The organism is Salinibacterium sp. NG22, assembly GCF_015864925.1.
GTDB lineage: Bacteria > Actinomycetota > Actinomycetes > Actinomycetales > Microbacteriaceae > Rhodoglobus.
The window spans coordinates 1-57,671 of record NZ_JADYWG010000001.1 but is presented as its reverse complement, the minus strand read 5'-3'; the positions used below and the strand labels follow the sequence as shown (position 1 = coordinate 57,671).

Sequence of the window (57,671 nt, the reverse complement as noted above, 5' to 3'; positions counted from 1 at the left end):
GTGTAGTGCGTCGTGGTGATCTGTTTGCGAACAAACCGATCGAAGGTCGGCACCAGCGGCAGCAGCGTGCTTGGCGGAAACTGCATTTCGGATGCCGTCGCCGCGCCCGCATCACGGCGCCGCAGCAGCGGAGCAAGAGCAGCGCGACTCCCCAGCGAAATGTGCGGAGAGCCAGTGAGCACTCGTTGCGCGACGGAAGGCCTGATCGCCCCGACACGAGCGATGAGACCGAGCGGCCCTGAGAGCGCGACGGTAAGCCCGCGGTCCGCCAAGACTTTGGCCACGCTGCGCACGTCTTTGAGCTTCACCGTTCGCGCCTGCAAGAACAGCTCCGGCTTGCTCGAAAATACGGCGATATCCATGCCGTTGGCGTTGATCGTGCCCGTCATTTTTTCTGTCTCGAGCGGTGATGCTGCTGACTCCCCGCTGCCCGGTGACGCGGCATCCGCATCGTCAAGTATTGGTTCGATGAGCGAGAACGCCAGATCGATGTCGAACCTCGTTGAGGTACTCATCGTTACGGGGCGGTCGGTTCGGAGCCGGATCCCTCGCTGGTGGTCACCCGCAGGGTTCCGTTGAGTTTCCAGGTCGCGCGGGGCGCATCTTGGCCAACATCGCGGGGAACTTCGACGGTCATGTCGATGAAGTTGTAGTCGATGACAGCACTGCGACCGGTGAGATAGGACCACATTTCTTTGCCAAGATCTGTCCAGTCTTGGATGTTGTGGGCGTCGGGGCCTAAACCGTTTTCGGCGGCTGCTGGGCTGTTGAGATCAGACATGGTTTCGTCCTTTTCGCTCGCGTTGAGGAATCGGGCAACCATCGTGATCGGTAGCCGCCCACTGTAATGCCACGATAATCGTGTGCCTCAGACGGCGGAAGAGTTGCGGCCCAGGTCACGGCATTCTCACTGGGAAGGACGGCGTGCGGGGCGGATGCTCGCGCTCCCCTAATTACGCTGCGGAGCGACCGCGGCCAACCAGCCCGGCACGCACGAGCAGCACGTAGAGCTGGCATCCAAGGCAGTAGTCGAAGACTGAGTTGAGGAACGCGGCGATGAATGCGAGCCCCGCGAAAATTACGAGAGCGTAGGGCACAGCCGCGAGGTGCAGCACAATCCCGATTACGGTGACGAAGAGGCCAACACCCTGCGAGAACGTAGGCGGGCGTGGGTCTTCGAGGTGGCTGGGCGCGCTGAGGCGCGGACGGATCGCGGCCTTGAAGAAGAGTCCATACGGGTGACGCTGGATGCCAGCGAAAGCGCCCCACGCGAACAGAGCCGTGATGAGGCTCAGGAGAATGAAGGCCGGCTGGCTGGCGCGCTCGGCAAGGGTGGCCGGGAGCGCTGCTGCGGCATCCAATCCGAGGCCGATCACGGTGAGCAGCAGAACGGCGGTGATGCCGGCGCCGAAGCGGGGACCGCGCGGGTCGATTCCGGCCTGGCCCGGCTTGGCTGCAAGAGCTGCTTTGGAGTCGGAGAGTTGCGTCGTTCCGGCGGCGTGGGTGTCATTCGAAGTCATGGGAGTCGCTATCTGTGATGCGCGGGGTGCGGGCGCTGTCTCGGGGTGGACGGGTGCGAAAACTGGTGGTTAGACCAACGCGGGGGCGAGCATCCGGTCCAGTTCGGCACGGACGTCGTTGATCTTGGGGGCTCCGCCGATGCGGGCCTGCAGCACACCGTTGCCATCAAGGATGAACGTGGTCGGAGACTGCAACAGGTTGAACTGGTTGGCGATCTCGGGACGCGAGGTGACATCCACATTGACGTGAACAACGACGCCGGTTCCGTCATCGAACTCGCTGGCAAGGCCGCTCAGCTGAGTGTGGACAGTAGGGCAGATTGCACAGGCTGCGGTGGAGAACTGAACCAGCGTGACGCGACTGCCGAACGGGGCGGCACCGGGAATCGAAATGCGATTCTCTTCGGATGCGGCGGTCGAGGCGTCGGTTCGAGTGTGCTTAATGCGGCCGGTACGAGCACGCCAAACTAGGCCAAGCACAGTGGCGAGAGCCACGAGGCTAAGAAGCACAGTCAGGGTTTCCACAGCGTTCACCTTTCGAGGTTATTGCGAGTTCAGGGCCGTCGCCGTTGTGTGACGCGAAGTTACTGACGCGACGTCGTACGGGGACGGTTGGTTACCAAGAGAACAAGCCGAATAGGGCTCCGGATATTCCACAGGCCGCCAGAAATCTGGCGGCCTGTGGAACGAGCTGTGCTGATCGGGCGCGTCTTGCGGGCTCTGGGAGTCTCGCGAGCCTGATCAGTCGAGCAGCACTAGATGCTGTTGTGGTCCTTTACTGCCGCTTCCATGTCGGCAAGCCCTGGTGCCATGGCGGCATCGACGGCGAGGGGGTTGGATGCGTTGAGTTCCTGCATTCCGCGGCCGTCGGGTGCCGATGCGTTGATCTCGTGCTCGTCTGAGGCAAGTCCGGTCATGACCTGAGCGACGACGTCAGAAACGGGGCGGCGCTCCCAGTCAGCGTTCTGGCTGCTCATCATCTCGGTGTCGGTGGCGCCGGGGTAAACCGTGGCCACGTGCACGCCAGTGCCGTGGAGTTCGCGACGCATCGCTTCACCGAACGCGGCCAGACCAGACTTGGTGGCCGCATAGACGGCGTAGAACGGCATCGCGACAAGGGCGATCTCGCTCGAGATGTTCAGGATGAGGCTTCCGTTGGCTGCACCGCTGGTGCGCAGCTGCGGCAACAGTGCCTGCGTAAGCAGCACCGGTGCGGTGAGGTTGAGGTCGATCATCGCGGTGGCTTCTGCTGCGGTGGACTCTTCGAGTCGTCCGGCACGCACGTTTCCGGCGTTGTTCACGAGAAGGTCGACGGTATCCCACGACTTCACGGCGTCAGCAACGTTCTGCGCGCCATCCGCTTGCCCGAGGTCTTGAACCAGAATTTCGGAGGTTCCACCGGCGTTCTTTACGAGGTCGGCAGTCTCCTGCAGTGTGGCTTCCTTGCGGCCAACGAGCAGCAGGTGTGCACCCTTGGCAGCGAATTCGAGGGCGATAGCCTGACCAATTCCTTGGCCAGCTCCGGTGATGATTCCGCGACGGTTGTTGAGATCCATTGTGGGGATCCTTCCTATTGTGGGGACGGGTCGCGAGGGCGACCCGGAAACAAACTCTCGTTCTGTACCGAACGGTACCATAAACATCTGGCTGCTCTCCGAATAGGTCGGTATTCTGTTCCTCACACAATGACGTGCAGCGGAAAAGAGGAGCTCATGCCTTACTTCACCGTAAATAAAAAAGCCCAGCCCAACTCCGGCGACCACGAAGTTCATGATTTAGCTTCGACTCGGGGCTGCCTGCCTAGCGTCGAGAATCGCACCGATCTCGGCGAGTTCGCCTCGTGCAGTGAGGCCGTGACTGCCGCGAAGAGCCAGTACCCGAAAGTCAACGGCTGCTACTGGTGCGCGATCACCTGCCACACGACCTAACACTGCTCGCGCCAGTACTGTGTGACCATGCCGAACCGCATCCTCATTTCTGGCCCCGTGTCGTGGAACAGCATCGTCTATCTCAATCACTTGCCCGAACCTCGCCCGCACATGCAGTTCGCGCTAGAAGATTTCGAGACTGTCGGCGGCACCTCCGCCGGTAAGGCTCTGCACCTAGCCGGGTTGGGCCGAAGGGTCAGTTGCCTTACTGCGGCGGGTGATGATGCGGCGTCTATCCGGCTACGCGCGGTGTTGGAATCGGCGGGGATTGAGCTGCTGTGCGCCACCGTTCCCGGCGCCAGTGAACGCCATCTGAATCTGATGACGCGGGCCGGTGAGCGAGTGTCGCTCTACCTGTCGACCCCCGCTTTCATCGAGCCGGATGTCGCGCAGTTTCGCGCGCTGGCCGAAGGTGCGGAGGCGCTTGTTATGGACCTATCGGAGACCTCTCGCGCGCTTCTCCCCGAGGCTGTGGCATCGGGTATCCCTATCTGGACTGATCTCCACGATTACGACGGCCGGTCAGATTTTCACGAACCGTTCGTTCAGGCAGCGTCGCACCTCTTCATGAACGCCGATGGGATGCCGGACCCGCTGCCTTTCATGCGCGATCGGGTGAACGCGGGTGCAACGGTGGTCGTGTGCACGCTAGGTGCCGAGGGAGCTATGGCGCTCGACGCCGATGGACTCCACCGAGTGGATGCCGTACCTGCCGAAATCCGCGACACAAACGGTGCCGGTGACGCATTCTTCGCAGGCTTTCTGCACGCAACATTGTCGGGCGCCGACACGGATGGGGCACTCGCTACGGCAGCCTCGCAGGCGGTAGTCGCGCTCGAGTCGAAGCACCTTCATCCGTGCGTTGAGAACGCGCTTGGGTAGTCTTCGATTTTCTTCGCCGAAGCCTGCCCTCGCGGCCATGATTCAGCAAACGCCTTCCACAGCATCGGCAGAAGCAGGGCCGAAATGACCAACAAGACACCGCCGAACACTAGAAAAACAGTCGGCGCATCGGTAGCCGTCGCCAAAAGCCCTGCGAGCCCAGCGCCCACAGGAAGCGCGATACGAGCCAGCACTAGGTAGGTGCTGCTAACACGGCCTAGCATGTGCGGTTCGACGGTGGCCTGCCGGATGGTGATGGTCATCACATTCCACACCGTGACGGCTGCACCGTTGAATGCAAGCAATACCGATGCGAGCCAGAGGTCACGTGTCCAGGTGAGGGCGATGATCGAGACCCCGCTAACGAAAACGGAAATGGCTGCAGCGCCTGGCGCGCCTAGTCCCCGAATGACCTGAATCGCGATGCGTGAACCGGCTAAGGAGCCGACTGCAGCCAGAGCCAGCATGATGCCGAACCCGATCTCGCCAGATTGCAAGTCGCGCAGCGCGTAGATCGCGGCAACTCCCCAAAACGCTCCGGACACTCCTGCCCATACCGCCAAGAGTAAGGACATGACGCTAAGCAGTCGAGAGTGCATCACTACGCGAATCCCCTCGGCCAGCTCCTCGAAGAAATCCCGGAGGCGCCCTCGCCGAAGCACTCGATGCGGCACAGCAGTTTCGGGCGCACCCTCCACTTCGCCCAGCGACACCAACGCAAGGGAAGCGGCAGCCAGCACCAGCACGTTCGCGAGTATCGGCAGTGGTTGAGCCACTGCGAACAGAATCCCGCCCAGCGCCCGCCCGACGAACATCTCGCCGACAATCTGGCCGGATTGCAGGTCAGAGTTCGCGCGTCCCAGATTGTCCGCAGCCACCAACCGGGGAAGGATCGCGTGTGATGCTGGATCCGAAACCGCCTCCCCCACCCCATACAGGAACGCGGCCGCGCACAGCATCGGGATATCGAGCGCCTCAAGGGCTATCGCGACCGCCACGACCGCCAACACGACCGCGCGCCCCGCCTGAGAGAACGCGATCAGCCGTCGCTTCCTTACCCGGTCTACGAAGACTCCGGCAACCTGCCCAAAGAGCAGCGCCGGCACGTACGTGAATACGGTCACCAACGCAATGAGTGTAGGGTTCTCGGTTACTTGAGTCGCCAGCAAGGGCAGTGCGACGAGACGGATGCCGTCGCCCACGTTGGTCGCAGTGACGGCGCCCCAGAAGACCCAGAACGGTCGCCCTTGCTTCTGCCCGCTGGACACTATTCGCTTCTCGTCGGACTGCCTACCGAATAGGTGAATGCGCCGAGCGAGACAATATCTCCGCCGTCGACCTCCAGCTGCCGGATGGATGCCAGTGCACTCTCCAGCAGGGCGACTGCGGCTTCTTTGCCAGCAGCATCCAACCTCACCTGCGAGACGAACAGTCGCTGGGACTGGCTTGCTTCCATCTGCGTTGCCAAGGCCCGGAGCACCGCGGGTCGGGCACCCGGTTCGCTGCCATCAGGATCGCCGGCAATGGACGGTGCCGTGATCCCCCAGAGTTGCTGTCGTCCGCCCCGAACCGTGCGCTCACCAACCTGGCGCACAATGCTGGCATGCTCGAGCACGCGCAAGTGGTAACTAATGCTGCCCTTGTGAAGCCCTAATTCGGTCGCGAGCTCGGCCATAGTCCACTCGCGGTCTCGCAGCAGCCGAAGCATGTCGAGCCTTGCAGCGTTGGCAAGGGCGCGCAGGTCGCCCGTGCCGGATGAATCGTCAGCCGGAACAGAGGCCGTGCCATCTACCGAATTCGTCATCTCATTAGTGTCAACGAGTGTCGACACTAATGTCAAGAAATTGTGGACAAGCCCATTCGCGCGACGGCGAGGGCACCGCTACCGCGGCGTCCGCGACCGCTTCAACGCCGCCATTGCCGCGCGGTCGAACCCGAAGGTACGGCGAGCGACGAATCCGCCGATAGTGGTGCCCGCGGCCAGCCCGAGGCCGGTCGCGAGTGCCATGACCATCGAGGGCAGTGCCTCGCTGACCCCGAACTCGGAGTCCATGAGCGCATAGATACCGCGATACAGCGCGAGACCAGGCAACAGCGCGATGATGCCGACCATGTTGGTGGCGCCTTCTGGCACTTTGAGCCAGCGGTAGAGAAGGTAGCTCACGACGCCGGCCGCTGTTCCGGCAATGGCAGGCGCGAGGCCCGGCGACGACGCCAAGGGCAGCACGAACCAGTAGACGGCGTACACGAGGGCGGCACCCATTGCCATGATCGGCAGCAACCGCATCCGAACATAGGAAGCAAGGGCGAAGCCGACGGCGATGATGGCCGAGCCGACCATTCCCGAGACGACACTGCGGCTGTCCCCCAGCGTGTCACCGATCGCCACCGGGATTCCTAGGCGCAGCGAGATGCTGAGCACGATCGAGATACCAACGGCCAGGCCGAGCGTCATCATGATGACTTCCATGCCGCGAGCCGTGGCGGTGACGTAGTAGCCGCCGATCGCGTCACTCGCCGCCGACGTGAGGCCGACACCGGAAAGCAGCATGATGATTCCGGAGATCACAATCACGGTCGGGCTGTTCGATCCGGGAATATCGATCCCGATCGACCGCAGCCAAAACATGAACACCGCAATGACGCTGATGACGCCGGCAGCGGCCATCTGCGCGAAGAAAGCGGGGACAGACAAACGTTCAAGACGACGCGTCAGTATGTCTGAGAGGGCGGCGGATATTGCAGCCACAAGAACCAGCACAAAGCTGGCACCGAAGATCACAACAACACCTGCCGCGAGTATGCCCTTGCCGGCGGTGACGACCCAGCGTCGGTAGGGATGCGGTGTGGTGAGGATCGCGCCCAGCTGCTCGCGGGTCTCATCCACATCCCCTGGACCGTCGGGCCCGGTGATCACGTCGATGAGCCAGTACACGTTCTGCAGCCGCGTGTAGTCAATGGTGCGCACTTTCACGATGCGCATGATCGACATGGGGTCTTCGTTCATCCCACGGTGTATCGAAACGGTGAGCGACGTGAAGGTGATGTCGACGTGCATCCCGGTGACCCCATAGGCGGTGCTGATGCGCAGCACGGTCGCCACAACGTCAGCGGCGGATGCTCCAGTCGCGAGCATCGCTTCGCCCGCACGCAAACAGAGGTCGATGACCGAGCGCGCGTGACGCTGAGACAGCTGATGTTCGCTCCCCGGCAACGACAAGAGTTGGGTGGGCGCATTGTTGGAGCGCAGGGCTCCCCCGGCCATAGTGATGAGGGATCGACTGATCCGTTGCTGGAATGCGCGAAGTCGATTGTTGCCCGTAGTCACCCCTCTAGGCTACGGGCTGCAACATGGGAATCGGTCCGCGACGGGACCAATATCCACCGCCACCTCAACTAAATCGACTACTCTGCACGATGGTGAAAAAATCCACCGCTCCGGATGCCGCACCCTGCGTTTCAGCTCAGGGCTGGCTCCCCAACAACTACGGCACGCACCACTAGCCACTGAGAAGAAAACGAGTAAGCGATGACCCGAGTTCACCCCGTCATCCGCACTGTCGGTGATGCCTTTCGCGGCATGCTGATCGGCTTCGCTGAGATCGTTCCCGGCGTCAGTGGCGGAACCATCGGCCTCCTCGTCGGCGTCTACGACACGCTCATCGATGGCGCCGGGCACCTCGCCCGGGGTGTGGCGCTCACGATCGCCGACGGCATCCGTGGTCGCGGTTTCTCTCGCGCTGGCGCCCACTTCCGTTCGGTGCGCTGGAATGTCGTGCTGCCCATTGGTATCGGGATGCTCGCCGCCATCGTGATCGGCGCTGCGCTACTCGCTCCCCTGATCGAGCAATACCCCACCGGCACCCGCGCTGTCTCTGCCGGACTCATCGCCGCGTCACTCATCGTGCCCGCCCGCATGGTTGGTGGGCGTTGGACGTTCCCCGAGGTTCTGATCGGCCTCCTGGCCGCCGGTGTCGCTGTTGCGCTCACGGGCTTGCCACGTGGCGGGGATGCGGATCCCACCCTCATCATCGTCTCGCTCGCTGCGGCCCTCGCGGTGTGCGCCCTCGTACTCCCCGGAGTTTCGGGCTCCTACCTGCTGCTGATCCTCGGCATGTATGCGCCGACTCTCGCAGCCGTGAACGACCGCAACTTCGGCTACCTCGGCGCCTTCGCCCTCGGCGCCATCATCGGCCTCGGCCTCTTCGTCTCGGGCCTCCAGTGGCTCCTCAAGAACCGCCGCCGCGTCACCCTCGTCATCATGACGGGCCTCATGCTCGGCTCGCTGCGCGCCCTCTGGCCCTGGCAAACCGAGACCGGCGAAGTACTAGCGCCCGAATCTGACTTCGGAGTCGTGCTGCTTCTCATCGCCATCGGTGCCGCGGTCGTGCTGGGCATCATCGCCGCAGAGGCAGCCCTCACGAAGCGGCGGATGCTCTCGCCCGAGATCGTCGCCGTTCCTGAGCCGCACGACGCGTAGTCCCACGCTCCACCGAGCGGCACCTAACGCCAAAGTAGGTGCCTCGCGAGTTGAATATCACGGCGCCTGATAATCTTTCTAGTCGAGCACCTTCGCTGACACAAAAATTGAACCATAGACTGCCCGCATCTGACATTTGGACAGTGGCTATTCTCCCTTCAACTTCGACAGACGCATGTTCAGTGCCTTAGATTCCGGCGCCCTCCGCCTTTTCCGTCGCGGCAGATCCCAAGCCTCCCGTTTCAAGCTGCAATATGCTCAAATCATGCCTTTGACTCGACGCGAACGTTTTAATCTCAAAAGCCGAATGATCGAGATTGAACGCGAGGACAGCAAATGGACCTTCGAAAGAACGAACCTACTGTTATCTGAATTCGGATATACGCCTCTAGATTGGCGCGACAACCGCGAGGAATTCACATTCGGCGATAGCGTCCGAGAGGCTTCCGATGTCGACCTCATCGAGATGTTCTCCATAATCTCCGGCGCTGACAAAATCGATGTGCAAGCACAACTCGATGCGGCGGAGTCGACGCTCTGGAAGCCGGGATACGTTCGGGTATTCGTGTCACATTCTGCCCTGCATAAGAAGTTCATCGGTGAGGTTGCAAACGAGTTAGCGGTTTCAGGGATCCACGCTTTCGTAGCGCACGACACAATGGAGTATGAACAGTCGTGGCAGGATCAGATCGAACACGGGCTCCGAACCATGCAGGCATTCGTCGCGATCACGCACCCTGAGTTTTTGACTAGTGCGTGGTGCCAGCAAGAAGTCGGCTGGGCGCTCGGTCGCGCCGTTCCAAATTACGTAATCCGATACCCGGATGATCCTGCCGGATTCATAGGGCGGACTCAGTGGCCGCAAGCTACCGATGAGCGATATGGAGACGTCGCCGCACGCATCTTGGAGTGGGTAAGCCGGATGCCAGAGTTCTCAGATCAAATCGCCACTGGCTTACTTTCAGCTCTCCGCGCGGCAGAGAACTATATCGACGCTGGAGCTACGGCCACACGCATTGCAACCGTGAATACCCTTACTCCTCAGCAGTGGAACGAACTCGCTGAGATATATCACACTAACGATCAAGTGGGTGGCGCTGGCCTTGTACGAAAAGCGTTGCAGCCTTTCTACCACTCTCATAAGAAAACATGGCCGCCACCCCAACCCGGCGAGACGAGGATCACTACATAGTTAGAATTCGAGCAGGGCCTCATCTATTACCACTAAACCCAATCGGAAAGTTCGCCGGCTATCTTCCATACCGTTCCGGAATGAAACGCGCGACTTCCTATGGCCCGGCCTCATTGCGGCATCCCTGATCGTTCCAGCCCGCATGGTTGGCGGGCGCTAAACCTTCCTCGAAATCATCGTCGGCTTTCTAACCGTCGACGTAACCGTTGCTCTCACGAGCTTGCCACGACGCGGGGATGTCGAACCTGCGCTGATCGTGGTGTCGCCCGCAGCAGCGTTGGCGGTCTGCGGTCTGCCCCGAACATCGGGCTCTTACCTTCTGCTCGTCCTCGGGGTGTCGGCCCACGCTCGCAGCCGTCAATGACCGCAACTTCGTCTACCTCGACGCATTCATCGTCGGTGCCAGTGTCGGCTTGGACCTCTTCGTCTCGGGCGTCCAATGGCTACTGAAGCACCGCCACCGCATCACCTCCGCACTCATGACGGGCCTCATGCTCAGCTAATTGGGCCGCCCTCTAGCGCGGGCAACCCCGAAACAGGCAGAGTCTTGGCCCCCAAGGGCACCTCGGACTCGTACTGTCATTAATCGCCATTGACATCGCAGTCATACTGGGCATCACCACCACAGAAACAGTCCTCTAGGCGGCGAGAGCTCTCGTCAGAGATCGACATGGATCCTGAGCCGCGCGCCGCGTAGCCCACCGATCGGTTCAAACTATGTTGCGCGCCCACAGCCCAGCGCAAACCTGTCCCAGCCACGACTCTGCTAGATCTCGTTGCCTAGACGACTCCGCGACTGAATTCGGCCAGAATTCTCGACCATCTGATAGCAGATAGAGTCAGACACTGGAAATAAAATCTCGTCCAGTCGCGTACACCGCTGTCAATGCTCCGCAGGAGAGTAAGGCCCGTCCAAGAGCTGATCTCTCATAAGCTCTAAACAGTTCTAACTCAGATTTCGTCAATACCGAAAGCAACTCGCGATTGACCTCTTCTAGATGCCGCCGTCGTTCGACACGGTTCCACCATTGAACTCGCGCTAGTACAGTCTCACATTCCTCAGTGGCGAGAACGTTGTGCGCCGATGGGCGGTCGCGCGTTGCGTTTAGCAAAGGTATCGCAGAACCAAACATCTGCCAGAGAGTACCCAACGCGGTTAGGAGAGCCGCAAGCACGCGAATCTGCTCCATCCAACGCTGATGCCGAACGCGCGCGTTCCTGCCCAATTCAACCGTTGCCGATTCTCCCCAAAACTGCACGGCGAGGAATGTTGTGCATTCGAATGAGTCTCCGCACGGGAATCTGAGAGATGAGTTTAGATCCGTGATGACCTACCGAACGTTGACCCACTAGCAATGCGTTCCAACAAGCTACTAGCAACATGGCTCGCTCCACTTTCGTAAATACCAAAACCATCATCGACGCACGAGCGGAATGAGGATGTTGGCTACTAGATCGAGCTCAGACACCGGCCTCACGGATTCAGACGATCAACTGCGTATCGTCCTCGGGTTCAAGCGCTTGTTGCATGGCTTTCCCCTAATGTCAGTACAACAAGTTAGCTTTAGTCATGAAAGTTTGACTCCCTGATCGCAAGTTTGAAACCCGCAAATACCCCGTTCTATCAAAACTGTTTTGCACTCGCACCGAACCAGCGCACCAAGAGCAGGAATCTGAAATGGCACATAAGGTATATATTTCCTTCAAGACGGAGGACGCAGACTACAAAAATGCGATCCAAGCGTTAGAAAATATCGATTACATCGACAGATCGTTGAATCAACCAGTCAACTCGAATGACGACGACTACATCATGCAGGTAATCCGTTCCGATTACCTTTCCAGCTCCACTGTCACGATCTTCCTTATAGGCCAGCACAGCGCGGAAAGTCTAGGAGCGTACGAGCAACGATTCATCAAGCGCGAGCTTCAAGCCTCCCTCTACGACGGTGCAGGAAACAGCAAGAGCGGAATTCTAGGAATAGTGCTGCCCGGCTTCGAATCCAATGTTTATAGCGGAAAATATTCTTGCTCGGCTTGTGGAGGGACGCACAATTCAGTGTCGATCGGCGACAGCACCGTTGTTTCAGAGTTCAGCTACAACTACTACATTCCCAACAATAAGTGTGCGCATTCTGAGAGTGACCGATACTGTGTGCTGACCTCTTGGGATAAGTTCATAGCTGACCCGGGACTCTGGATTGAACGGGCTTACGCAAAACGTTCCGACCCAATCGCAGCGAAAACCCGAGTTCGGCCGTCCTGAGACCGAGAAGTCGCGCTGGCCTTGACTGACAAACGGAGGACACTACCGTGATCATTGTTTATGCAGGCGTGCAGGCTGATGCGCCTGGGCATGCCACGACTCGGCTCCCGATAGAGAATCATAAAAGCCTTCAGAACAGAGTGCGTGGATTGTTCCAAGCTTTAAAACCGCGATTGGTTGTAGGTGCGCTCGCGTCTGGAAGCGACATTCTCATCGCTGAAGCTGCACTCGCAGAGGGCTGTGAGCTTAATGCCTCTCTACCGTTTGACGTTCAAACGTTTCGGAGCAACAGCGTCACCCCTTCAGGTAACGCTTGGGAACAGCGGTTTGACCGAATCACGGGTAGCTCTAACGTCTATGTGAGCGTGGGAACTGCAGACCCCAAGCAAACGGATATCTATCGCCAACATAATTCTGAGCTCTTGAACCACGCTGCCTCGCTGGCAAAGCCAGGCGAACGGATCTGGACGATAGTAATCAGGCCGACGCCTGATGAAGGGCAGCCTAGTGTCACTGATGATTTTGCGGCAAAGGCGACCGCACACCAACGCCTTCTCATAGACCTAAACCCAACGGTGTCTAAAAATCGGGCCTTCGTAGCTATGGGATACGGGGAGAAATTTGATCCGACCCAACGCATCACATATGACCTTGACTCCATCTTTCATCGGGTCTACCAGCCAGTTCTCGAAACCCTGAATCTCAATTGGACGAGAGCTGATCTCGAGATTGACAGCGGGATCATTCACATTGGCATGATCGAAAACCTCGCGAACAGCGACCTCGTAATTGCAGACCTTTCAACCCTAAATTTCAACGTCGCGTACGAACTCGGTGTACGCCACGCACTCGCTCCGCATTCCACGGTTCTCGTGAATCCGCAAATCTCCGGGACACACAGCTCTCCCCCATTCGACGTCAATTTTATTCGAAGCGTAACGTTCGAGCGTGACGTAGAGCTCACCGACGAGCAAGCCGAGTTCGCCATAAGACGTTTACTGCCGGTGGCCTCCGAAGCAGTCCTAAACTCGTCGCAAGACAGTCCGGTATATACATGGTTCGATTTGGACGACGTTCCGCGTCCACACATACAAAGGAGCGAGATTGCGCCGGCATTGGCGCGAGAACTTGAAGTTCGTCAGATAGTGAACTCCGCCCTGCTCTCGTCGGATACTGAGCCAATGTTGTCGGCAGCGGCCGCGGTTGCTGACGCGAACGATTTGAAAGTCGAGACTCGAAAGGGGCTAAGACTCCAACTCGCGAGTGCTCTTATCGACGAAACGGCATACAGCGAAGCAGCGGAATTGCTCGAATTGGAGCCAGAGGATGCTGAGGCTCCGCTACATCGTGTTTGGTTGCAAAAACTGATCATGGCTTACCGGAGGATGGCTGAGAACGAAGGAGACCCCGTTCGCGCGGACGAGCTCTTCGATCGGGCCGAGCATCACATCCATATCGCCATAAATTCGCACAGCTGCGACTCAGAAACTTTCGGCATTTACGGGGGATTCCTCAAACGAAAACTCACCCGCGAGCACACCGAGATCGGCCCCGTAGCTGCGAAAGCTCTTTTTCAGAGCATGAGAACGCAATACCAGATAGGTTTCGAAAGAGAGCCTTCCTTTTACACCGGCGTCAATCTCACGATGGCGACTCGCTTAGAGATGAGACTTACCGATACACACGTCGATGACCTCAAACATGTATTCAAAGAAAGCCTAATTGTTTCGAAATTTCTCGCCCGCCATGCAATGAAAGAAAGCCCACGAGATTTTTGGGCGGCAGCAAGTCACGCAGAACTGCTTCTGCACGAAGCCCTCGAGTCTGGAGCCGCGCTAAACGACGCCACAAGCGCATACGCTAGCGCACGGCTAATTGCCCGCCCTGACCACGTTCGTTCGGCAGTGCATCAACTCGATTTCATGGCCAAGTGGGGCGATCCGCTCGATTCTGTGGAGGCAGCAAAGTCCGCGCTGCTCGGAACTTCCTAGTGCTTGAGAGGGAACTATGACGCAAGCTTCATTCCAGAAATTCGCTCCGAGAGTTCTCGTTCACCGCTAAGCAATAGAAACTGCACGTCGGCCTGGCAACGATGAGCGGGTCGGCCCGCTGAATATTTAGACGTTCAGTATCGCTGCCATCACGCGATCCGCGCGTACTCATAGAGCGCGCCGACACGGCTAGGGCCAGCAGCTTAGACCTACGAAGCGCCCAACTTTCGCGCTGTCATCTCGCGCAACCGCAGCACCGCCGCAGCACGACTCGACACCTGAAGCACCCGAAACACCCCTTCGAGGTGCTTCTTCACGGTCGACTCCGACATGCCTAGTTCGCGCGCGAGCTCGTTGTTCGAACCTCCGGTGCGCGCGAGGGTGAGCAGCACTTCGGTCTGACGACGGGTGAGGCCCGCCACCAAGAGCGCGTTCGTGTCGGCTGCGACATCCTGCTGCCGGCGCAACAGCAGCACCGTGGGTCCCAGCCGCACCGGATGCACGATGCACTGCCACCGGTGCGTGCCGATGATCACATCGTGACGAGAATCGTTGCCGGGCGCTCGCGCGGTGTCGGCAATGATCGACGCGAGGCTGTCCGGAACCCGGGCTCCGGCATCCAACACCGTCGATGACGACGCCTCCACCACGCCATCCGAACGCACCGAAACGACCGCCCAGGCGTAGCGGTCCATCTCCGCATCCACGAGGCGGGAACGCTCCGCGTCAAGCGACGAACGGTGGTGCATCGCGAGATGACCGCTCAGGGCGTTCATGACGGCAACGTCTCGATCGCTGAACTCCCCCCTCTGCTCGCTACGGTTCAGTGCATAGGCGACCACGACATCCGGTGGCGACGGCAACTGCGTCACCAGCTGAAAGCGCACACCGAACGGTTCGTAGAAGTGGCGGTAGAGGTCGGTTTCGGTGACATCCGCGCCGCCCGCAACATCGCAGAAGCGGATAGCGCCGAGCCCGCGCGCGGAGTTCGCGGCGGCGTTCAGCGGATGCTGGTGAAAGTACTTGTCGTACTCGGGCTTGAGCCGGGTCGCTTTGGCAACCTCGCTGGCGGGCGACATCACGTACCGAAAGTCGCGGGTGGCGAGCACCATGTCATTGAAGGATGCGCTGTCGCAGTCGATGACTTCGCGCACAGCCTCGAGCACATCCGCAAATTCGAGGGGCGGATGCTGCGTGAGCCGACTGGCAACTCGCAAGACCGCTTGCGCGTCAGAATCGCTGAGTCCCATGCTCAAACACCCTACTCGCGCGGCTACGCCGAAAGACGTATTGCACAACCACTCTGCCGGCGAGGAACCTTGATCTCATGACAACTGCGCACTCGTCCCTCATGCCGTCTCCTCTTTCTTGGGTGCGCACAGCGCGGGTCGCGGCGATTGTTGTCGCCGTCACCGCAACGCTCGCTGCGTGCTCCCCCGCCGCCGAGCCCGCAGACTCTGCGACGTCAGAAGAAACTACGACAACGGACGAGACCGTGGGTGACGAGGAAACGACAGAGGAGCCCGCTACCGGCGGCCTCAGTACCGACGATGTCGGTAACGCCACACTCCGCATCAATGGCATCGAGTTTCCGGACTTCACCGGGGACTGCGAGATCACCCGCGGGTTCGGCACCGAAGACGTCGGAGATCTCAATGACGGCGACATCGTCACGATCATTGGCATCGACAACGTCGACACTCACGAAGACATGCTGATGAACTACATCGCGCTCGACGAGGAAAGCTTCCGGTTCCGCGATCAAGAGGCGGCCGCCGGAGTCGGCAACAACACCAACGGCACCATCTCGACGTTGACGGAGATCAGCGCGCGAACGGCAGACGGCAGCCGCGACATCGTCGAAGTGCGCTTTGCCGGAGCCTTCGAAGACGGCACCCCAATCGAGGCAGACATTGTCTGCGAGCTGCAGAACGCGTTCTAGCTCGCGACACGCGCGAACGCCGCTCGCGCTACCAGAAGGCAAGGCTCAGCCAACTGGCGTAAACTAGGCCTCTTGCTTACTGAGCCCGCGGGGCTCGCTCGACGGAGGTTCCGTGGCCGGAAATGCCAACACGCGCTTCAACAATGTTTCCCTGTTGTCGGTCGCGAGCACACTACCCAGCCGGGTAACCACATCGGAAGACCTTGAGGCGCGCCTCGCCCCGGCGTTTTCGCGCCTCGCGCTGCCCAGCAGACTCCTGCAACGGGTGGCCGGCGTGCTCGAGCGTCGCAATTGGGCGCCCGGCGAAACATCCGATGATGCCACCGTCGCCGCGGGTCAACGCGCGCTAGCTGAAGCCGGAGTGGATGCCTCTGAAGTCGGCCTCCTCATTAACACTTCGGTCAGCCGAAAGCACCTTGAGCCTTCGGTGGCGGTGCGCCTGCACCATGGCCTTGGTCTGCCCAGCTCGGCCATCAACTTCGACGTCGCGAACGCGTGTCTCGGTTTTGTCAGCGGGATGAACCTTGCCGCGAACATGATCGAGTCGGGCCAGATTCGCTACGCGATCATCGTCAATGGCGAAGACGCCGACGACATCCAGACCAACACCATCGACCGCCTGTTGAAGCAGGATTCCGATCGTGACGGCTTCATGAGCGAATTCGCGTCGCTCACGCTCGGCTCGGGAGCTGCTGCTGCCGTACTCGGACGCACCGACGAACACCCGGCCGGGCATCCGATTCTCGGCGGGGTCACGCGCGCGGCGACCCAGTTCCACGAACTCTGTGTCGGCAGCGTCGACGGTATGTTCACCGACGCGAAAGCACTGCTCAAAGGTGGCCTCGACCTGGTCGTTTCGGCGTGGAAAGAAGCATCCACCGAATGGGACTGGTCAGCGATGGATCTGTACGTCACCCACCAGGTGTCGTCGGTGCACACCAACGCGATCGTGAAGGCCGCAAAGCTCGACCGCGATCGCGTGCCCACCACCTTCCCGCAGTACGGCAACGTCGGCCCCGCGTCGATTCCCATCACGCTTGATGAAGCGCAAGGGTCGCTCAAAAAGGGCGACCGCGTTCTCCTGATGGGTGTGGGCTCCGGACTCAATACCGCAATGATGGAGCTCGCATGGTGACTGAAGCCGCTTCCCGCCCGCCGCACGACCTGCCCGGGCTCGACCCGCGCTTCAGCCGAGTTACCTCCGTGCCAGGTAGCGGTGTGGATGCGGGACTCACCCGCGACTGGCACTACCTCGACACCGGCGACGAGTTGGCTCGCCTCGGCGTGCCCATTGCCGGCACCATCCTGGCCGTCCACGGCAACCCGACCTGGTCGTACTATTGGCGCGAACTACTGACGCAATCGGTGCAGGATGCAGAAGCTGGGGTTGCGGCTGCGGCTGGCGACGGATCTGGGGCGGCGGCGCCCGCGTGGCGCGTCATCGCCGTCGACCAGCTCGACATGGGATTCTCGGAGCGCACCGGCATCCATCGTCCGCTCGCGCAGCGCGTCGCCGATCTCTCCGCGTTCACCGACGCACTGTCTCTCGGGGGCCCCGTCTTCTCGCTTGGTCACGACTGGGGCGGCGTCGTTTCGCTCGGTTGGGCAGTCGATCACCCGGCCCAGCTCTCGGGCGTCATGCTGTTGAACACCGCCGTGCATCACGAAGCCGGCAAGCCAATCCCCGCGCCGCTGCGGCTGGCGCGCGCCCGTGGAATGCTGGCGGCATCCACCGTGCGCACCACCGCGTTCTTAGAGACCACGCTCGCACTCACGACCGATTCGCTCGACCCGGCGGTGAAGGATGCGTACCGCGCGCCGTACCGTACGGCAGCACGACGTGGCGGAATCGGCGGCTTCGTTGCCGACATTCCCGTGAATGCTGATCACGAAAGCTACAGCGAACTCGACCGCATCGCGACCGCCGTTGCCAAGCTCGACCTGCCGGCGCTCATGCTGTGGGGTCCGCGCGATCCGATCTTCAGCGACTACTACCTCGACGACCTCATCGAGCGACTTCCGCACGCAAACGTTCACCGCTTTGAGGGTGCCGGCCATCTCGTTGCCGAAGACGTTCCGTACGCCGACTCGGTGCTGACTTGGCTCGGAGACAATGCCGCGAGTCTCGCGAACCCGGGCTCGGCCTCGCCGTCGCCGCGGGAAGCGTTCGCTGCAGCATCCGCCTCCGCATCCACCGATTCAGACGATTCGAGCTTCGTGCCGCTCTGGCGCAACCTCGATGAACGCGCCGATGACACCACCACCGCCGTGATCGACATGTCGACGCGCGGACAACGCGGTCCTCAACAGGTCAGCTGGCGACAGCTCTCGGACCGCGTGAGTCAGATCGCCGCCGGCCTCACCGCGATCGGTGTGACGAAGGGTCAGCGGGTCTCGTTGCTCGTACCGCCCGGGCCCACGCTCACTGCCGTGGTCTACGCCTGCCTGCGCATCGGCGCCATCATCGTCGTCGCGGATGCCGGCCTCGGCGTCAAGGGACTCACCCGTGCCGTGCGCGGGTCATGGCCCGACTTCATCATCGGCGAAGCGCCCGGCCTCACCGCCGCCCGCACGCTCGGTTGGCCCGGAGTGCGCATCTCCACCGCGCGACTTCCCAAGGTGTCCGCCGCAACGCTCGGAGTTTCGTACAGCCTGCGCGACCTCATCACGCTCGGCGCCGACACTCCCCTCCCTGCCGAACCGCGGGCTGAGGATGACGCTGCGATCCTCTTCACGTCGGGCTCAACCGGCCCGGCCAAGGGTGTCGTTTACCGCCACGGCCAGCTTTCTGCTCTGCGGGACGTACTGGCGCGCCACTTCGAAGTGACAGCCGACACCGGACTCGTGACCGGGTTCGCCCCATTCGCCCTGCTGGGTCCGGCACTCGGCACGCGATCAGTGACGCCTGCAATGGATGTCTCGTCTCCCCGCACTCTCACCGCCCGCGCTGTCGCGGCCGCGGTGGAAGCATCCGGCGGCAGCATGGTGTTCCTCTCCCCCGCCTCGATCCTCAATGTCGTGGCAACCGCGGGAGATCTCACCGCACACGACCGCAGCGAACTCGAGCGCGTGCGCACCTTCCTCTCTACTGGGGCACCGATCGGCGCAGAACTGCTCGCCTCGGCAGCCACCATCATGCCGAACGCAACACCGCACTCTCCCTACGGCATGACCGAATGCCTCTTGGTGACGGACATCACGCTCGACGGCATCCGTGATGCCGCCGGTGGTGCGCATACTGGCGTGTGCGTGGGAACGCCGATCGGCGAGAACCTCATTCGCATCAGCGCGCTCGACTCCGACGGCGCCGCGACCGGAACACCGAGCACTGAGCCCGGGGTTCTTGGCGAGATCATCGTCTCGGCGCCGCACCTCAAGGATCACTACGATCGCCTGTGGCTCACCGATCGCGCCGCTGCGCGCGAGACTGCGGTGGACGATGCAGCCGCCACCATTGACGTTGCAGCTGACACGGATGCCGCGAACGCTGCGGAGCCTGCGAACACGACGACCGCGCCCGACGCGCCCTCCGCTCGCTGGCACCGCACCGGAGACGTGGGCCACCTCGATGAGCTCGGCCGCCTCTGGGTCGAAGGCCGCCTTCCTCACGTGATCGTGACAGCAACGGGCCCGATCGCACCGGTCGGCGCCGAGCAGGATGTCGAGGGCGTCACCGCCGTGCGCCGTGCTGCTGTTGTGGGCGTCGGCCCGCACAAGCTGCGCCAAGCAGTCGCGGTAGTGGAAACTATCTCGCCGACCCGGAAGCCTGGGCTCGCCGACCCCGAACTGACGGCGGCCATTCGCGCGAGCACAACCCTTCCGCTCGTGGCCGTGCTTGCTGTGCCGCAGCTTCCGACGGACATCCGCCACAACTCCAAAATCGACCGCACACGGTTGTCTGAGTGGGCCGAGCGACTGCTGGCTGGCGGAAAGCCGACAGCACCATGATCGTGCTCGTCACCGGGGCATCCGGATTTCTCGGTCGCGCGGTTGCCGCTGAGGCTGCCGCCGCGGGGCACGACGTGCGCACGCTGCAACGTCGGCCGTCTGGCGTCGACGGCGTCACCGACTTCCTCGGTTCGATTACCGATGCGGATGACGTCGCGACTGCGATGGAAGGCGTCGAAGGCGTCATCCACCTTGCCGCTAAGGTATCGCTCGCCGGTGACCCGCACGCGTTTCACACCGTCAACGTCGGAGGAACTCAACTCGTGCTCGCCGCGGCCGAAGCGGCGGGCGTTTCTCGCTTCGTGCAAGTGTCGTCGCCCTCGGTGGCGCACTCCGGCTCCGCGCTGGCCGGCGTCGGCGCCGAGCCTGCGTCACCCGAACACGCGCGCAGCGAATACGCGCGAACAAAGGCACAAGCCGAACTGCTCGCTCTCGCCAGCGACAGCGACTGGATGCGCGTGGTTGCCATCCGGCCGCACCTCGTCTGGGGTCCTGGTGACACCCAGCTCGTTGGCCGCATCGTCGACCGAGCTCGCCGTGGACGCTTGCCGCTACTCAATGGCGGCACCGCCCTCATCGATACGACCTACGTCGACAACGCCGCATCCGGAATCGTCGCCGCCCTGCACCGCGCCGACGTCGCCCACGGCAAGGCCTACGTTCTGACCAACGGCGAACCGCGTCCCGTTGCCGACATCCTGGCGGGCATCTGCCTCGCGTCGGGAGTTCAGCCTCCGCGCTGGAGTGTCCCGGCCGCCGTTGGACGCACCGCTGGCTCTCTCGTCGAACGAGTGTGGGCAGTGCGCCCCGGTGCGGACGAGCCGCCCATGACGCGCTTCCTAGCCGAGCAGCTGTCGACAGCGCACTGGTTCGATCAGCGCGACATCCGCGAGGCGCTCGACTGGTCGCCCGCCGTGAGTATTGACGAAGGCCTACGCCGACTCGCCCGTCACGAGCGTTAGCGGGTACGCTCGGGGCACGAGCCACTCGGCTCACAGGAGGACAACGTCATGGCCGATAAATCACCCAAGAAATCATCCGGCAAGACTGTAGCCAGCAAGTCTCTCAAAGAGAAGCGCGCTGACAAGAAAGACAAGGCCGCCGGCAAGCGCAAGGACTAGAACTTGGTCAGCGGCGCGGGTGCTTCTTCGAACGGAAGCGCCCGACCCGCTGATGGGCGGTTGTGCACCGATACCGCAGCCGACGCGTCGCGCTCCATGTCCGCACTCAGCGGCGAATGAATCTGAACTACCAGTTGAAAACGTAGGTTGAACGGCGCGCAGAACTGGCGGTAGAGGTCGGTGGGGTGACACCCGCGAACTGAAGAGACGGATGCTCCGTGAACCGGCTCTGAAACTCGGCTGGGATTGGTCCTGGCCTGGGAGAAGTCTTCAAAGAGAGACTGGTCTTCACACGTTCTGGGTAGCCGCCCCTGAAGCACGTCGACCAAACCAAGTCAGTGCATCGAGCACGTTTCCTATTCGCAGGCACGCGGCTCGAAGCTTTCCGAGGATCGTTGCGGAGAAAAGGAGCGTCGGTCGGCGTGCGTCCTACCGTCGCGCTGATGCCCTAGCAAGGCCTAGGTTTGCCACCAGCCCCGTAAGTTGCGCGGAAGGGGCGACCCCGAGTTCGGTATCCAGAATCGCTGTGTAGTGCTTGACGTGGGCCAACGCGTCGGAGATATTGCCCTCGGCGAGGAATGCGGCGACGAGCGCTCTGCGTGGGCTCTCGCGCATCGGCTCCACCGCGATCGCGGCAAGTGCAGACTCGATCGCCTGCGCAAACTGACCCTTGCGACGGTACGACGCGGACATCTGCTCGAGAGCGTGCAGCGCCGTCATCCGAAAATGTTCACGCTCGATGTACACCCAGTCGTCGTCCCAGTCGGGCAGGAGCTCGTGCGCAAACCAGCCCAGCGGCACCACCACGCCTTCGTCGGGGTCGTGACCAGACGCGAGTGTGTCGGCAACACGAATGACGAGGTCGACGTCGGCCTCCACCTCAGCCCCGATCCATAGCATCTCGGCCTCGCCCTGGATGAGTTCGGGGAGCACCTTGCGCAGTCGCCACAGCGTAGATCTCAAGCAGGCGAATGCGTGATCCTGAGACGAATTGGGCCAGAGCACACCCGCGGCACGCGATCGTGGCACCGGCTGATGCTGCAGTCCAAGGTAGGCGACGAGCCGCGTCGCACTGGCCGGAATCGGGCGTGGCCTCCCGTCCTGGGTTACAGCGAACCCATTTAACAACGTGAGGTGCGTCCCACTTAGCGCGCCCATGTCCCACTCTCCACGGTCATCGTCGGCCCCTCCACGGGTCATCAATCGCGTGCCCACCACTCGCGGCTGGACCTCCACTTTATGACTGTTTGTCCTAGTTTGCGTCGATTGCGTCACCGCACTGTCACCGAGCGCTGTCGAGCGCGGAGATGCAACGGTGATGACGCGGTGATGGTCCCGCGATCACCATCGACGCTATGGATGAGGCACAACCACACGACGCCATGCTCTTCATTGCGGTGTGGCTCGAGGGAGGCCCGGAGCGGGCACTGCGGGTGAAAATCACTACCGTGGGCGATTACGCCGACGCAGTCTTCTACGCCACCACCGTTCCGGAAGCAGCCACCCAAGTGGAGCGGTGGCTGCGTCGTCAAGAAATGTCGCAACGGTGACGCTGCCATCACGCAGCGGTAACACTGCAGGGTTCATCGTGGGTCTCGCAACAGTCCACTTCAGCGGTCGTTGGGAGCAATGATGGAAACGGTTCACGGCACGTACGGCATGACGAGCGAGTCCTACCCACCCGCATTTACACCGCTAGTTGAGCCGAATCAGCTCCTCGAGGCAGGCACCGAGCCCCTGCAGCCGGAATCCCCTATGACCTCACCGTTCGCGGAGAGTTTCGCGACGCTCACCGAGGAGGAGTGGGAGGGTCAGGCACTCGAAGATCTCGCGAGCGAGATGGAGGATGAACAGTTCTCGGCTGCCGTCGACAGTCTGGTGAATGAGGCCGCGCGGCGCCATCTCAACGCAATGTCTGGGTGGCGCGAGGCCGAGGGTGGCTCTGCACTTGCGCAGAGCGACGTGGAGCAGTGGATGGAGTCCATCGTCTCCGAGGCGGAATACATGATCGATGAGCTGGAGCGCGAACACGACGGACAGTCACTCGAATGGTTTTCAGAGCTTGAGCTCGAAAACGAGTTGTTCGGTGCCGCCGAATACGAGGACAACGCTGGCAATCCGCTCGACTCTCAAGAACTCTTTTTCAAGGCCCTGCGGCGCAAGTTCAAGAAGGTGGTGAGTTTCGCCAAGAAGGCCATCAAGAAGGGCGTGAAGTTCATCGGCAATTTGAACCCGCTCAAGCGCATCTTCGCCGCCATCAAAAAGGCGGTGCGCCCGCTACTCAAGCGTGTCTTGCGCCGCGTGCTCGGCAAACTGCCACCACCATTGCGTGCCGTCGCGGTCCGTGTGGCCAAGAGGTTGGGGATCAAGACTGAGGTCAGCGAGCTCACCGAGGCCGAGGCGTTCGACCTCGACGTCGCGGGCGAACTCTTCGCCCCAGCGTTCAACACCGAGGGCGACTTTGAACACGAATCCGAATATGAGGGTGCACCCGGTGGCGACGCCTATGAGGCTGACGTCGCAACGCTCGACCGAGCCCGCGACCGCCTCGCGCATCAGCTCGCAGAAATGGAGAGCGGTCAGACGCCGCTGGCAGAGATGGAGCAGTTCTTGCCCGCCGTTATGCCGCTCCTCAAGATCGGCGTCAAGATCGTGGGCCGTAAGCGGGTGGTCGGCGTGGTCGCCAAGGCTCTCTCCGTCGTCATGGCTCCGCTGGTCGGGTCGCAGGCCGCAAAACTCCTTTCGCGCTACATCGCGGATTCGGGGTTGAAACTCATCGGCTTCGAAGCCGAGTCTGCCGCCAACGACCCCACGCTCGGAACATCCGCCCTCGTCGCGGCAGCTGAGGCGGCCGTGGCCCATGTCGCGACCCTCGACGAGTCTGTCCTTGACGACGACCGGCTGCTAGAGGGTGAGGTGCAGGCCGCTTTCGCGGAGGCGGCCGCGCAACACATACCCGCTGCGCTCCTGCGCCCTGAGTTCGTGGACCCGTCGGCTGAGGGCGGAGTGTGGGTGTCGATGCCACGGGCAACCGCGCCAGTGTTTCGCTACAAGAAGTTCAGTCGGGTGATCCCGCTTCGGGTGCATAAGTCGCTCGCGCAGTCGGTGCGATTCACCAACGGAGAGACCCTGGAGTCGCGGATGCTCGAGGCAGGGGTCGAGGAGTGGCCCGCTGAGGGCGAACTGGAACTGTATGAGTTCCTGCCAGGTGGTGAGGTGGGCCACCTCACAGAGTACGAGTCAGACGGTGAAGCCTCGACCGCCGACGAGTTCGACGAGTTTTCCGAGGAAGTCGCCGGGATGCTGGCTCGCAACCGGCGCCTCGGCAGCAACGCCCGCGGGCGCGGGTCGCCGCGCAGGGTTTTCCGGATCAAAGTTGCGGGCAAGCGACTGCGCAAGCGTTCCCCGTTCTCGGTTCGACTCGACCTCTCGTCGCCACGACCTGAGATCCGCCTCCTGCTGCGCGTGGGCGAAGGAAACGCCCATCGCATGGCGCGCATGCTCGACGCACGTCAACTCACCGAGGTGGTGAAGGTCGCGAGGTCGGTGTTCGGCGAGACTCTGACCGACGCGCTCGCGGCGCGGCTCGTCCACATGACCAAACGCCGCCAGATCATGATGCCCGAAGGATCCACCAAGAAATTGGCGGGAGTTCTGGTTACTGGGGCGATGACAGCCTTCTCGAAACAGCTCCCGGGGATGGCCTCGACGCTCAGTGCCGCCGCCAAGGACGCGGCCTCCGGAGTGACGCTCATGGTGACGTTCCGCTTCGCCGACAAGGCGGCGCTGATCGCCGCGTCGCCCGCGGAGCCCACGTTATCGATCAAAGCGGGGTACCACCGTGCCTAGTGCAGCAACAAAGCGCCAGCTCGCCGCAGAAATCGCCCACTGGTCGCTCGCCATCGACGCTCTCTATGATCTGGACACAGCGGCTTCTCCCGAGGGCTGGCGATCGCTCGAAAGTTATCTGAGCCGCAAGTTGAGAGACCGCATGCACGCCATGGTCGCGGAACTGCGTTCAGAGGGAGCCGACCTCATGCGCTGGCACGATGCCGGCGGCGAACCACACGAGGTGAGGCGCCGCCTACTCCGGCTGCGATCGCGTTACCTGCGCGCGGAGACGATCCTCGACTTCTACAGCACCGCGATCAACTCGCGATCCAATCCCACAATGGGATCGTTGCTGCGCGGCTACGACACGCTCGCGACCGACTCCATGGCTGCGGCTCTGCTCCCGCTCGGGCACGAGCCCATCCCGGCACTCGTCTACGCCGCGATCGGCAAGGGAGCGAGCGTGCTGCGGGCCGATGTCCAATTGTGGGACCACGCGCACCCCTCACCGGCCGCGGCCATCAAACTCACCCGGCACAATTTGTCGCACCCTACGGCCCTGTTCCACGAGACAGGACACCAGGTATCTCACCAAATCGGGTGGAAGGCCGAGCTGGCCGAGGCGCTCGAGCGCGAGCTGTCCCCAGCGTCCCGCAACGTCGCGCTGATGTGGGCGTCGTGGTCGAGCGAGATCGCGGCTGACGTCCACGCCTGGGCGCAGAGTGGCTGGTCGTCAGTCGCGGCACTCGCCAACGTGGTGGACGGCAGCACTCGCGAGGTCTTCCACATCCGACCGGGCGACCCCCACCCATTCCCCGCGGCGCGCGTGGCATTCAACGTCGCTATGTGCCGCAGTTGGTTTGGCGCCGGTCCTTGGGACGACCTAGGTCAGGCGTGGCAGGAGCGACACGACGTCGAGAGCGCGGGACAGGCCGGCGAATTCATGACAATCAGCTCAGGGATGATGGAGCGCATCGTGGAGGTCTGCACCCGTAGGCCGATGAAGGCGTTTCAGGGCGCGACCGTCACCCACCTGATCGACCCGATGCGCGTCAGCCCTAGCGCGCTCGCCGCGCTGGCTACTCAGGCGGGACCGTCGCTCTTGACGTCCACCTACCTGCGCCGGCGCGAACCGCTGCGCATCCTTGGTTTGCTCTCTGCGCGGTCCCTTGAAGAGCCGCACGAGGCCGCCGAACATCGCGCGGTTCTCCGCAGTTGGGTTACCCAGGTGGGTGCCGATGCTATCGACGCCACTGGAGCGCGCACCAGCGTCACTTCGCCACCTTCAACACTTGTTGCCTAGGAAAGGAAAACCCTCATGACCACTAACGAGTCCACCGCACCCGCATCGACCGGGTGGGACGAGCGTCAATTCGAGGAGATGTTCGACAGGGCCATTGCACGCTTCGCCGGCGGGCCGTTGTCCGCGCCTCGCGACTCCGGGCCAACGCGCGAGGAGGTAGTTCAGTCGGACACGGCATTTCGGTACGGGATGATTACTGGTCTGCTGGGGAGAACCGGGCGAGGCGGCAAGTCCACGTTCAGCGGCTTTGTGCCGTCGACGCTGCACGGCAGAACGCTCGTCATCGAAGTCTCTCCGCGTGCACGCCGCGGTGAGACGGTGGAGCTTACGCTGCGCACAAAATCTGGCGAGATCGACTACTACGATGCGGGCGAATTGTCCGACGCGGGCACCGTTGAGGTGCCAAGTCAATCATCCGGATCCGCAGTGGTACTCGCGGTGGTGTACGACTCCGCTGGCCGCATGATCGCTGCCTCTGCGCACCCGACGAAGAGTTCGGCACATCTGCCCGAACCCGCTGTCGGTGCCCGTTCGAACTCCCCCAAATCGCCGAAATCACCCAAGAACTAGGAGAGAAGCCATGTTCCTCAATCTAGCGAACACGTTTGTAGCGCAGGGCAAGCCCGCCACATCCGTTTTTCTCGTGCACCCGGTCCAGCTCAGTCGATGGCTCGACGAGGCCTGGGCCGCGGGCGCCCTCGTGCCGCCCCTTCCTGGCGTCACTCCCCCGAACGCCGCTCCCCTGCTCGGCGCGAGCCAGATCATCGAGGACCTCAATCTGCCAACGCAGGCTGCAGGGGGGCTGATCGATCCATCCGGAATCAGCGTCACTAATCCCGACAACTGGTCGCGCGTGCGCGGGCCGCTTGAGGCTTCCCCCGGATCGGGCGGGCTGATCTGGCACCAGTTGATCTACGCCTACCTTGTCGAGAGCACCGGCGTCATGGAGATCTTCTCGGAGGTGGTGCGCAGAATGGTGCTCGGCGAGACCCTCGGCTCGCTGTCGCCCGAGAGTGTGAAGTGGTTGCGCAGCACGGAGGAACTGTTCTTCAGGGATCCGCCACTGTTTTCCATCGGCGGCGTGATCAGCGAGATGCGGCCCTACGCCCGCGTGAACCGCCGCAACGCCTACTGGCGGATGTTCGGGCTCGACCTCCCGCACCAGGTCCCCAACATCTGGGGCGGCGCCACGACCCCCGACGCGTGGAAACAGGGAGTCGGGAGCGGAGTGAACCTCGACTTCCGCGAGAAGTGGACGGAGTTGTTGCGCCAGGTCTGGATGGGACTCGAGAACCGCAAGAACGCGGCAGGAGTTAACCCCACGGATCCGTCGTACGTCGCGCTGCTGTGCCGTGCGATCCGCGACATGCTGAATCAACGCAGGCAGGGCGGCGCGCTGGCGCGCGAGGAGTTCACGTACGTGTCCGCGCTCAGCTGGTTCGACCTGACATTGCGCTCAGACTCGCCGATCGTGAAGGACCTCAAGGCCCAGGCGAGTACGCCAGACGGGCGTCTCACGGCCATCGCAGAGCGGGTGGGAATGAAGTCCGCCACCCGAAGCCGCGAATTGCTGGAGATGGCGGAACTCTCGTCGAGCGTTCTCCGCGCCATTGAGTTGGGAATCTTCGACGATCCGGTCCAGGCCGAGGCCCTCTACTCACCCGCGTCGCAGTTGACCGAGGACATGAACGACCTCATCAACCTGTGGCAGTCAGCAACAGGCGATCGAGTCAAAGAGCGTCCCACCGGCACTGCTGTGACCGCCAGCGCGCAGCCGCTGCGCGTGCCACGCCCAGAACTCGCGGCCACCCGCGCAGGTGCCTGACATGTCGACCGCAGATTACTTCGCCGCCCCGGCGTCGCCGTTTGGGGAGGTGTCGGACGTCGATGCAGACGGCGCCGCGCTGAGCGAGTGGGAGTCGTCCTCCGCCTGGGAGGACTTCGCCGACGACGAGGGGCCATCCATAGCTGAACCGGTGGGTGGGGATGTCACCGCGGAAGAAGACGGTTGGGAGACTTCCGAGGACGAGTGGGTGACAAGCGAGTTCTTCGACGAGGGTGCACGTGAGGCAGGCGACGAGTGGCAGCGGGAGCCAAGCGAGTCGCTGCAGGCCGAGGGCGACTTCGAGTCCGAACAGGAGTGCGAGGTCGACGAAGAGGATGAATGGGAAGCGAGCTTTGAGGATCAGGCATCTGCCCCTGCGCCAGCTCAGGTCGGCGCGCCCCACGCTCCGGTCCCCTCTACTGGCGCCCGCTTCCCCGTGCGCTCCACCCACGCCCAGCCCACCGAGGTGAACTACAAGGCGAGCGACGGAACCGGCGTGGGAAGAAACGCGGGGCGCCGCTTCTCTGCAGGTCGACCCGCACGGGGTCCATTCACGCGGAGGCACTGCGCCGTCGATCTCAACGCCGAAATCGGCGACGAGGTTGTGGCGTGTGAAGACGGCCGTATCGTCGCGTTCTACGGGTTCTGCTGCGGACAAACCAAGACCACGTGGGCACTGCTCGTGGAACACCCACAAGTGGTCATCAACTACGGAGAGGTCTCGCCCGACTCCCTCACCCGTCACGGGCTCAAGGTCGGAGACACCGTGACATCGGGGCAAACCATCGGCCTCATCGGGCGAAACCCCGGCGGCGGGCACATGCTCCACTTCGAGATGTATACCCGAGGAACCACGCGCAACAAGCGGTGGACGCACGGCCAGGCAGCACCTGTGGGATTGCTCGACCCCACGACCTACCTGCTCGCGACGCTCGGCACCACAGCCTCGGGGCCGTCGCCAGCACCCCGTTCGGCCCCCACTCCGCCCACGCCAGGACCAGTGCGCCCGACATTGAGGCGCGGCGCTCGCGGCAGTGCTGTGCGGCAGCTTCAGATCGCCCTCTCGGCGGCGGGATTCGCTACAGCCAGCGACGGCACCTTTGGCGCGGGAACGCAGGCGAGGGTCAAGGCGTTCCAGGCGGCGCGAGGGCTGAGTACCGACGGCGTCGTTGGTCCCATCACATGGGCGGCTCTAGGCTCGCCGGCCGGGGGCACAGGTGGAGGCGTCGCCGGGGCAGGGGCGGGATCCGCGTCGAGCACGACCTCCTCGGGAGCGGCTGGGTCTGCGTCGACGAGCGCTAACCTCGCGGGAATCACACTCGGCACGCTCGAGTGCACGACGCCGCGGGGCACCTTCACGTACCCCTTCTCGGCGGACGACCTCATCTGGTCTGCCAAGTTGCTGGTGCACGAGGCCGGCGGCGCTGACAACGCCGACAACGCCGCCGTGCTGTGGGCGATGTTCAACCGCTTTGCGCTATTCACGCACACGGTTTATCCGACATTCACCCGTTTTATTAGGGCGTATTCCACGACGCTGCAGCCAGAGCTGCGCAACCGGCGCGCGGCCGAACGACACTACAACCGGCCGAGCAGTCACTTTGTGCGCACCGGTGGCGTCTACCCGGGGACCAACATCCCCAGAGGCCAGTTGCAGCGTCACCTAGACGTGCAGCGGCAGCCGTGGTCCGCCGTCAAGCTGTCCGCCCGTCAACTCGCGCAGTGCGCGCTTCAGGGCAACTTGCCCAACCCCGGCATCGGACTCGCGAGCGAGTTCGCTTCGACGCGGGTGTACTACAGGCAGAATCATGGCGGCGCGGAGCCGACACTGCAGCAGTGGTTGGAGTACACCCACACGTTTGCACGGAGAAAAAACTGGCAGTTCGTGGGCGACATCTCGGGCCTCGACCCCCGCAAGAACGCCTTCTTCCTCGACAATCGCGCCCGGTCCTTGCCTACCGATGCCGTGCGTGTAATCCCCGCAACTGGTGCCCGAGAGCACGAGTGGGAGTATGAGTTCGACGAGCTCGGCGAAGTCGATGAGGCCTTTGGTGTGAACGAGAACGTGGATGCGGGGTGAGGCCGCGGCCAGGGACGCCAGCTTAGCCAAACCCACAATCCGTGAGTTCGGGGTATTTCAGTAGCTTGCGACAACACATAAATCACCCAAGAGATCATCCGGCAAGACTGTAGCCAGCAAGTCTCTCAAAGAGAAGCGCGCCGACAAGAAAGACAAGGCCACCAGCAAGCGCAAGGACTAAAACCCGCTCAACGGCGCGGCTGCTTCTGTTTGCAGAAGCACCCTCCCCGCTGATGGGCGGTCGGGCACCGGTAACAGTGCCGCGATCATCCCTTGGGCTGAAGGATGACAGCTCGCGAACCGTCCACGTCGCCAGTGGCTGCCTAGGCTTCGTATAGACACTCAGCGACCGTTTCGGCCGATGCAGGGGTTGCGAGGGCGAACCAGAGAGCGTTAGCTACTCGGGGACGAACATCGTCAATATCGACCTGGCTCAGAACCCAAGTAGCGGCGGCACGAGATACATCACGGAGCGAAACGTCGCCAAGCGTGGAGATCTCCGCCGTGAGGTCTGGAGCAACAGTGTTTAGTCGCACAAGCGTCAACTCAGTTTCTCTCGCGCGACGCCTGCTTCGCGACAGAGGTTGCGGTAAGTGAAGAGCAAGTACACGGCGTATGCCGCCGTGGCGACCGCACCGCCGATTCCGGAGATCGCATATACAAAGGCCCACGAAATCTCTGGGCGCGCAGCAACCAGAAACCCGATCACTGCGAACACGACCGCGATTGGCGCGAGAAGAAAATCGATGCGACGTCGGAAGATGAACGCTAACGGGAAGAAATGGGCTCCGATGATGAGCGCCACAGCGGGAAACACTAGACGCCACTCACCGAGCAACGCGAGCACGATCGCTACGATCCACAGCGTGCCATAAGAGATTCCCGAAAGGATTCCCATGCGCTTTCCGATAAGCGCACCTTCAGCGGTGGGCACATTGGGAAAGTTGGCGGCGTGCCGGATGTTGCGGACTGAGAGAAACACAACGACCGCGGCATAGGCGACCCCCACGACGAAAATGAGCGTCCCGACAACGGGAGCAGCGAAGATCCACCAGATCAAATACACGAGCATGAAGAACACTTGCACGATCGGCTGATACGCGGTGTTGCGCGCTGCTGAACCGAACCACTCGGGCGTGTTAGTTGACATGAGGGAATCGTAGCGGTGATGTGGAGAAGAACTCACCTCTTCGCCTTGTGGATGCGAAAAAAGGACCGTCCAGATGGACAGTCCTTTTTCCATATTGTCGGGCTGACAGGATTTGAACCTGCGACCCCCTGTCTCAGAATCGTGGAGTCTGCCTGCTACCGAATAGTGCCGGAAACCCCGGAAACATGAGGGTTTCGATACGCCCGTGAGCGAAAATACATCTGCCGATTACTGAGGATTTCGGAGCAATACCGAGTCAAAGTGTTGGGTAAGTGTTGGCCAAGGCTTGACGAACGACGTTACGCAAACTATTCACGTCGTCCGTGGCTGCCTGGGCTTCGTACATGCAGTCAACGACCGTTTCAGAGGATGCCGGGATAAAGAGGGCATACCAGAGTGCGTTCGCTGCACGCGCTCGGGCAAACGCGTGGGCGTATCCTACAAGGGTTTCATCACCCGCTTCTGACTCCTGAAGATCCCAGGCCGACTCGTCCAGTTCTTCTACAAGCTGCCAGAGTTCGTCATGAACTCGATCACTCACGCGCCGCTCCTTCAGCGCGGAGAGCGCTACGGCGAGGCGTGGGTCCTCAACCTCCGCCTGCCCGAGCACCCAGGCCACGACAGCGCTCGATATAGCACTTAGCTGCGAGGCCTCAAGCTGAGATATCTCCGCCACAAGATCCGGCGCGACGGTAGCCAATCGCACAAAGCTCATTTCACGTCTCCTCTCACAACGCTCGCTTACCTGAAAAACGCGGATGTGGTGATCACCCAGTCAGGCTTGAGTTCATCAAACTCTGTATGCCACGGTGCCAATCCCAAATGCGCCCGTAGAGCCATTTCCAACCTGACTGGCGCCACTGTGCTCCGGTATTGCAGGAAGTTGATTTCAGCGCGAGTGGCTAAACGCCGACGAGTCCCCGAGTAGTCCTCTACGTGCATGTTTTGGGGACCCCCAACACCTATTTTGTAGGCGGGGAGACGCACCGCAGCATGCACAGCCGTCCGCGTCACTACCGTCCAGTGCCCGACATAGATTTTGGCGTCCAAAGACAGCGCGAGAAAAAGCACCGGCGACATAAGCGCCTCTATTGCTCTCTCGGCCGCAACTTCGAGAGGCAAAACAGCGTCAAAGATCGCGAAATAGTAAGAACTCGTACCGTATAGCCCCACCACTTGCCCGACGCCCGCACGACCATCGCCGGTAGGCACGATAAACACATCCCCGACAACGATCTCCTTCACCGCGGGCGGGGGCGGCAGCGGAAAGGTGAGCACTTCAGTCCGGAACACAGGAGCACTACCGGGCTCGATCAGGGCAAGTTGCACAATGAAATCCGGCAGCGCATCCGGGGAAGCCTCCCCAGATGCATCTCTCGCGCCCAACTCCGCGTCCCAGTCGATGAGGTGGGCAGTGACCGAATAATTCCCCTTGCCCACAGAAATTTCAGTCGCACCCCCCATGTAGGAACCAATTTCTTCTAGGGCCCCCACCTGTATCAGTCCCTCGGTCTTCAACAGATACGGCTCCGATGTCACGGCTCGTAGCCGCTGTTCCGTTTCGGTGAGCGCTCCGGAACGAACATCAATCTTAAAAGTTGAGCCCCCGCCCACGTTCAGAGGAACAAAAGCACCCTCTTTGATCATCTTTATGATCGATTCGTCGTTATCGAACGCATCCTCCCACGCGTCCAAGTCAGTCACATGGGTGAAACGCGACGGTTCCCACAGCGCACACATTCCGGCACGAGTCGTCGAAAGAAAAGCAGGATGGGGCTGTTCAAAAATGGTCATTTTCTAAAACCTTGGTCCAATCGTGATTCTGCAAGAGACGATTCCTGTGGGCCAACCACAGCAGCCATTCAGTCGAAGAGTGCCGCGGTCGTAGTCAGCTCGTTGGGCTTCAGCTTGTCGAACAGCTCTAACCACGGTTCCAAACCTAAAGAAGCTCGCAAAGCCCGCTCGAATCGCACAGGAGAGACGGTCGACCGGAACTCCAAGAGGTCAACTTCGGCCTCAGTGGCCGGACGACTCCGAGTGCCTGTGTAGTCAATTACGTGAATATTATCTATGGTTCCCATAGAGACTTTGTATGCAGGAAGCAAGATCGACGGGTCCACTTCCGCGTGCGCTACGACGGGCCAATCTCCAAAAAAGATTTTGGCGTCTAACGACAACCCAAGGAAAAGCAACGGCGATTTGAGCGCCTCTATTGCTCTCTCGTCCGAAACTTCCAGCGGGACAACGGTGTCAAAGATCGCGAAATAGTAGTCACTCTTACCATACACTCCCACCACTTGCCCCACGCCTGCGCGACCATCGCCAGCAGGAATGATAAAGACATCCCCAACCTTGATTTTCGTTTTCACCTTGGACCGCCTCCAACATGGCAATAGTAAGCTTCGCTCACCTGATGTCTCATGTTAGCCAGACCGCGTCTGGGATAAACCATTTTCGTGCTCGAACTAAGCGCGAGGCCACAATCCGAAGGTGCTTGGGCATAGAAAAAGCCCCGGACTTCGTGAGAAATCCGGGGCACATTGTCGGGCTGACAGGATTTGAACCTGCGACCCCCTGACCCCCAGTCAGGTGCGCTACCAAGCTGCGCTACAGCCCGCGACAACTCGAATAGCTTACCGCGAAATCTGAGCGCCGATGTTCAGTTTTGCGCCAAAACGGCAACTCCGGCCAAATCAGTGAGACGAGATGCCGTGCGCGGCGGCGAAGAACTCGCGTTCATGCTCCGTGGATGCCACGAAAGCGGTGAGCATTGCATCCCGAACCGGAGGGGTCGCGTCTGCGGCGAGCGCCGTCACTATCGTGATGGCCTGCTCTGTGGCATCCGTGAACGCGTCATCGGCATACGTGGTCAGCCAGTCGGCGTAGGGGTGCTCAGGGTGCGCCAGCGGGTGCAGTCGCGACCCGACGTCGTGGTAGACCCAGAAGCACGGCAACAGGGCTGCGGCAAGGACCGCGTAGTCACCACGGGCTGCCGTCGCCAGCAGATGATTCAGGTACCCCGTCGTTATCGCACTGGGCGAAGCCGAGAACAGCTCACCGGCCACCGACCACGACTCGTGCAACTGCAGCTCCGTCACGATGCACCCCTCGGCACTTGAGGCCCAGAAGGCTTGCTCCGCTGCCGTGGGTGCCAGCCGGGCAGCTTCGGCGAGCGCCCGCGCATAATCGCGCAGGTAGAGCGCATCCTGAGCCAGGTACCAAACGAAGTCTCCCCGGTCGAGAGAACCATCCCCCAGCGTCCGCACAAAGTCACCTCCGTCGATCTCAGCCCGCACCGAGGCGATCTCTGCCCACCACTGCTCGCGCACCTCAGCCGCGGTCAGCGCCGTCTCTACGCCTCCGCGCTCCCACGACCCCGCAAAGTGGCTAATCGGACCACGCCCGCTCCCCACCTGCAACGCCGCACCGGCACGGATGCTCTCGCTCAACCACCGCTTCGACTCCCCCACAGCAGCAGCCCACTCACCGCCGGCCGCAATCCGGGTTGCGAGCGCACTCGACAGCGAACAGCCAGTTCCGTGGGTGTTGCTGGTCTCTATACGGATGCCAGCAAACTCGGTCACGACAGCAGCATTCCCGGAACGGGCATCCACCAGCGCGTCCGGAGCCTCGGCCCCGCTCAAGTGTCCGCCCTTGGCCAGTACGCGCACCCCGTAGGAGGCAGAGACTCGCGCCGCCTGCTCCAGCACCTCAGGCCACGTCTCAGCGGCGGGTTCTGCGGCGATGATCGCGAGCTCAGGAATATTCGGCGTGACAAGGTCACACACCCGCACCAGGTCGCGCAGCGCCTGCTCGGCTTCGGCATCGAGCAGTCGGTCGCCACTCGTAGCGACCATCACCGGGTCGAGCACGACCAACGGAGGCCGCGCAGCCTCAAGCCACGCCCGCACGACACCGACAACCTCGACGGTGCCGAGCATGCCAATCTTCACGGCATCGATTGCCACATCGTCGCTCACCGCATCCAGTTGCTCGCGCAAGAACTCAGCGGGCGGCACATGCAGTCCGCGCACCCCCTGCGTGTTCTGCGCCGTCAGAGCCGTGATGGCCGCCATCCCGTAGCCACCATTGGCCGCGATCGACTTCAGATCGGCCTGGATACCCGCACCACCCGAAGGATCGCTGCCAGCAATGCTCAGAACGCGAGGAACCCGCAGACCGCTACCGCTTTCGCTCCGTGTCTGGTCCCGTAGCCCGCTCCGTGCCCCGCTCATGCGTCTTCTCCTTCGTCTTCGGCCGCTGGTACGCCAGCCCACGCTGCGGCGAGCGCGCGAGCCGCCTCTCGCGGATCAGCCGCACCACAGATGGCAGACACCACTGCAGCACCGTCTGCACCGCCCGCACGCAGCAGCGCGAGGTCATCCGGCCCCACCCCACCGATCGCCACGGTCGGTCGCTTACTCGCCGCAATGAGCTCGGCCATGCGATCGTGCCCGAGAGCATCCGGAGCGTCCTTCTTTGTCGTCGTGGGGTGCAAGGCCCCGATGCCGACATAGTCGACACCCGCCGACCCCACACTGGCGTCGTACAGTTGGTCGTCAGTCGATGCGCTCAGACCCACAATCGCCCCCGGGCCTACGAGCGCCCGCACCGACGCTGCGGGCAGATCGCCCTGCCCGACATGCACCCCAGCAACCCGAGCACCCATCTCGCGCGCAGCGAGATAGACATCGACTCGGTCATTGACGAGCACGGGCACCTTCAGCGCCACCGCCGTAGACACTCGAAGCACCAGATCAAGGAAGTCGCGGGCGGGCATGTCCTTCTCGCGCAGCTGCACGATCGTCACTCCCCCGGCCACAGCCTCGTACACGAGATCAACGAGGTCATGCCCGGCAGCTTTCGCCTGAGCCGAATCCGTCACTAAATAAGTGGAAAGGTCGAAACTCTCTCGGAAGCCGCTCATGCGATGACCCCCCGTTCTGCAATATCGTCCACCGAGACTTCGCTCAGGGCATCCAACAGCGCTACCGCAAAGCTTCCCGGCAGTGCCGAACGCTCCGCCGCAAGGTCGGCCGCTACCGTGTACACGCTCGTCGCCGCAACAGCAGCAGTCAGCGCATCCGGAGTCACCGCCGCAAACGCCGCCATGATCGCGCCAAGCGCACAGCCACCACCCGTCACCTTGGTCAGCACCGGATGCCCGTTAGAGAGCCTCACGACACTCACGCCATCGGTCACCATGTCCGTCGCACCCGATACCGCGACGACACCGCCGGTCACCCGCGCGAGCATCTGGGAGGCGGTGAGCGCGGCATCCACACTGCTCGTGCTGTCGACGCCTCGACCTCCCGTGCCCAATTCGGCGAGCGCCAGAATCTCTGAGGCGTTGCCCCGCACGATGGAAGGCCCGAGGTCACGCAGGCGATACGCGAGTGGTGTGCGCACCGGCAGAGCCCCTATGGCGACCGGGTCGAGCACCCAGGGCGTTCCGGCAGCATTGGCGGCCGGTGCAGCTTCAAGGGCTGCAGCGCGCTGCTCTTCGCGACAGGTACCGAGATTGATGAGCACTCCGGATGCCACGCCAGCGAACATGCCGGCTTCTTCCGGGATATCCACCATGGCCGGCGCTGCTCCCACAGCAAGCAACGCATTGGCAGTGAAGCCCACCACCACACTATTGGTGATGCACTGCACGAGAGGCGACGTCGATCTCACCGCCTCGAGCGCATCTTGAGTGGCGGTCAAAAAGTTTGGTGGCGTACGCGACATGCACGACATCCCTTCGCTAGTTCTAACTAGATCAGGTTCGACGGGTGTGTTCTCAGCCCCGCAGGGCACCCCGTGTCACAAGTTGTGCCTCAACGATAGCGGCTTGGCACGGTGTCGTGTTCGCCTCAGGCGAAAGGCAATGTGGACTATTTCAGTGCCGGATGTCGTTGCACCAAGCGACAATAAAGATGACGCGAGATCTGTGCACCCTTTTCAATCCCGGCTGCTGCTTCGTCCTACCGCTTCACACACGACAGGATTTCTATGACCAGCACGGCGCCGATCACCGGCAGCATCCCTCTTTTTGACCCCAACGATGACGGGCCAGCCAGCCCGGTCGATAACAGCGGCCGCAACCGTTTGGTCATCGGCCTGATGCTCGCTGCCACCTTCGTGGTGTTCCTCAACGAAACCTCGCTCGTCGTGGCGATCCCCCGCATCATGGAAGACCTCAACATCGAGCCGAGCACCGCTCAGTGGTTGTCGACGTCGTTCATGCTCACGATGGCCGTGGTGATTCCGATTACCGGATTCCTCATCCAACGCTTCACGACGCGTGGCATCTTCATCACCGCAATGTCTCTCTTCACCATCGGAACTCTGCTGGGGGCTATGGCGCCCACCTTTGCCGTGCTGATTGTGGGACGGGTGATTCAAGCCTCCGGTACCGCCATGATGCTCCCCCTGCTGATGACAACCGTGATGACTCTGGTTCCTGCCGCAACTCGTGGCAAGACCATGGGCAACGTTTCCATCGTCATGTCGATGGCCCCTGCCGTCGGACCAACCGTTGCTGGCCTCGTCTTGGCCGTCTTCGACTGGCGCTGGGTCTTCATCGTCATGATCCCCATCTCTGTCACCGCTCTCCTGCTCGGCATCACGAAGGTAAAGAACGTCACCGACCCCCGCAAGGTATCGATTGACATGCTGTCGGTCATCCTCTCGGCCATCGCCTTCTCCGGCCTGATCTACGGGCTCTCCAGCCTCGGAGAATCAGCCGCCGGAGACTCTGTTCTCATCGCCCCAGCCATCCCCATCAGCGCCGGCGCCATCAGTCTCGTGTTGTTCATCATCCGCCAGCTGAAGCTGCAGAAAACAGACAGTGCTCTTCTCGACCTGCGCACTTTCGCTGCCCCCGGCTTTGCCGTCGCAATCGGCCTCATGATGGTCATGATGGCCGCCCTCTTCGGCACCATCATCCTGCTGCCCATGTTCACGCAAAACGTTCTCGGGCTCGAACCCATCCAGAGCGGACTGCTCGTACTGCCCGGCAGCCTCGTCATGGGGTTCTTGAGCCCCTTCGTTGGCCGCCTCTACGACAAAGTCGGCCCGCGCCCCCTCATGATTCCGGGCTCGATACTGGTGAGCGCATCGTTGTGGAGCTTCACGCTGCTCTCCGAAACCAGCTCACCGTTCATGGTCGTCGCCATCCACGTACCCATGAGCATCGGACTCGCCTTCATGTTCACGCCGCTCTTCACCTCGGCACTGGGCACGCTCAAGCCACACCTGTACTCGCACGGCAGCGCCACCATCAGCACCGTGCAGCAACTTGCCGGCGCTGCAGGCACCGCGCTGTTCATCGCGCTCCTCACGGTGCAGTCGGTCGCCCTTGCCGCTGAAGGCGCGCCAGAGGCCACAGCGCTTGCTGGTGGTGTGCGCCTCGCGTTCATGGCCGGCGGCATCATCTCGCTCTTCGCGATCGTCGCCACGTTCTTCGTGAAGCGTCCCGAATCCGAAACGGCTCCGAGCGACGCCCCTGTCGCTCACTAACTGCACGGTGTGAGCGGACCGCCAACCGGCATCCGCTCACTCCCGGGCGTCACACTCCGGGCGTCACACCCCGGGCGTCACACCCCGGGCGTCACACCCCAGCGGTTAACGCACAAACGGCGAGCCCCTCTCGAAAGAGAGCGGCTCGCCGTTTGGCGTTAAGCCGAAGCTTGTGACCTCGAGAACCTACTTGCGCTTGCGCTTCTCACGCACACGCATGTTGACCTGGATGGGGCTGCCATCGAAGCCGAAGATCTCGCGCAGTCGACGCGTAATGAATCGACGGTACTGCGGGTCCAAGAACCCGGTTGTGAAGAGCACGAACGTTGGCGGGCGGCTCGATGCCTGCGTACCAAAGAGGATGCGCGGCTGCTTGCCACCACGAAGCGGGTGAGGGTGCTCCTGCGTAAGTTCGGCCAGAAGCGCGTTGAACTTACCGGTCGGAATGCGGGTATCCCACGAGGCCAACGCCAGCTCAAGAGCCGGAACGAGCTTCTCCATGTGACGACCGGTCTTAGCCGAGATGTTCACGCGAGGAGCCCAGGCGACGTGCGCGAGGTCCTTGTCGATTTCTCGCTCGAGCAGGTCGCGACGTTCGTCGTCGAGAAGGTCCCACTTGTTGAAGGCCAAAACGAGCGCACGGCCCGATTCGAGCACGAGGTCAACGATCTTGAGGTCTTGAACGCTGAGCGGCTGGCTGACATCGAAGATGACAACAGCGACTTCAGCCTTTTCCAGTGCAGCGCTGGTGCGCAGCGTTGCATAGAAGTCAGCGCCCTGCGCCAAAGCAACACGACGACGGATGCCGGCCGTGTCAACGAAGCGCCAGAACTTGCCGCCGAGCTCAATCTGCTCGTCAACCGGGTCGCGAGTCGTGCCGGCGAGGTCGTTGACAACAACGCGCTCTTCGCCAGCAGTCTTGTTCAGCAGGCTCGACTTGCCGACGTTCGGGCGACCGAGGATAGCAACGCGGCGCGGGCCACCCACTTCTTCCTTGGCGACGGTCGAAATCTTCGGCAGAACCGTGAGCACGTGGTCGAGCAGGTCAGCAACACCACGGCCGTGAACGGCGGATGACGGCCACGGCTGACCAAGGCCGAGGCTCCAGAGCGCTGCGGCATCCGATTCCTGGTGGATGTCGTCAACCTTGTTGGCGACCAAAATCACGGGCTTCTTGGTGGCGCGAAGCATGCGCACGACGTGCTCGTCGGTGGAGGTGGGGCCAACCGTGGCATCCACAACAAAGAGCACAGCGTCGGCGAGGTCGATAGCGATCTCAGCCTGGGCAGCAACAGAAGCGTCGATGCCCTTAGCGTCGGGCTCCCAGCCGCCGGTGTCGACGATGGTGAAGTGACGGTTGTTCCACTCGGCCTTGTAGTTGACGCGGTCGCGGGTTACACCGGGGGTGTCCTCCACAACAGCTTCACGACGACCGATGATGCGGTTCACGAGAGCTGACTTGCCGACGTTCGGGCGACCAACGATCGCCAAAACCGGCAGGGCAGGCAGGTAGTAGATGGCATCCGGATCATCGGATGCGGAGTCGAGAACCGCGAGGTCGTCGTCTTCGAGGTCGTAGTCGCTCAGGCCGGCGCGGAGCGCAGACGTGCGCTGAGCAGCCTCTTCTTCGTTCATTCCCGAAAGACGCTCAACCAGATCTGGGTTCAGTTCGGGAAAGTCGTCTTCGGCGGGCGAATGATCGGCCATGGGTAGTCCTTTGTTTACATGCTGGAGCGAACAAAACTCGCGACGGCCGTCACGGTTTGATCGAAGTCAAGATTGGTGGAATCAATGGTGATGACTCCATCGGCGGCGTTCATGAAGTCCACGACTTTGGAGTCCTGCGCATCTCGATAACTGAGTTGTTGCGCGGTTGTCGTGCTCGATTCTCCGGAGAGTTCGGCCGCACGTCTTCCCATCCTAGCTTCTTCACTGGCTGTGAGCAGAATTCGAGCCTGAGCGTCCGGTGCAACCACGGTCGTGATGTCGCGTCCTTCGACCACAATTCCGGGTTTTTCGCTCCCCGCGATGATGCTGCGGAACAGGTCGACCATGTACTGCCGCACTTCGGGCACGCGTGCGATGTTCGAGACAACGCCCGTGATGCGGGGTTCGCGGATGTCGTCGGTCACGATCTCCGAGTCGACCTTCACAAAGTAGTTGTCAGGGTCAATCCCGATCGAGTACTCAAAACGCGGGAGCGTCTCGATGACGTCGCCGGGCCCGAGGGTGTCAACGCCACGTTCGAGGCAGTGCAGGGCAAAACCGCGGTAGGCAGCGCCAGTGTCGAGGTAGTCGAAGCCGAGTTCGCGAGCAGTCGCTTTCGACACACTCGACTTTCCGCTGCCGGCCGGGCCATCAACAGCCACCACAACAAACGACGGGTTCTTGTTCACGCGAAAGTCTCTGCAATCTTCCAACCACGAGCTTCAAGCTCGCTTATCAATACGGCTTCCTTTTCGGGCAGCACCGAGATTTCAGCCAAACCGAACTGGGCACCCGGTGAATGCTCAAGGCGCAAGTCTTCCATGTTCACGTCGGCTTCGCCGATTTCGGTGAGCAATCGGGCGAGCTCGCCTGGCTTGTCGTCGACCATGACGACGAGTTGGCTGTAGTGCTTGCTCGTTCCGTGCTTGCCGGGAATCCTCGCGACTCCGGCGTTGCCGCCGGCCAAAACTTCGGCGAGGGCACGACGGGCACCCGGAGCATCCGGAGTCTCGAGCGCCTCAATCGCCACACCGAGCTCGGTCTGCAGCTCGCGCAAAATCTCCGCAACGGGGCCCGAGTTTGCCCCCAGAATCTGCACCCACAGCTCGGGGGCGCTCGAGGCAATGCGGGTCGTGTCGCGCAGCCCTTGACCAGCAAGAGCAACAGCGGCATCGGATGCTCCCGCCAACCGATGCGCGAGCAAACTCGCCACCACTTGGGGAACGTGCGAAATCAGAGCCACCGCGTTGTCGTGATCGGAGGCTGACATCGCGACGGGAATAGCACCCAGCTCGATGACAACATCTTCGACCGCGCGACGACGGAAGGGCTCTCCCCTGCCGATGACCCAGGGCCGACCGATGAACAGGTCCGCGCGGGCCGCAATGGCGCCGCCACGTTCGCGTCCGGCGAGAGGATGCGAGCCAACGTAGCGATCAAGATCGGCACCCAGCGCAATGAGTTCCTCGAGCACGCCCACCTTCACGCTCGCGACATCCGTCACCGTGGCACGCGGCCAAGCAATGAGTTCGCGAGCGACAACCTCGGCGGTGACATCCGGCGGAACCGCCACAATCACGAGCGTCGGCTTATCGTCAGCCTGCGGCGCACGACCAGCGCCATAGTCAATCGCGAGGGTTGCGTTAGAGCGCGACGCATCGTGCAAAATCACATCGACGCCCTTGGCCCGCAGGCCGTGGCCGATGCTGGCACCGAGCAATCCCGCACCAACGATGCGTACTTGCCCAGTGATGCGGCCTAGGTTCACGACTGTTCCTCGGCCTCGCGGGCAATCGTCAGCACTGCACCCAACTCCACCTTCGTGAGGTTGCGAGTCTTTCCCAATCCGAGGCTTCCGAGGTTAAGCGGCCCAAACTGGCGACGAACGAGTTCGATTACCGGGTGGCCAACTTCTTCCATCATCCGGCGCACAATGCGGTTGCGGCCCGAGTGCAGGGTGAGCTCCACCATTGTCTGGTCGTTGGATGCTCGGCCGAGCGATCGCGCCTTGTCGACGGCGATCGGGCCGTCCTCAAGCTCGATGCCCTTCATGAGCTGCGAAATTGTTTGAGCGCTCACGGTGCCTTCGACCTTGGCGATGTAGGTCTTCATCACGCCGAAAGAGGGGTGGGCGAGCACGTGGGCAAGCTCGCCGTCGTTCGTGAGGACGAGCAAGCCAGAGGTCTGCACGTCGAGACGGCCGACGTTGAAGAGTCGTTCGTCGTAGTTGCCGGTGTACTGCATCAGGTCGGGGCGACCGCTCTCGTCGGACATGGAGCTCACCACGCCGACGGGCTTGTTGAGCATCACGTAGCGCTTGGTGGTGTCGAGCTGGATCGCACTACCGTCTACCGTCACGCGGTCGGTCGGCTTCACGCGACGGCCAGCTTCTTCAACGACCTTGCCGTTGACCGCAACGCGGCCCTGGTAGATCAAGTCTTCCGAAACGCGACGCGATGCCACACCGGCAGCGGCCATTACTTTTTGAAGGCGTTCGCCCTCGGGATTGCTGGGGCCTGAGCCATTAGCGTTGTTCATCAAAACCGTCCGTACCATCAGATAAAAGTGGCGAGATGGGAGGCAGCTCGGCAATGGAGTTGATCCCCAGTTGCACGAGCATGAGCTCCGTTGTTTCGTAGTGGATGGCGCCCGTCTCGTTGTCGGTAAACGCTTCCGTAATAAGTCCTCGACTCAGTAGCGTACGCACTACTGAGTCAACATTCACCGCACGCACGGCAGCAATGGCTCCCCGGCTGATCGGTTGCTTGTATGCAATCACCGCAAGAGTCTCCAGCGCAGCCTGACTCAACCGCGATGGGTTTTGCGTATAAACGAAGTCGCGCACGGCCGAGTCGTAGTCTTCGCGCACATAAATTCGCCAGCCGCCACCGACTTCGCGGAGTTCAAAACCGCGTCGCGGGCCATCGCCTTCACCGTCGAAATCGGCGCACAGTGCAGTGATTGTCTTGCGGATCGCCGCCACGGGTGCGTTCAGGGCCGTTGCGAGGCTCACGAGGCTCTGCGGCTGGTCGGCAACCATGAAGATCGCCTCGAGCCCGCGGGCGAGGTCGACAACGGGGGTGGCTGTATGTTCGTCAGTTTCCATAATCTGCTCCCAGATTAGCGAGGCTATCGTCTGACCAGTGTTCTGCAGTCCAGCGCACGGTCAGTTCGCCTAAGGGTTCGATCTGTTCAAAGGCAACATTGCCGCCGCGATACAGCTCAAGCACAGCCAAGAAACGTGCCACGACAATGCCCTTCAACTCGGCGCCGGCGATCAATTGGCGGAACGTCTTCGGCTCCCCCGCGCGCAACAGCGCGACGACATGCGCAGCCTGTTCACGGATGCTGATGAGCGGTGCGTGCAAATGGTCGAGCCCCACGCTCGGAATCTCGCGCGGCGTGAACGCGAGAGTCGCGAGGGCGGCGAAATCGTCGAGGCTGAGCGTCCACACGAGTTCGGGAGTTTGAGTGCGGTACTTCTCTTCCAAGCGCACCGATCGCACGGTGCGCGTCGCTTCCGCCTCGAAGTGCGACCCAAACCAATCGCTGGCCTGTTTGAACGCGCGGTACTGCAGCAGACGCGCAAAGAGCAGGTCGCGCGCTTCGAGCAGCGCGACGTCTTCGGCATCCACGAGCTCACCCTGCGGAAGAAGCCCGGCAACCTTGAGGTCGAGCAGCGTGGCAGCAACGACCAAAAATTCGCTGGCCTGATCGAGCTCGTCGATGTCATCCGATCCGTTGTCGGATTCGAAATCGCGCAGGTACGCAATGAACTCATCTGTGATGCGCGACAGCGACACCTCGGTGATGTCGAGCTCATGCTTGGTGATGAGAGACAGCAACAGGTCAAAGGGCCCATTGAAGTTGTTGAGAGAGACCGAGAATCCTGGTGCGGATGCCTCGGTCTCGTCCACGTCGCTAGGCGACGGCGCCACGGGCGATCAGCTCTCGCGCCACCTGGCGGTAGGAGTGCGCCGCAGAGTGGTCGGGGGCGAAGGTCGTGATGGGGGCACCGGCCACGCTGGCATCCGGGAACTTCACGGTGCGACCGATAACGGTCTCGAGAACGTCGTCACCAAAGTTTTCGACAACGCGTTCGAGCACTTCACGCGAGTGCAGCGTGCGCGCGTCAAACATGGTGGCGAGGATGCCGTCGAGCTTGATCGCGGGGTTCAGGCGATCCTGAACCTTCTCGATTGTCTCCACGAGCAGGGCAACACCGCGCAGAGCGAAGAACTCACATTCAAGCGGAATGAGCACGCCGTGGGCCGCCGTCAACGCGTTCACAGTGAGCAAACCGAGCGAAGGCTGGCAGTCGATGAGGATGACGTCGTACTGGTCGCTGACCTTGCGCAGTACGCGCGCCAGGATCGTTTCGCGAGCGACCTCATTGACGAGGTGCACTTCAGCGGCCGAGAGGTCGATGTTGGCGGGGATGACGTCGAGACCGGGAACTTTGGTGTGAACGATCGCTTCTGCCGGGTTCTTGATCGTGCCGAGCAGCAGGTCGTAGATCGTGGGCACATCGTGAGTGGGAACGCCAAGGCCCGCCGAGAGCGCACCCTGAGGGTCGAAGTCGATGGCCAACACTCGGCGGCCATATTCAGCGAACGAGGCGCCAAGGTTAATCGTGGTGGTTGTCTTGCCGACGCCACCCTTTTGGTTGCACAACGAAATAATGCGTGCCGGGCCGTGGCCCGTGAGCGGTGGGGGTTCCGGAAAAACCGTGAGCGGCCGGCCGGTTGGGCCCATTGCCTGAACATCCAACCCCGCCAGCGTCGATTCGTTCTCGCGCTGTGTCGTCATACCAAAAGTTTACGTCGCGCATCCGTCGCAGCCCGCGCTCCCACGCGCGGACACGGCAGGGTCGCCTCTACCAAAGGTTGAAGGTTTGGCAGCGCGACACGCGGGTTAGCGGGGTCGCCGATCAGCCAGCAACGGCATCCCGTCACTCCCCCGGCGCTCGCTAACGTGCTCGCGGATGCGCCGTCGTGTACATGTCACGCAGCGTGTCAGCGGTGACCATGGTGTAAATCTGGGTTGTCGCCACCGAGGAGTGCCCCAGCAGTTCCTGCACTACGCGAACGTCGGCACCGCCCGAAAGAAGGTGCGTCGCAAAGGAGTGCCGAAAGGTGTGCGGCGAGATATCGATCTCAAGTTCTGCACGCTCGGCAGCGGCCTGGATGATCAGCCACACGTTTTGGCGAGACAGCCGAGCTCCCCGCGCCCCGAGAAACAACGCCGGGGTGGCCGCCCCCTTCGCCGAGAGCACGGGACGAGCACGCACGAGGTACTTCTCGATAGCCGACTGCGCAAAACTGCCGACGGGAACGATGCGCTGCTTGTTGCCCTTGCCGAGCAGGCGCACAATGTCGCCGTCGATCATGTCGTCGACGTTGAGTGCCGTGACCTCAGAAACGCGGGCACCGGTGGCATAGAGAAGCTCAAGCAGCGCAGTGTTGCGAAGCGAAATGACCTCATCGCCCGGGAAGGATGCCAGAACGGCAACCATCTGGTCGATCGTGATCGCCTTCGGCAATCGCATCGCTTGCTTCGGAATCGCGACGGTATGCGCGACGTCCTCCGCCGCGAGCGATTCGTCGACGAAAAACGTGTGCAGCCCCCGCACTGTCGACAGCATGCGCGCGACCGAGGAGGCCGCGAGCGGACGCTCGACATTCACTCGCAAGCTGTGCGCAAACGCGGTCACGTCATCCGCTGACACTGCGGCGGGCGTGCTGAGACCGCGCGTACTGAGAAACGACAGATAGCCGTCAAGATCGCGGCGGTACGCTGCGAGAGTGTTCGCCGAAAGGCCGCGTTCGATCGCCAGATGCCGCAGATAGCGTTCTGCGGCGATCGCAATCGCACTTTTCGCTACGGGGCGCGCCGGCTCAGTCATGTCGCTCAACCTACCGCGAGAGGCTATTCAGCGTAGTTTCGCGGATGCCGCGGCCACGGTGCGTCTGGTGCGCCTAGCGTGTTCCAGCCACGGTCGCGTCCGAGTTGCGCCGCCAAGAGACCGAGGCACAGGATCGAGTTCTGCACGCGCCGCTCGAGAACCGCCTCAACGGCATCCTCCAGCGGAACCCAGCGCAGCTCAATACCGGCTTCTTCCGCATAGCGGTCGAACACTTCCCCGGTCGCACTCACACCACGGGCCAAGTAGATGCGCACCGCTTCGTTGCTTCCGCCTGGCGAGGTCAGCATTTCGCTGAGCACATGCCACGACTCGGCTTGCAGGTCGGTTTCTTCGGCCAATTCGCGCTGAGCCGCCAGTAGCGGCGACTCGTTCACGACATCGAGCAAGCCAGCCGGCAATTCCCAATCACGCAAGCGCACCGGATGCCGGTACTGCTTGATCAGGAGCACTCGGTCGCGCTCATCCATGGCCAGCACCGCAACGGCGCCGGTGTGGTTTACAAATTCGCGGGTGATCGCAGAACCGTCGAGCTGAAAACGCTCGCGGTCGACGTTCCACACGTGGCCAGCGAACACCGTTTCGGTGCTCAGCAGCTCCGGTGTGACGCGGTCGTCGCTGAGTTCGTTATGCATCATCCTGCTCAGTCACCTCAAAGAGGCGGCTGGACTTTTGGCGCTCAATTGCAGCAGCGACCAGTCCACGGAACAGCGGGTGGGCACGGTTGGGGCGCGAGAGCAGCTCAGGGTGAGCCTGCGTTCCCACGTAGTAGGGGTGCACCTCGCGCGGCAACTCGACGAATTCGACGAGGGTGCGGTCGGGCGAAATTCCGGAGAACTTCAGTCCGGCATCCGCAATCTGCTGGCGGTACTCGTTGTTGACTTCGTAGCGGTGACGGTGACGCTCGGCGGCCGTCGGCGCTCCGTAGATTTCTTCAACGATGGAGCCGGGCTCGAGGTTGGCGTTGTAGAGACCGAGACGCATCGTGCCGCCCATGTCTCCGCCCGCGATGATGTCGACCTGCTCGGCCATCGTCGCGATAACCGGGTACTTGCTGTCGGCATCGAATTCCGTTGAGGATGCGCCTTCGAGGCCAGCCATGTCGCGAGCGTATTCGATGACCATGCACTGCAGACCGAGGCAAATACCGAGCGCCGGGATGCCGTTCTCACGAACGAATTTGAGGGCGCCTAGCTTGCCTTCGATGCCGCGCACGCCGAAGCCACCAGGAACGACAATGCCATCGAGATCGGCAAGCTGCTTGGCGGCACCTTCGGGCGTTTCACATTCGTCGGAGGGCACCCAGCGAATGTTGACCTTGGCGTTGTTGGCGAACCCACCGGCACGCAGTGCTTCGGTGACCGAGAGGTACGCATCGGGCAGGTCGATGTACTTACCGACTAGGCCGATCGAGACCTCGTTTTTGGGGTTGTGCACGGCTTCGAGCAGTTCGCTCCAGCCATCCCAGTTCACTGACTTCGCTTCGAGCCCGAGCTGGTTAATGATGTAGGCGTCGAGGCCCTGGCTGTGCAGCATTTCGGGGATGTCGTAGATGCTGGAAGCGTCGGTGGCGTTGACGACGGCGTCTTCTTCAACGTCACACATGAGCGCGATCTTGCGCTTGTTGGACTCGGAGACGGGGCGGTCGCTGCGCAGCACGAGAGCATCAGGCTGGATGCCGATCGAGCGCAGTGCAGCAACGGAGTGCTGGGTTGGCTTCGTTTTCTGTTCACCCGAGGCAGCCATGAACGGCACGAGCGAGACGTGAACGAAGAAGACGTTCTTGCGGCCAAGTTCGTGGCGAACCTGGCGAGCGGATTCGATGAACGGCAGGCTCTCGATATCGCCAACAGTTCCACCGATTTCGGTGATGATGACGTCAGGCTGCGGGTCTTCATCGCTGAAAGGGCCGGCGGCCTGCAGGCGCATGCGGCGCTTGATTTCGTCGGTGATGTGCGGGATGACCTGCACGGTGTCACCGAGGTATTCGCCGCGACGCTCTTTGGCAATCACTTCGGAGTAAATCTGCCCGGTAGTGACGTTGGCAGCCTGATTGAGCTTGATGTCGAGGAAGCGCTCGTAGTGCCCGATGTCGAGGTCGGTTTCGGCGCCATCATCGGTGACAAAAACTTCACCGTGTTGGAAGGGGTTCATAGTGCCGGGATCCACGTTCAGATAGGGATCCAGCTTCTGCATGACGACGCGGAGCCCGCGTGCTGTCAGCAGGTTTCCGAGACTCGCCGCCGTGAGGCCTTTACCGAGAGAAGAGACGACTCCTCCGGTGACGAAGATGTGCTTTGTTACGACCGCGTTTGTATTGTCCACCACGGGGTTCCATCCTATGCCTCGTTGAGCAGTTTTGTCGCCGCGCAGGGGTGTTTCGTTATCGGCTTAACAGCCTGCGCGCCCAGGAACGCCGTCGACGGAGACTTCCTGGACACAGTTTTCGGATGCTCGGTCGCTCGTGCGGCCTGTAATTCGCTGCAAGTTAGCGATTCGCGCGCTCAGCTCGCGCTCGGCACGCGCCCGAGTCAGCGACCGCACTCACGTTAGCGACTAGCGCGCTCGAGCTCGTGGGCCGTCTGAATAAGTTCGCGCGCGTGGGCAAGCCCTGATTCGGAGTCGGGCAGACCGGAAAGCAGTCGTGCCATTTCGGCGATGCGCGCTTCTCCTTCGAGCTTGTGCACGCTGGATGCGGTGACTGAGCCGTCGTCACCCTTGATGACGCTCAAGTGGTTGTCCGCAAACGCGGCCACCTGCGCCAAGTGGGTGACAACAATTACTTGAGCGGTGCGGCTGAGTTGGGCCAGCCGTTTGCCGATTTCGATGGCGGCGGCACCGCCGACTCCGGCATCCACTTCGTCAAAGATGAAGGTGGGAACGGGGTCGTTGCCGGCTATGACAACTTCGATGGCGAGCATGACCCGCGAGAGCTCTCCCCCTGAGGCGCCTTTACCGAGTGGGCGCGGTGGTGCTCCCGGATGCGGGCGCAACAGAATCGCGACTTCATCTTTTCCGCTGAACGAGTAGTCGCTGCGGTCTTCGACGGTGACAACGATTTCGGCGTTGGCCATGGCTAGTTGGGTAAGTTCGCTCGTCACTTCGGCAGACAGCCGTTCGGCGCTGCGTGTGCGAACGTCGCTGACCTGAGCGGCGAGGGCGATGAGTTCGCCTTGGTCGGCTTCGACCTGAGCCCGAAGTTCATCGATGCGGGTTGAGTCATTGTCGAGCTCAAGCAAACGTTGGCTGCCAGTGTCGAGCACATCGACGACGTCGTCGAGGCTGTGACCGTGTTTACGCACGAGGGCGGCAAGTTGGCTGCGACGTTCTTCTACCTGCTCAAGTTCGCGGCTGCCATCAGCATCGAGACTGCCTAGGTAGCCAGAGAGATCAGTAGCAATTTCGCCGAGAGTGATGGATGCTGCCGCCAATGCTTCAGCAATCGACGCAAGTTTGTTGTCGTGCTCAGCGACCCGCTCTAGCCCTCGGTGGGCTGAGGCCAGCTGCGCAATCACATCGGAGCTGTCGTCAGCGGCATCCGCTGACAGAACCACGTGGGCGCCTTCTGCCGCGAGCCGGAGCCCTTCTAGGTTGGAGAGTCGATCGGCGCGTTCGGAGAGCTCAACGTCTTCACCGCGGCGCACATCAGCAGCCTCGATTTCGTGGATCGCCACGCGAAGCTCCTCGGCTTCCCGGCTGCGCAAGTCACCTTCGGCAACGAGCACATCGAGTTCAGCCTGTGCTGACTGCCACCGGCGAAAAACGGTGTGGTATTGCTCAAGCACGTTCGCCAATTCGGCGCCGGCAAAGCGATCGAGTGCGTTGCGTTGAGCCGTCGCCGACTTGAGGCGAATCTGTTCGGATTGCCCGTGCACCACAACAAGTTGGTCGCCCAGTTCCGAGAGGACTCCTACTGGCGCACTTCTCCCACCAACGACCGCTCGACTGCGACCTTCTCGCGAAACAGTACGCACGAGCAGAAGTTCACCGTCATCGAGATCGCCGCCCGCATCTCGCACGCGTTCCGCAACGGCCGACTCGGGATCAATAGCCCAGCGGCCTTCAACGGATGCTTGATCACTGTCGGCACGGATCGCTGCAGCATCGGCGCGCTCCCCCAACAGCAGGCCAAGGGCGGTTACGACCATTGTCTTTCCGGCACCGGTCTCACCAGTGAGCGCGGTAAAGCCGGGGCCGAGGGGAAGTCGCGCTGAGGCGATGACGCCAAGGTCGCGAATAAGGATCTCTTCGATCACGACTGGGGTCCCTCCTCCGAAGCTGGGCCACGCCATCCGTACACCGGCAAGTTGAACTTTTCTACGAGTCGGTCAGTGAAGGGTCCTTGCGAGAGTCGGGCGAGGCGCACGGGCACCGGTGAGCGTCGCACAACGACTCGGGCACCCCGAGGCAGCTCGTGAGCACGTCGCCCATCACACCAGAGCACCCCGATTCCTAAGTTTCGGTCCATGACCTCAACGGCCAGCGCTGAGTCTGGGCCGACAACGATGGGACGGGCAAAGAGTGCGTGCGCGCTGAGCGGAACGAGCAGTATCGCGTCGAGGCTTGGCCAGACGATCGGCCCACCTGCCGAGAATGCGTAGGCGGTCGAACCGGTGGGTGTCGACATCACGACGCCGTCGCAACCGAAGGAGGAGAGTGGCCTGCCGTCTACCTCAATCACGACTTCGAGCATCCGCTCTCGGCTCGCTTTTTCGACGGTGGCTTCGTTGAGCGCCCAAGTTTCGTAGACAACCTCAGAGTCGACTTTCACTCTCACCGAGAGCGTCATCCGCTCTTCGACAAGGTAGTCGCGAGCGAGCGCACGCTCGACGGTGGAGGTAAGTTCTTCGCGTTCGCTTTCTGCCAGGAAACCGACGTGGCCCAGGTTGACGCCGAGGAGCGGCGCGCTGCACCCCCGTGTCAGCTCGGCAGCACGAAGAATTGTTCCATCGCCGCCAAGAACGATGACAAGTTCGAGTTCACCCGTCTCGACCTCGTTGCCGAGTCGAGAAACAGGTGAGAGGCTCGGATCAGCCTGAAGAATAGTTTCGTAGCCGTCTGGTGCCAGCACGGGCACGATTCCGGCGCTGATGAGTTGACGGCACACTGAGATGGCGGCAGATAACGACTCGGCGCGGCCAGTGTGAGCGATTACTAGGATGTGGCGATTAGAAGCGTGAGAGTTCTCGGACTGCACCGTGCACCTCTCAGTCGTAGTGATGATGTAAATCGCGCTCTAGGCGATCGCAGAAACCTGCGTTAACCATTCTGTCGGATTCCCACCGACAAGTGCGCTCTGCACGCGATTCTGGGGATATTGCTCCAGTAGATGCGGGCAGAACTCACCGTGGAACCGAATCTGTTCGCACACAGCCTCCTGTATACCTCCAGGGGTATCGTGGCAAGCACGGCACAACCCGAGACGAGAGGAACCAAATCTGATGATGTGGGGATACGGAAATATGGGATGGGCTTGGGGATACGGCTTGTTGGCAATTGTCGGCATTGCCCTGCTGATCTATGTCGTTGTTCGTTTAGCGTCGAAGACGTCGAATCGCAATGAAGCAGCACCAGAGCCGAAGCACGCCAACGCGTCCGGCGCCAAGCAAATCCTCGAAGAACGTTTCGCTCGCGGGGAACTCACCGCAGAGCAATATCGTGAACAGCTTCGGGTACTCGACGAGTCCCAGTAATGCCCGAAATCAGCCGACGCAACGCTTTGATCCTCGGCGGAGTCGGAGTCGCCAGTGTCGCAGTAGGCGGAACCGGTTTCGTCATCAACCAAGGTCGCTCATCTGGCTCAACCTTGGGAACAATCGCAGGAAAATCCCTAGTCGAGCCCACCGAGTTTCGCAGTGCCGACGGCTTGCTCAGCGTTGACCTCGAAACCGCACCCCAACGAGTAACGATCGCAGGCCGCGACGTGAATGCGTTGAGCTATAACGGTGGCGTGCCGGGTCCCACTCTGCGCGTTCGTGCGGGAGACACCCTCACCGTGAACCTGAAAAACGGTTTGACGGACCCCAGCAACCTGCACGTCCATGGGCTGCACGTCTCCCCGGAAGGCAACAGTGACAATATGTTCGTCACCGTCGAGGCGGGAAGCTCATTCGATTACCAGTACGAGTTGCCTGCCGATCATCCCCCTGGCGTGTACTGGTACCACCCGCACCTCCACGGTTTCGTCGCTGAGCAGGTGTTCAGTGGGCTCTATGGCGCGATCATCGTCGAAGACCCCAAACCGATCGCCGTTGATAGGGAGCGCCTCCTCGTCATCTCTGACATCACTCTGGACGCCAGCGGAAACATTCCCGCGGCGTCACCAATGGACGAAATGGCCGGGCGAGAGGGAGACCTCGTTCTTGTCAACGGACAGCTCACGCCAGACATGACTGCTCGATCCGGTGAACGTGAACGGTGGCGCATCGTCAACGCCAGCGTGTCCCGCTACTTACGACTGCGACTCGATGGACAGCAACTGACCCTGCTTGGGATCGACTCTGGGCGGTTTGAATCCCCCCAGGAAGTCGACGAAATCCTGCTCGCGCCCGGCAACCGGGCAGACCTCCTCGTTACCGGCAGCGCCGGAACAGCCACACTTCGCGCCCTCTCCTATGACCGCGGCTCCGCTGGCGGAATGATGATGGGCGGCGGCTTTCGCAACGGCGAAGAAGTCGCGCTCGCCACGTTTACCGTGGGCGGCGAGGGCGTTGACCCACAACCAGCGATCCCACGCCAACCCGCCCAGCGCGACCTGCGCACAGAAACCGTGAACGCGAGACGCGAACTGATTTTCGCCATGGGAATGGGCGGCGGTATGGGCGGCAGCATGATGACCCCCACAATCAACGGCCGCCAATTCGAGTCCAGCCGCGTCGACACCACCGTGCAGTTCGACAGCGTCGAGGAATGGCTGCTGACAAACACCAGCACCCTCGATCATCCGCTGCACTTGCACGTCTGGCCAATGCAAATCGTCGAACAGGATGGACAGCCCGTCGACACCCTCCTGTGGCAAGACGTCGTAAACATTCCCGCACGCAGCACAACACGCGTGCGGATCGCGTTCGAGGACTTCAGCGGAAAAACCGTCTACCACTGTCACATTCTCGACCACGAAGACAACGGGATGATGGGAATCATCGCCGCCAACTAGCAACGGAGACAATCATGAACTATGCACACACCGTCACTGTCTCGCTCCCCTACGAGGACGCGATTGCAGCGACGAAACAAGAATTAGCAAACCAGGGTTTCGGCGTTCTCACCGAAATTGACATTCGAGCGACCTTCAACACGAAGCTTGGCGCCGAGAGCGCGGATGCGGTCGGCGACTACCTGATTTTGGGCGCGTGCAATCCGGCCCTCGCGGAGCAAGCACTCGCCGCCGATCCCGACATGGGTCTTCTGCTTCCGTGCAACGTCGTCATCCGTCGAAGCCCGTCGGCAGAGTCGACTACGGTTCAGACGATCAATCCCCAGACCATGGTTCAACTGAGCGAAGTCGCAGCAGTTCAGGCTGTTGCCGATCAAGCGGATGAACGACTTCGCGCCGCGCTAGCAGCCATCGAGGGCGCCAGCGGCAAGTAGTCCGACCTCAAGGCCCTCATCGCTCAGGCGATGGCAGCAACCTGCGATATCCACTCCGTCGGGTTGCTGCCGGCGGGGGCACTCAACCACACAAGATACTCACGGTTTCCCGCGTTTCCCGCGATCGGTGACGAGATGACGCCTGCCGTGCCGAGACCAAGATCCCACGCCGCCCAGAGCACACCCATGATCGCTTCGTCACGAAGTGCGGCCCCATGCACGATGCCCTCTCGAATGTTGGTTCGCCCAACTTCGAACTGCGGCTTCACAAGCAAAACAAAGTCTGCGGTTTCGCCCACCGAAGCGTGAAGCGCCGGGAGCACGGTGCGAAGCGAGATGAAGGACAGATCAGAGACCACAAGCGTGGGGATTTCGGATGTCCCGCTCAACTCCGCCAGAGATTCAGCGGTGAGATAGCGGGCATTCTCTCGCTCGATAACGCGTACTCGGGCATCCGACCGGATCAAGTCGACGAGTTGCCCGTGGCCGACGTCGAGCGCGATAACTTCGCGAGCACCTCGTTCGAGCAAAACTTGAGTGAAGCCGCCGGTCGACGCGCCAACATCGAGCGCGAGCTTGTCAGTCGCGTCGATGCCGAAGGCGTCGAGACCCGCCACAAGTTTGTGGGCGGCCCGGCTTACGTAATGATCGGTCTCAGCGACCTCGATGACGTGGTCGTCGCTCACCGGAGTGGACGCTTTCGGAATCGCGATTCCTGACACCGTGACGAGACCGTCGGCAATCAGTTTGGCGGCGTGCGTGCGAGAACGCGCAAGACCGCGAGCAGCGAGAGCTGCGTCGAGCCGCACGCTAACCATTGCGCGAGAACGCGTCCTTGCCCTCGAGCTGCTGCTGCAGTTCGTCATGAACCTGAGTGAAGGCGGCAGCTCGAGCTTCGAGCGGTTGGTCTTCGATCAGGCTCAGTCGTGACATCAGTCCATCGACCGGTGATTCATCGCTCATGCTCATGAATATAGCTCCGCTGGCACTTCAAGGGCGTAGATGGCGCTCCCCGAGTTCCAAATTGCTGCTGCGCCGGCACGCAATCGGTCGATGGATGTTCCGGCCGACGTCACGGTCAACCGTTGCCCTTCAAGGCGCACCGTCGCCGTTCCCACCGTCGTCATCACTGCGGCGCCGTCCTGCGTGACGATCGTTTCTGGATAGGGCTCATGCAGCCCACGCAGATCATCAACGATCATCGTCGGTCGCTCATCCGGGATACACGCCAGCACTTGCTTTGCTTGGTCAATGCCGGTCAGAACGAGAAGCGACGGGATGCCGGCCCTGTTAGCCCCGAGAATGTCGGTGTCGAGGCGGTCGCCAATCATCAACGCTTCGCGTGACTCGTAACGAGCAAAGGCCTCCTCGAAGATGGCCACTTCTGGCTTGCCAGCGACGATCGGCAGACGCCCAACGGCGGAATGCACTGCTGACACGAGGGTGCCGTTGCCGGGCGCTGTTCCGCGAGCCTGGGGAATCGTCCAGTCGGTGTTGGTGGCAATCCAGGGAATGCCGGAGTCGCCACCCTTGAGGGCGAACGATGCTTCTGCGAGATCTTTCCACCCCACATGCGGAGCGAAGCCTTGCACGACGGCCGCCGGCGAATCATCAGCCGACCGGGTGACCACGAAGCCTGACTTTTCAAGCTCGTTCGTCAGGCCGTCGCCACCAACAACCATGATGGTCGAACCGGCAGGAACGATAGCGCGCAGCAGGCCCATGGCCGCTTGCGGCGAGGTCACCACGTCGCGCGGTTCCACGGTCAGTCCGAGTTCGCTCAAGTGCTCAGCAACGGATGCGTCGGTGCGCGACGCATTGTTCGTAATGTAGGCAACTTGCGGGCCATCGATCGCGTTCATGCTCTCGACGGCATACGGAATCGCATCCGGACCGCGATAGATAACTCCATCAAGGTCCGCGAGTACGAGCGCGACGCCCGTGAGAGGTGTCCTAGCTGACACGCTCGTCGTTTCCGTCGTCGTTCCCGTCAGTTTCATTAGTGACTTCCAGAGGCCCATTTGCATCCTCAACTTCTACTGCGGTGTCGTCGGATGCCTCGAATTCGAGCTCTTCTTCAATGACTTCGATTGTGGCGTCCTCGTCGTCGCCGAGCGCCGCTTCTGCGACATCCGCGCGAGCAAACCAGATGGCCGCTTCATCGTCACGGCCGAGCTCTTCGAGCACGGTGCCATAGGCGCCGAACAAGGCAGGGCTGTAGGTGAAGGCCTTATCGGGGTCGAGCTGCGGAATCTGCAACTCAACGAGCGCTTCTTCTGCATGGCCGAGGTCGAGGCGTGCTCCCGACATGGCAATAGCAAGCTCAGCTTGGACGGCCGAAGACAGCGTGCTGCGCTTCACCGAGCGACCAAGCTCGAGGGCCCGTTCCGGGCGCTCGAGTCCGCGCTCGCTATCGACCATCATCGGCAACTGGTCGTCACGACCAGTAATGCGACGGTACGTACGCAATTCGCGCAACGCCAAAGCGTAGTCGCCAGTCGCATAGGCGGTGATGGCGAGAGTCTCACGAACAACTCCGATGCGGCCTGCACGGCGCGCAGCAGAAATCGCATGCTGATGAGCAAGTTCAGGGTCTTCTTCGATGAGGCGCGACACCATTACCAGGTGAAGGGCGACACCCTCGGCGTTCTCTTTACTGAGGGTCTTGAGTTCGTTCGAAGCAACCCGGTCAAGCATTTTGGGCGTAACGCCCTCGGGAATCTCGGGAGCCTGGTGGTAGGCCCGAACCGAGCGGATGCCGAAGGGATCGCGATCCTCTTCAGGCTCACGTTCGCTTGCATCGCGGTCTCCGCGTGCGGGCGCTCCGCCCTTGGTCCAGAGTCGTTTCTCGTCGGGGCCACCACGGCGATCGGATCCGCGGTCGGGACGTCCGCCGCGCTCTGGGCGCCCTGAGCCATCGGAACGGAACGGGCGTGCCGGCCGGTCTCCCCTATCGGGACGATCGCCGGAACGCTGCGGACGGCTATCGCGGTCCCCGGAACGTGGTGGACGCGAGTCGCGGTCACGGTCACCGGAACGTGGTGGACGCGAGTCGCTATCGCCGGAGCGCTGCGGGCGACCATCGCGGTCACCGGCGGCATCGCGGCGTGGACGGCGGTCGTCACCCTCAGGCTTGTTGCGCCAAGGGCGGTCGGAGCCGGATGCTGGCTTTCCGCGTGCGGGTCCACCAGCGGCGTTGTCGCGGCGTGGTCTTCCATCGCTTGGTCGTCCCTCACCCGGACGTCCACCTGTGGGACGTCCTCCAGATCGGGGCGCGCCAGAGCGGTTCCCGTGGGGTCGGCTGTCTTGCCGGCCGTCATTTTCTGAGGAATCGGTCATTCGTTGCTCCTGATTTTAGGGTGGGGACTTAACGCAAAATAGCCACCAGCTGTGTCTATGAAACACAGTGGTGGCTATTTTACAATTGAAGTCCGGCGGTGTCCTACTCTCCCACAAGGTCCCCCTTGCAGTACCATCGGCGCAGAG

At 61.8% G+C, this 57,671-nt stretch carries 55 protein-coding genes, 1 tRNA gene, 1 pseudogene and 1 riboswitch (1 of these 58 running past the window's edge); of the genes and pseudogenes, 22 read left to right on the top strand and 35 right to left on the bottom strand.

Annotated features, from left to right (window positions below; genetic code table 11):
- The 5 genes from I6E81_RS00280 to I6E81_RS00260 form a co-directional block, all read right to left on the bottom strand.
- A protein-coding gene (locus I6E81_RS00280) for a hypothetical protein (protein ID WP_231603825.1) crosses the window boundary here: on the bottom strand, positions 1-515 show its 5' portion. Its footprint begins 463 nt before the window's first position; only the first 515 of its 978 coding nucleotides appear in the window; it begins with the start codon at positions 513-515; the stop codon falls past the left edge of the window.
- A 2-nt stretch (positions 516-517) separates the two neighbouring features.
- Complete coding sequence (locus I6E81_RS00275; RefSeq protein ID WP_197105441.1) at positions 518-781, bottom strand: hypothetical protein; 264 nt, start codon at positions 779-781, stop codon at positions 518-520.
- 172 nt (positions 782-953) lie between these two features.
- Positions 954-1,520: a DUF4395 domain-containing protein gene (locus I6E81_RS00270; RefSeq protein ID WP_231603824.1), complete on the bottom strand. Its 567-nt coding sequence runs from the start codon at positions 1,518-1,520 to the stop codon at positions 954-956.
- Between the two features lie 69 nt (positions 1,521-1,589).
- Positions 1,590-2,045, bottom strand: a complete 456-nt coding sequence (locus I6E81_RS00265) for a thioredoxin domain-containing protein (protein ID WP_197105440.1) — start codon at positions 2,043-2,045, stop codon at positions 1,590-1,592.
- Positions 2,046-2,275: 230 nt separating this feature from the next.
- Complete coding sequence (locus I6E81_RS00260; RefSeq protein WP_197105439.1) at positions 2,276-3,076, bottom strand: SDR family oxidoreductase; 801 nt, start codon at positions 3,074-3,076, stop codon at positions 2,276-2,278.
- A gap of 156 nt (positions 3,077-3,232) precedes the next feature.
- Here I6E81_RS00260 and I6E81_RS00255 point away from each other — a divergent pair, with 156 nt between their 5' ends.
- A complete protein-coding gene (locus I6E81_RS00255; RefSeq protein WP_197105438.1) occupies positions 3,233-3,448 on the top strand; it encodes a hypothetical protein in 216 nt (71 codons plus the stop codon).
- Between the two features lie 27 nt (positions 3,449-3,475).
- Positions 3,476-4,330 (top strand): carbohydrate kinase family protein, encoded by an 855-nt coding sequence (locus I6E81_RS00250; protein ID WP_197105437.1) that lies wholly within the window; start codon positions 3,476-3,478, stop codon positions 4,328-4,330.
- Here the strand turns inward: I6E81_RS00250 and I6E81_RS00245 are convergent.
- The 3 genes from I6E81_RS00245 to I6E81_RS00235 form a co-directional block, all read right to left on the bottom strand.
- Positions 4,300-5,598: an MFS transporter gene (locus I6E81_RS00245; protein WP_197105436.1), complete on the bottom strand. Its 1,299-nt coding sequence runs from the start codon at positions 5,596-5,598 to the stop codon at positions 4,300-4,302. The two genes, I6E81_RS00250 and I6E81_RS00245, sit on opposite strands and share 31 nt — an antisense overlap.
- Entirely contained in the window at positions 5,598-6,134 is a 537-nt protein-coding gene (locus I6E81_RS00240) for a winged helix-turn-helix domain-containing protein (protein ID WP_197105435.1), read from the bottom strand. The genes I6E81_RS00245 and I6E81_RS00240 overlap by 1 nt, the downstream gene beginning before the upstream one ends.
- Before the next feature lie 78 nt (positions 6,135-6,212).
- A complete protein-coding gene (locus tag I6E81_RS00235; protein WP_307784063.1) occupies positions 6,213-7,658 on the bottom strand; it encodes a threonine/serine exporter family protein in 1,446 nt (481 codons plus the stop codon).
- Positions 7,659-7,859: 201 nt separating this feature from the next.
- Here I6E81_RS00235 and I6E81_RS00230 point away from each other — a divergent pair, with 201 nt between their 5' ends.
- From I6E81_RS00230 to I6E81_RS00210, 5 genes are all read left to right on the top strand, one after another.
- Positions 7,860-8,810 (top strand): DUF368 domain-containing protein, encoded by a 951-nt coding sequence (locus I6E81_RS00230; protein WP_197105434.1) that lies wholly within the window; start codon positions 7,860-7,862, stop codon positions 8,808-8,810.
- A 307-nt stretch (positions 8,811-9,117) separates the two neighbouring features.
- On the top strand, positions 9,118-10,002 hold the full coding sequence (locus I6E81_RS00225; protein ID WP_197105433.1) for a toll/interleukin-1 receptor domain-containing protein: 885 nt from the start codon (positions 9,118-9,120) through the stop codon (positions 10,000-10,002).
- 392 nt (positions 10,003-10,394) lie between these two features.
- Positions 10,395-10,505, top strand: a complete 111-nt coding sequence (locus I6E81_RS14655; protein WP_368855404.1) for a hypothetical protein — start codon at positions 10,395-10,397, stop codon at positions 10,503-10,505.
- A gap of 1,175 nt (positions 10,506-11,680) precedes the next feature.
- Positions 11,681-12,268 (top strand): TIR domain-containing protein, encoded by a 588-nt coding sequence (locus I6E81_RS00215; RefSeq protein ID WP_197105432.1) that lies wholly within the window; start codon positions 11,681-11,683, stop codon positions 12,266-12,268.
- Positions 12,269-12,315: 47 nt separating this feature from the next.
- The gene (locus I6E81_RS00210) at positions 12,316-14,259 is read left to right on the top strand and encodes a tetratricopeptide repeat-containing protein (protein ID WP_197105431.1); all 1,944 of its coding nucleotides are present in this window, start codon (positions 12,316-12,318) and stop codon (positions 14,257-14,259) included.
- Between the two features lie 209 nt (positions 14,260-14,468).
- Here I6E81_RS00210 and I6E81_RS00205 read toward each other — a convergent pair whose 3' ends face one another.
- Entirely contained in the window at positions 14,469-15,509 is a 1,041-nt protein-coding gene (locus I6E81_RS00205) for a LuxR C-terminal-related transcriptional regulator (RefSeq protein WP_197105430.1), read from the bottom strand.
- Positions 15,510-15,586: 77 nt separating this feature from the next.
- Here I6E81_RS00205 and I6E81_RS00200 point away from each other — a divergent pair, with 77 nt between their 5' ends.
- The 4 genes from I6E81_RS00200 (at position 15,587) to I6E81_RS00185 (ending at position 21,111) form a co-directional block, all read left to right on the top strand.
- Positions 15,587-16,201 (top strand): hypothetical protein, encoded by a 615-nt coding sequence (locus I6E81_RS00200; protein ID WP_197105429.1) that lies wholly within the window; start codon positions 15,587-15,589, stop codon positions 16,199-16,201.
- Positions 16,202-16,313: 112 nt separating this feature from the next.
- Entirely contained in the window at positions 16,314-17,336 is a 1,023-nt protein-coding gene (locus I6E81_RS00195) for a 3-oxoacyl-ACP synthase III (protein ID WP_197105428.1), read from the top strand.
- Positions 17,330-20,149, top strand: a complete 2,820-nt coding sequence (locus tag I6E81_RS00190) for an alpha/beta fold hydrolase (RefSeq protein ID WP_197105427.1) — start codon at positions 17,330-17,332, stop codon at positions 20,147-20,149. The genes I6E81_RS00195 and I6E81_RS00190 overlap by 7 nt, the downstream gene beginning before the upstream one ends.
- Positions 20,146-21,111, top strand: a complete 966-nt coding sequence (locus I6E81_RS00185) for an NAD(P)-dependent oxidoreductase (RefSeq protein ID WP_197107093.1) — start codon at positions 20,146-20,148, stop codon at positions 21,109-21,111. The genes I6E81_RS00190 and I6E81_RS00185 overlap by 4 nt, the downstream gene beginning before the upstream one ends.
- 588 nt (positions 21,112-21,699) lie before the next feature.
- On the opposite strand, the gene I6E81_RS14450 is transcribed toward I6E81_RS00185, so the two are convergent.
- Positions 21,700-22,299, bottom strand: coding sequence for a BTAD domain-containing putative transcriptional regulator (locus tag I6E81_RS14450; protein WP_197105426.1), 600 nt, complete (start codon positions 22,297-22,299; stop codon positions 21,700-21,702).
- 326 nt (positions 22,300-22,625) lie between these two features.
- Between I6E81_RS14450 and I6E81_RS00175 the strand changes: the two genes are divergently transcribed.
- The 6 genes from I6E81_RS00175 (at position 22,626) to I6E81_RS00150 (ending at position 30,309) form a co-directional block, all read left to right on the top strand.
- Complete coding sequence (locus I6E81_RS00175; RefSeq protein WP_197105425.1) at positions 22,626-22,820, top strand: hypothetical protein; 195 nt, start codon at positions 22,626-22,628, stop codon at positions 22,818-22,820.
- Positions 22,821-23,025: 205 nt separating this feature from the next.
- Positions 23,026-25,119, top strand: a complete 2,094-nt coding sequence (locus I6E81_RS00170; RefSeq protein WP_197105424.1) for a hypothetical protein — start codon at positions 23,026-23,028, stop codon at positions 25,117-25,119.
- Positions 25,112-26,404: a hypothetical protein gene (locus I6E81_RS00165; RefSeq protein WP_197105423.1), complete on the top strand. Its 1,293-nt coding sequence runs from the start codon at positions 25,112-25,114 to the stop codon at positions 26,402-26,404. Before I6E81_RS00170 ends, I6E81_RS00165 begins: the two co-directional genes overlap by 8 nt.
- A gap of 15 nt (positions 26,405-26,419) precedes the next feature.
- The gene (locus I6E81_RS00160; RefSeq protein ID WP_197105422.1) at positions 26,420-26,974 is read left to right on the top strand and encodes a hypothetical protein; all 555 of its coding nucleotides are present in this window, start codon (positions 26,420-26,422) and stop codon (positions 26,972-26,974) included.
- A gap of 10 nt (positions 26,975-26,984) precedes the next feature.
- On the top strand, positions 26,985-28,229 hold the full coding sequence (locus I6E81_RS00155; protein ID WP_197105421.1) for a hypothetical protein: 1,245 nt from the start codon (positions 26,985-26,987) through the stop codon (positions 28,227-28,229).
- A gap of 1 nt (position 28,230) precedes the next feature.
- On the top strand, positions 28,231-30,309 hold the full coding sequence (locus I6E81_RS00150) for a peptidoglycan-binding protein (RefSeq protein ID WP_197105420.1): 2,079 nt from the start codon (positions 28,231-28,233) through the stop codon (positions 30,307-30,309).
- 323 nt (positions 30,310-30,632) lie between these two features.
- On the opposite strand, the gene I6E81_RS00145 is transcribed toward I6E81_RS00150, so the two are convergent.
- From I6E81_RS00145 to thiM, 9 genes are all read right to left on the bottom strand, one after another.
- On the bottom strand, positions 30,633-30,845 hold the full coding sequence (locus tag I6E81_RS00145; protein ID WP_197105419.1) for a hypothetical protein: 213 nt from the start codon (positions 30,843-30,845) through the stop codon (positions 30,633-30,635).
- Between the two features lie 5 nt (positions 30,846-30,850).
- The gene (locus tag I6E81_RS00140) at positions 30,851-31,459 is read right to left on the bottom strand and encodes a hypothetical protein (RefSeq protein ID WP_197105418.1); all 609 of its coding nucleotides are present in this window, start codon (positions 31,457-31,459) and stop codon (positions 30,851-30,853) included.
- Positions 31,460-31,715: 256 nt separating this feature from the next.
- Positions 31,716-32,174 (bottom strand): hypothetical protein, encoded by a 459-nt coding sequence (locus tag I6E81_RS00135; protein ID WP_197105417.1) that lies wholly within the window; start codon positions 32,172-32,174, stop codon positions 31,716-31,718.
- Between the two features lie 26 nt (positions 32,175-32,200).
- Positions 32,201-33,253: a hypothetical protein gene (locus tag I6E81_RS00130; RefSeq protein WP_197105416.1), complete on the bottom strand. Its 1,053-nt coding sequence runs from the start codon at positions 33,251-33,253 to the stop codon at positions 32,201-32,203.
- 68 nt (positions 33,254-33,321) lie between these two features.
- On the bottom strand, positions 33,322-33,828 hold the full coding sequence (locus I6E81_RS00125) for an Imm26 family immunity protein (RefSeq protein WP_197105415.1): 507 nt from the start codon (positions 33,826-33,828) through the stop codon (positions 33,322-33,324).
- A gap of 174 nt (positions 33,829-34,002) precedes the next feature.
- Positions 34,003-34,076: transfer RNA gene (locus I6E81_RS00120), tRNA-Pro, on the bottom strand.
- A gap of 76 nt (positions 34,077-34,152) precedes the next feature.
- Complete coding sequence (locus I6E81_RS00115) at positions 34,153-35,694, bottom strand: bifunctional hydroxymethylpyrimidine kinase/phosphomethylpyrimidine kinase (protein WP_197105414.1); 1,542 nt, start codon at positions 35,692-35,694, stop codon at positions 34,153-34,155.
- Entirely contained in the window at positions 35,691-36,386 is a 696-nt protein-coding gene (gene thiE / locus I6E81_RS00110; RefSeq protein WP_197105413.1) for a thiamine phosphate synthase, read from the bottom strand. The genes I6E81_RS00115 and thiE overlap by 4 nt, the downstream gene beginning before the upstream one ends.
- Positions 36,383-37,192, bottom strand: a complete 810-nt coding sequence (gene thiM, locus I6E81_RS00105) for a hydroxyethylthiazole kinase (RefSeq protein WP_197105412.1) — start codon at positions 37,190-37,192, stop codon at positions 36,383-36,385. The genes thiE and thiM overlap by 4 nt, the downstream gene beginning before the upstream one ends.
- Positions 37,184-37,275, bottom strand: a riboswitch (TPP riboswitch). Its footprint overlaps the gene before it by 9 nt.
- Before the next feature lie 181 nt (positions 37,276-37,456).
- Here thiM and I6E81_RS00100 point away from each other — a divergent pair.
- Positions 37,457-38,965 (top strand): MDR family MFS transporter, encoded by a 1,509-nt coding sequence (locus tag I6E81_RS00100; RefSeq protein ID WP_197105411.1) that lies wholly within the window; start codon positions 37,457-37,459, stop codon positions 38,963-38,965.
- Positions 38,966-39,151: 186 nt separating this feature from the next.
- Here I6E81_RS00100 and der read toward each other — a convergent pair whose 3' ends face one another.
- The 8 genes from der to I6E81_RS00060 form a co-directional block, all read right to left on the bottom strand.
- Positions 39,152-40,672: a ribosome biogenesis GTPase Der gene (gene der / locus I6E81_RS00095; RefSeq protein WP_197105410.1), complete on the bottom strand. Its 1,521-nt coding sequence runs from the start codon at positions 40,670-40,672 to the stop codon at positions 39,152-39,154.
- Between the two features lie 14 nt (positions 40,673-40,686).
- A complete protein-coding gene (gene cmk, locus I6E81_RS00090; RefSeq protein ID WP_197105409.1) occupies positions 40,687-41,361 on the bottom strand; it encodes a (d)CMP kinase in 675 nt (224 codons plus the stop codon).
- The gene (locus I6E81_RS00085; protein WP_197105408.1) at positions 41,358-42,440 is read right to left on the bottom strand and encodes a prephenate dehydrogenase; all 1,083 of its coding nucleotides are present in this window, start codon (positions 42,438-42,440) and stop codon (positions 41,358-41,360) included. The genes cmk and I6E81_RS00085 overlap by 4 nt, the downstream gene beginning before the upstream one ends.
- Positions 42,437-43,210, bottom strand: a complete 774-nt coding sequence (locus tag I6E81_RS00080) for a pseudouridine synthase (protein ID WP_197105407.1) — start codon at positions 43,208-43,210, stop codon at positions 42,437-42,439. Before I6E81_RS00080 ends, I6E81_RS00085 begins: the two co-directional genes overlap by 4 nt.
- Complete coding sequence (locus I6E81_RS00075; protein WP_197105406.1) at positions 43,197-43,778, bottom strand: SMC-Scp complex subunit ScpB; 582 nt, start codon at positions 43,776-43,778, stop codon at positions 43,197-43,199. The genes I6E81_RS00080 and I6E81_RS00075 overlap by 14 nt, the downstream gene beginning before the upstream one ends.
- Positions 43,768-44,610: a ScpA family protein gene (locus I6E81_RS00070; protein WP_197105405.1), complete on the bottom strand. Its 843-nt coding sequence runs from the start codon at positions 44,608-44,610 to the stop codon at positions 43,768-43,770. Before I6E81_RS00070 ends, I6E81_RS00075 begins: the two co-directional genes overlap by 11 nt.
- Positions 44,594-45,481: a ParA family protein gene (locus tag I6E81_RS00065; RefSeq protein WP_197105404.1), complete on the bottom strand. Its 888-nt coding sequence runs from the start codon at positions 45,479-45,481 to the stop codon at positions 44,594-44,596. Before I6E81_RS00065 ends, I6E81_RS00070 begins: the two co-directional genes overlap by 17 nt.
- A 160-nt stretch (positions 45,482-45,641) precedes the next feature.
- The gene (locus I6E81_RS00060; protein ID WP_368855403.1) at positions 45,642-46,535 is read right to left on the bottom strand and encodes a site-specific tyrosine recombinase XerD; all 894 of its coding nucleotides are present in this window, start codon (positions 46,533-46,535) and stop codon (positions 45,642-45,644) included.
- Here I6E81_RS00060 and I6E81_RS14650 point away from each other — a divergent pair.
- A pseudogene (locus I6E81_RS14650) lies at positions 46,464-46,613 on the top strand (hypothetical protein); the annotation flags it as partial. The gene I6E81_RS00060 and the pseudogene I6E81_RS14650 overlap by 72 nt on opposite strands.
- On the opposite strand, the gene I6E81_RS00055 reads toward I6E81_RS14650, so the two are convergent.
- The 4 genes from I6E81_RS00055 to I6E81_RS00040 all read right to left on the bottom strand — a co-directional run bounded on the left by I6E81_RS00055 (position 46,601) and on the right by I6E81_RS00040 (position 51,792).
- Complete coding sequence (locus I6E81_RS00055) at positions 46,601-47,233, bottom strand: NUDIX hydrolase (protein WP_231603823.1); 633 nt, start codon at positions 47,231-47,233, stop codon at positions 46,601-46,603. The pseudogene I6E81_RS14650 and the gene I6E81_RS00055 overlap by 13 nt on opposite strands.
- Complete coding sequence (locus tag I6E81_RS00050; protein WP_197105402.1) at positions 47,223-48,923, bottom strand: CTP synthase; 1,701 nt, start codon at positions 48,921-48,923, stop codon at positions 47,223-47,225. Before I6E81_RS00050 ends, I6E81_RS00055 begins: the two co-directional genes overlap by 11 nt.
- Positions 48,924-49,144: 221 nt before the next feature.
- Positions 49,145-50,851 (bottom strand): DNA repair protein RecN, encoded by a 1,707-nt coding sequence (gene recN / locus I6E81_RS00045; protein WP_197105401.1) that lies wholly within the window; start codon positions 50,849-50,851, stop codon positions 49,145-49,147.
- The gene (locus I6E81_RS00040) at positions 50,848-51,792 is read right to left on the bottom strand and encodes an NAD kinase (RefSeq protein ID WP_197105400.1); all 945 of its coding nucleotides are present in this window, start codon (positions 51,790-51,792) and stop codon (positions 50,848-50,850) included. The genes recN and I6E81_RS00040 overlap by 4 nt, the downstream gene beginning before the upstream one ends.
- A 289-nt stretch (positions 51,793-52,081) precedes the next feature.
- On the opposite strand from I6E81_RS00040, the gene I6E81_RS00035 reads away from it, so the two are divergent.
- From I6E81_RS00035 to I6E81_RS00025, 3 genes are read left to right on the top strand one after another with little or no spacing between them, the layout of a single operon-like run.
- Positions 52,082-52,288 carry an SHOCT domain-containing protein gene (locus I6E81_RS00035; protein ID WP_306790134.1) on the top strand — a complete coding sequence of 69 codons (207 nt, stop codon included), beginning with the start codon at positions 52,082-52,084 and terminating at the stop codon, positions 52,286-52,288.
- Complete coding sequence (locus I6E81_RS00030; protein WP_197105398.1) at positions 52,288-53,751, top strand: multicopper oxidase family protein; 1,464 nt, start codon at positions 52,288-52,290, stop codon at positions 53,749-53,751. The genes I6E81_RS00035 and I6E81_RS00030 overlap by 1 nt, the downstream gene beginning before the upstream one ends.
- Before the next feature lie 14 nt (positions 53,752-53,765).
- Complete coding sequence (locus I6E81_RS00025; RefSeq protein WP_197105397.1) at positions 53,766-54,185, top strand: DUF302 domain-containing protein; 420 nt, start codon at positions 53,766-53,768, stop codon at positions 54,183-54,185.
- 23 nt (positions 54,186-54,208) lie between these two features.
- Here I6E81_RS00025 and I6E81_RS00020 read toward each other — a convergent pair whose 3' ends face one another.
- The 4 genes from I6E81_RS00020 to I6E81_RS14265 are packed head-to-tail and all read right to left on the bottom strand — an operon-like array spanning position 54,209 to position 57,524.
- Positions 54,209-55,003, bottom strand: a complete 795-nt coding sequence (locus tag I6E81_RS00020) for a TlyA family RNA methyltransferase (protein WP_197105396.1) — start codon at positions 55,001-55,003, stop codon at positions 54,209-54,211.
- A complete protein-coding gene (locus I6E81_RS00015; RefSeq protein WP_197107238.1) occupies positions 54,996-55,148 on the bottom strand; it encodes a hypothetical protein in 153 nt (50 codons plus the stop codon). The genes I6E81_RS00020 and I6E81_RS00015 overlap by 8 nt, the downstream gene beginning before the upstream one ends.
- Positions 55,149-55,150: 2 nt before the next feature.
- Positions 55,151-56,185 carry an HAD-IIA family hydrolase gene (locus tag I6E81_RS00010; RefSeq protein ID WP_197105395.1) on the bottom strand — a complete coding sequence of 345 codons (1,035 nt, stop codon included), beginning with the start codon at positions 56,183-56,185 and terminating at the stop codon, positions 55,151-55,153.
- Entirely contained in the window at positions 56,139-57,524 is a 1,386-nt protein-coding gene (locus tag I6E81_RS14265) for a hypothetical protein (protein WP_231599717.1), read from the bottom strand. Before I6E81_RS14265 ends, I6E81_RS00010 begins: the two co-directional genes overlap by 47 nt.
- Between the last annotated feature and the right edge of the window lie 147 nt (positions 57,525-57,671).

Coding starts and splice junctions, on each gene's coding strand:
- I6E81_RS00025 (WP_197105397.1), top strand. CDS start 53,766: ATGAACTATGCACACACCGTCACTGTCTCGCTCCCCTACGAGGACGCG.
- der (WP_197105410.1), bottom strand. CDS start 40,672: ATGGCCGATCATTCGCCCGCCGAAGACGACTTTCCCGAACTGAACCCA.
- I6E81_RS00270 (WP_231603824.1), bottom strand. CDS start 1,520: ATGACTTCGAATGACACCCACGCCGCCGGAACGACGCAACTCTCCGAC.
- I6E81_RS00130 (WP_197105416.1), bottom strand. CDS start 33,253: ATGACCATTTTTGAACAGCCCCATCCTGCTTTTCTTTCGACGACTCGT.
- I6E81_RS00175 (WP_197105425.1), top strand. CDS start 22,626: ATGGATGAGGCACAACCACACGACGCCATGCTCTTCATTGCGGTGTGG.
- I6E81_RS00215 (WP_197105432.1), top strand. CDS start 11,681: ATGGCACATAAGGTATATATTTCCTTCAAGACGGAGGACGCAGACTAC.
- I6E81_RS00075 (WP_197105406.1), bottom strand. CDS start 43,778: ATGGAAACTGACGAACATACAGCCACCCCCGTTGTCGACCTCGCCCGC.
- I6E81_RS00260 (WP_197105439.1), bottom strand. CDS start 3,076: ATGGATCTCAACAACCGTCGCGGAATCATCACCGGAGCTGGCCAAGGA.
- I6E81_RS00055 (WP_231603823.1), bottom strand. CDS start 47,233: ATGATGCATAACGAACTCAGCGACGACCGCGTCACACCGGAGCTGCTG.
- I6E81_RS00015 (WP_197107238.1), bottom strand. CDS start 55,148: ATGAGCGATGAATCACCGGTCGATGGACTGATGTCACGACTGAGCCTG.
- I6E81_RS00030 (WP_197105398.1), top strand. CDS start 52,288: ATGCCCGAAATCAGCCGACGCAACGCTTTGATCCTCGGCGGAGTCGGA.
- I6E81_RS00185 (WP_197107093.1), top strand. CDS start 20,146: ATGATCGTGCTCGTCACCGGGGCATCCGGATTTCTCGGTCGCGCGGTT.
- I6E81_RS00115 (WP_197105414.1), bottom strand. CDS start 35,694: ATGAGCGGGGCACGGAGCGGGCTACGGGACCAGACACGGAGCGAAAGC.
- I6E81_RS00100 (WP_197105411.1), top strand. CDS start 37,457: ATGACCAGCACGGCGCCGATCACCGGCAGCATCCCTCTTTTTGACCCC.
- I6E81_RS00190 (WP_197105427.1), top strand. CDS start 17,330: ATGGTGACTGAAGCCGCTTCCCGCCCGCCGCACGACCTGCCCGGGCTC.
- I6E81_RS00160 (WP_197105422.1), top strand. CDS start 26,420: ATGACCACTAACGAGTCCACCGCACCCGCATCGACCGGGTGGGACGAG.
- I6E81_RS00155 (WP_197105421.1), top strand. CDS start 26,985: ATGTTCCTCAATCTAGCGAACACGTTTGTAGCGCAGGGCAAGCCCGCC.
- I6E81_RS00230 (WP_197105434.1), top strand. CDS start 7,860: ATGACCCGAGTTCACCCCGTCATCCGCACTGTCGGTGATGCCTTTCGC.
- thiE (WP_197105413.1), bottom strand. CDS start 36,386: ATGAGCGGCTTCCGAGAGAGTTTCGACCTTTCCACTTATTTAGTGACG.
- I6E81_RS00020 (WP_197105396.1), bottom strand. CDS start 55,003: ATGGTTAGCGTGCGGCTCGACGCAGCTCTCGCTGCTCGCGGTCTTGCG.
- I6E81_RS00240 (WP_197105435.1), bottom strand. CDS start 6,134: ATGACGAATTCGGTAGATGGCACGGCCTCTGTTCCGGCTGACGATTCA.
- I6E81_RS00205 (WP_197105430.1), bottom strand. CDS start 15,509: ATGGGACTCAGCGATTCTGACGCGCAAGCGGTCTTGCGAGTTGCCAGT.
- I6E81_RS14265 (WP_231599717.1), bottom strand. CDS start 57,524: ATGACCGATTCCTCAGAAAATGACGGCCGGCAAGACAGCCGACCCCAC.
- I6E81_RS00225 (WP_197105433.1), top strand. CDS start 9,118: ATGATCGAGATTGAACGCGAGGACAGCAAATGGACCTTCGAAAGAACG.
- I6E81_RS00275 (WP_197105441.1), bottom strand. CDS start 781: ATGTCTGATCTCAACAGCCCAGCAGCCGCCGAAAACGGTTTAGGCCCC.
- I6E81_RS00255 (WP_197105438.1), top strand. CDS start 3,233: ATGCCTTACTTCACCGTAAATAAAAAAGCCCAGCCCAACTCCGGCGAC.
- I6E81_RS00200 (WP_197105429.1), top strand. CDS start 15,587: ATGACAACTGCGCACTCGTCCCTCATGCCGTCTCCTCTTTCTTGGGTG.
- I6E81_RS00140 (WP_197105418.1), bottom strand. CDS start 31,459: ATGTCAACTAACACGCCCGAGTGGTTCGGTTCAGCAGCGCGCAACACC.
- I6E81_RS00150 (WP_197105420.1), top strand. CDS start 28,231: ATGTCGACCGCAGATTACTTCGCCGCCCCGGCGTCGCCGTTTGGGGAG.
- I6E81_RS00250 (WP_197105437.1), top strand. CDS start 3,476: ATGCCGAACCGCATCCTCATTTCTGGCCCCGTGTCGTGGAACAGCATC.
- I6E81_RS00065 (WP_197105404.1), bottom strand. CDS start 45,481: ATGACGACACAGCGCGAGAACGAATCGACGCTGGCGGGGTTGGATGTT.
- I6E81_RS00170 (WP_197105424.1), top strand. CDS start 23,026: ATGACCTCACCGTTCGCGGAGAGTTTCGCGACGCTCACCGAGGAGGAG.
- I6E81_RS00010 (WP_197105395.1), bottom strand. CDS start 56,185: ATGAAACTGACGGGAACGACGACGGAAACGACGAGCGTGTCAGCTAGG.
- I6E81_RS00135 (WP_197105417.1), bottom strand. CDS start 32,174: ATGAGCTTTGTGCGATTGGCTACCGTCGCGCCGGATCTTGTGGCGGAG.
- I6E81_RS00080 (WP_197105407.1), bottom strand. CDS start 43,210: ATGAACAACGCTAATGGCTCAGGCCCCAGCAATCCCGAGGGCGAACGC.
- thiM (WP_197105412.1), bottom strand. CDS start 37,192: ATGTCGCGTACGCCACCAAACTTTTTGACCGCCACTCAAGATGCGCTC.